Origin of the sequence: Rhodococcus sp. TAF43, from assembly GCF_052113525.1 — a bacterium.
Lineage (GTDB): Bacteria > Actinomycetota > Actinomycetes > Mycobacteriales > Mycobacteriaceae > Prescottella.
On the sequence record NZ_JBFRDL010000004.1, the window covers coordinates 57,672 to 114,586 of the forward strand.

The following is a 56,915-nucleotide window of genomic DNA, read 5'->3' on the forward strand; positions in this document are numbered from 1 at the left end:
CGTCACCGACTGGGCAGGGCCGTTCGCGACGGTGCGCCGGGTGAAGATCCGTCTGGGCGCCCCGAACTACCCGGGCGACACCATGACCATGACCGGTGAGGTCGTCTCGAAGGAGAACGGCCTCGTCGAGGTGAAGGTGCAGGGCGCGAACAGCCTCGGCAACCACCTCGCCGGCACCGTCACGGTCGCGTACCCCGCTGCCAGCGAAGGAAAGGACGCCTGATGGCCGTCAGCCCGCTCTCGGGTGCCGCCGCGATCGTCGGTATCGGCGCCACCGAGTTCTCCAAGAAGTCCGGCCGCTCCGAGCTGCAGCTCGCGTGCGAGGCCGTCACGGCCGCGCTCGCGGACGCCGGTATCGACCCGTCCGAGGTCGACGGTCTGACCACCTTCACGATGGAGACCAACGGCGAGATCCTCGTGGCCCGCAACTGCGGGCTCGGGGAGCTCAAGTTCTTCTCCCGGATCGGTTACGGCGGCGGCGCGGCGTGCGCGTCGGTGCAGCAGGCGGCGATGGCCGTCGCCACCGGCATCGCCGACGTCGTGGTGGTCTACCGTGCGTTCAACGAACGCTCCGGAATGCGCTTCGGCGCGGGTCAGCACGACCGCCCGATGGACAGCACCGCCGACCGCGCAGCGTACGCATGGCTGACCCCGCAGGGACTGTCGACTCCCGCCCAGTGGGTCGCGATGTTCGCTCGCCGGTACATGTACCAGTACGGTGCCACGAGTGAGGATTTCGGTCGGGTTGCTGTCGTGGCGCGCAAGCATGCTGCGAACAACCCGAAGGCGTGGTTCTACGGCAAGCCCATCACGCTCGAGGACCACCAGAACTCCCGGTGGATCGCCGAACCGCTGCACCTGCTCGACTGCTGCCAGGAGACCGACGGCGGTCAGGCCCTCGTCATCGTCTCGGCCGAGCGCGCCAAGGACCTGCGCAACAAGCCCGCGATCATCAAGGGTGCCGCGCAGGGTTCGGGCAAGGACCAGCACATGATGGCGAGCTACTACCGTCCCGACATCACCGGCATCCCGGAGATGGGTCTGGTCGGCCGCCAGCTGTACGCGCAGGCCGGTCTGACGCCGGACGACATCGATGCGGCGATCCTCTACGACCACTTCACCCCTCTGGTGCTCCCGCAGCTCGAGGAACTCGGTTTCTGCCGTCCCGGCGAGGCCAAGGACTTCATCCGCGAGGGCAATCTGGAGATCGGTGGACGGCTGCCGAGCAACACGCACGGCGGCCAGGTCGGTGAGGCGTACCTGCACGGCGTCAACGGCATCGCCGAGGCGGTCCGGGTGCTGCGGGGCACGTCCACCAACCAGCCCGAGAACGTCGAGAACATGCTCGTCACGGCGGGAACCGCGGTTCCCACGTCCGGCCTGATTCTCGGCGTCGCCTGACCGAATTACCTGGAAGGACCGAAGAATGACGGCAGTGGAGCAGAAGCCGGCCGGCGCGTGGCGTGGGGTCGACCTCGGCACCCGCACGGTGAGCTACGACGAGCGCGACGCGATCCTGTACGCGCTCGCCGTGGGTGCGAAGGCCACCGATCTGGACCTCGTGATGGAGGACCGGCTGCGGGTGCTGCCGACGTTCGCGTTGACCCTGGCCCAGTGGGCCCCCGACGAGCTGGGCCAGCGCGGCGCCTTCGACATGAAGACCGCGCTGCACGGCTCGCAGGAGCTGAAGGTGCTYGCACCGCTGCCCCGCAGCGGTGAGGTCACGCTGAAGGCCAGTGTCGGCGAGGTCTGGGACAAGGGCGCCGCGGCGGTGTTCGAGGTCAAGGTCGAGTGCGAGTACTTCGTGGCGACCTGGTCCCTGTTCGCCCCGGGCGCAGGCGGATTCGGTGGCGAGCGTGGCCCGTCCAAGCCGCCGGCGCCGGAGGGTGACGCCAACGTGACGGCCCAGCTCGAGACCGCGTTCAACGTGGCCGCGCTGTACCGCCTCACCGGCGACCGCCACCACATCCACATCGATCCGGCGGCCGCCGCCGGCATCGGACAGCCGCGCCCGATCATGCACGGACTGTGCACGCTCGCCGCGTCGACGCTGCCGCTCGCGAAGGAGCTCGGGGTGCACCCGGCCGACCTGACCGAGCTGCAGGGCCGCTTCGCCGCGCCGATGTTCCCCGGCGACACCGCGGATCTGCAGGCATGGGGCGACGCGTCGGGTCTGTCGTTCGAGCTCGTCCGCGAGGGCAAGGCTGCGATCTCCGGCGGCTACGCGGTGTTCCAGGCCTAGTCGCCTTGACCGAATGTCACATACGTTCAATCAGATTGAACGCATGTGACATTCGGCCACGACTTCAGCTGCGCGGAGCACTCGACGAAATCGTGCTCCCGCAGCTGTTTTCATTTCCGCCGACTCGCGATGCGTCAGATCTCGGGGTGTGTGGCCATGTAGCGGGCCGGGTACTCGCCGCCACCGTGCACGGCCAGGTCGGCGCCGTTGACGTACGTCGACAGGTCGCTGCCCAGGAACAGGCAGGCCTTCGCGATGTCCGACGGCACCGCCATGCGCTCGATCGGCAGCGTGCGGGTGACGGCGGCGCCGCCGTCCTCGCCGTACACCGATGCCGCGGCCTCGGTGCGGATCAGCCCGGTGGTGATGTGGTTGACGCGCACCTTGGGTGCCCACTCGAGAGCCAGGGCCTTCGTGAGTGCCAGCAGGCCGGCCTTCGCCGCGGTGTACGCCGCGGTGCCGGGCTGCGGCTGATGTGCGGAGACGCTGCCGATGTTCACGATCGCGCCGCCCGTCTCCTGCTCGCGCATGACGAGATTCGCGGCCTGCGCCATGTAGTACGGCGCCAGCAGATTCAGTGCGACGATCTTCTCCACGAAACGCGGCGACACCGTGGCGGCATCGGCGTCAGGCGAGCCGCCGGCGTTGTTGACCAGCACGTCGAGGCGCCCGAAGCGATCGACCGCATCCTGGATCAGGGCCGTGGCGTCGGCGGGGTCGCGGACGTCGACGGCGCGGAAGGCTGCGGTGCGGCCGTCGACCGAGGGCAGGTTCTCCGGCTCGTTGCGGGCACACACCAGCACGTCGGCGCCGGCCCGCAGGAAGTGTTCGGCGATGGCGAAGCCGATGCCCTTGGTTCCTCCGGTGACGACCACGGACCGGCCGGTGAAGTCGACAGGGTTGGGGTAGTTCACGCGAACTGCCTTTCTGTGTGGCGCAGCGGTTGTAGCGGAGTGCCCGTCCCCACGAGGATCCGTGGGGCTCAGAATCTTTCGTCGCGAATTTCGCGAAAACGCTGCGGACAAGCAAATGCTTGGTTAAGAATATCCGACTGGAGGGTTGTAGCACCAGGTCTCCGCGTTTCTCACGACATACCGAGAGCAGGTACACATGGGCAAGCTTGACGGCAAGGTCGCACTCATCACGGGCGCCGGGCAGGGCATCGGCCAGGGCATCGCGCACGCGCTGGCGAAGGAGGGTGTGTCGATCGCGGTCGCGGGGCGCACCGAGTCCAAGCTGGTCACGACGGTCGAGCAGATCGAGGCCTACGGCGGCAAGGCGTTACCTGTCCGGTGCGACGTGAGCGACGCGGCCGACATCGAGGCCGCCGTCGAGCGGACCGTCGGGTTCTTCGGCGGTGTCGACATCCTCGTCAACAACGCCAACGACTGCGGCCCCGGGCCGCTGCTGTCGGTCAAGGACGAGGACTTCGAGCGGTCGTTCGCGACCGGACCGCTCGCGACGCTGCGCCTGATGCGCGCGTGCTACCCGTCGATGAAGGAGCGTGGCGGCGGATCGATCGTCAACCTCGTCACGTCGGCGGCCGTGCGCTGGGACGCGAGCAACTACGGCGCCTACGGTTCGATCAAGGAGGGCATGCGCTCGCTGACCCGCGCCGCGGCCTGCGAGTGGGGCATCGACGGCATCCGCGTCAACTCCATCGCGCCGCACGCGATGTCGCCCGCGCTCGAGGGCTGGATCGAGCGGTTCCCCGAGGAGGCGGAGGCGTTCAAGGCCGGTATCCCGCTGCGTCGCATCGGTGACGCCGAGAGCGACATCGGCCGCGCCGTGGTGTTCCTCGTCGGCGACGACGCCGGCTACCTCACCGGCGCAACCATTCCGCTCGACGGCGGGCAGTCTCGCTGGGGCTGACATCGTGACGACGCGCACGGCGGCAGACCGGGTCCTGATCCTCACGGAGGATCCGGGCATCGAGAAGGCGATCCGCGCGGCCGCCGGTGCCGCCGTCGCGATCGTGCGCCCGGGTGCCCGCACCTCCGAGGAGGTGCGGGCGCTGCTGCCCGGGGTCGACGTCGTGGTCGCGGACTGGAGCGGACGCCTGCCGCTCGGCGCCGCCGAGGCCGCGGTGGGTCGACACCTCGAGCTGATCCAGCAGCCCGGCGTCGGCATCGCCTACATCGACCTCGACGCGTGGGCGGAAACCGGTGTCCCGGTGGCGAACACGCCCGGCGGTAACGCGGCCTCGGTCGCCGAGTGGGCGGTGGCCGCCACCGCGAACCTGTGCCGGTCCCTCGGCTGGGCGGATGCCGAGATGCGTTCCGGCCGTTGGCCGCAGGCGTCGATCCTGCAGCGCGACTGCCGCGATCTCGGCGAACGTCGGGTGGGCCTCGTCGGATTCGGCGACATCAACCGTCGCTGCGCCGCCCTGTTCCAGGCGTTCGGGTGCGATGTCGCGTATCACTCGCGACGGCCGGATCCGGGGTCCGCGCTGCCCTACCGGTCGCTGGGTGACCTGCTCGCGGAGTCGGACGTGCTGGTGGTGGCGGTCCCACTCACCCCGCAGACCCGCGGACTGATCTCCGCGCGCGAACTGGCGCTGCTGCCGCCGGAAGCGTTGGTGGTCAACGTTGCCCGCGGACCTGTGGTGGACGAGGTCGCGCTGGCCGTGGCGATCCGATCGGGCGCGGTGGCGGGAGCGGCACTGGACGTGTTCGCGCACGAGCCCCTCGAAGCCGACAGCCCGCTGCGCGAACTCGACGGCGTCCTGCTCAGCCCGCACATCGCCGGCGGCAGTTCCACCGCTCGCGCCCGGATGTTCGAGATGGTGGCGCAGAACGTGGCGCGGGTGTGCCGCGGCGAGGCGCCGCTCTGGACGCTTCGGTGACTCTAGGGTCGAGGCAGCGACACGCGCCGGTCGCAGGTCTCTCGGCGACCGGGGCATGGATCGTTCCGACCCGCCGTCAGAGCAGGTGGACCTTCTTGTAGAGCAACTTCGACGGGCCGCCGACGAGGCCGACGCTGTCGAGGAAGCTCATCAGCTTGGAGCCCGACGTGCGGATCATGTCGTGGTGGTGGGTGTTGGTGCGGGCCGCCTCGAGTGCGCGCTCCTTGTCGAGACCGGCGTTCGCGTAGACGTCGGGATGAATCATGCTCTTCATGACGAAGTAGACGACCGCGGCGGTGTTGACGCGTTCGACGGCCAACCGGGCGCGGCTCGCGCCCTGCAGTCGGCGTCCGACCTCCTCGCGGGCGAACCGGATGTGCCGCGCCTCCTCGAGTACGTGGATCTTGCTGACGGTGCGGGTGACCGGCTGGACGCGTTCGTCCTTCATGAAGTCACGCTGCATCATGTCGAGGATCTCCTCGGCCGCCATCACGCTGGCGTATGCGTTGGCGCCGCGGAAGAAGCCGCCCCACAGGCGACCTGCCTTGTGGATGAACGGGATCGGGCCGTAGTCGGGCATCCCGAGGCGCTCGCCGGCGCGGGCGAACATCACCGAATGGCGGCATTCGTCGGCCACCTCGGTGAGCGCGAACTGCACGTGGCGCGAATGCTTGTCGCGGCCGTAGACGTCGCGCAGCAGCATCTGCATGAGCAGGATCTCGAACCACAGGCCGACGCTCGACACGCTCGCCGCCTCGTGCTTGGTGAGCTCGATCTTCTGCTCGTCGCTCATCTCGTCCCACAGTGCGGTGCCGTAGAGCGTGCTCCACTCGGGGGTGAGGCCGAACTTGTCGGTGGGGACCGGGGCGTCCCAGTCGACCTCGACCATCGGGTCGTAGGACTTGCGTGCCGACGACGCGAGCAGCCGACGTGCGGTCTCCTCACGGTCGGATACCGACGGAGCTGTGCGAGTCGACGGAGTCGCAGTGGTCATGACTACCCCTCGTTCGTGTCACGGCCGCAGTCGCGGCAAGCCATCTGTGTGTGACTGCTGGTTACTGTTAGCTGAACCATACAATGGGCATTGTCACAATGGCAACGGTCACTCGGCGGCGGCGTCGAGTTTTGCCTGCTAGAGCGGGCAGCGAATGGGTGTACGACCGGAGCACCTCGACCCATGCGGCGTAGCCAGCGCCGCCCAGATGGAGGCGATCACGGGTGAAGTCGGCTCGCAGGCCGCCGTTCTCATCGGCGAGCGCGGGCCACAGGTCGATGTAGACGGCATCGGACTGTTCGGCGATGTCCCGGTACGCGCCATTGAGTTCGCGGATCCGCCCGGCGTACCGGCGTTGCCGGGGCACCACGGTCTGCACGAACAAGGGCACTTCGGGTGCGCGGTCGCGCACCGCGCCGACCAGCCGCCGCATATCGGCAGCGACCCGGTCGGGGGACCTGCCCATACCGATATCGTTCGTCCCGACGGGCAGAAATACCGCGGCCGGAGCGTCGATCGAGGTGTCCACCGGTGTGGTCAGGCGCTCCATCATCCCTAGCTGTAGACACGGCGTTTCCGGGCGCGCGGTGTGTCTAGTTGATGGGCAGGTTGATATAGACCATGACGGCCACGAACGTGAGGATGGGGATGCTCCAGGCGAGGCGCGCTCGCTGATAGCGGATCCAGGTTCGGATGATCTCCGTGAAAGTCATTCCCCGCCAGGTCGGTTGCCGCATGCGTCGCCCTCGTCCACTCCCGACCGTCGCCGTATCAAGCGCCAGGCGAGCGAAGGTCCGCTGTCACTCCGTGCGCTGATGACATGGCCTGGTGGAGTCCGGACCCGCACGGGGCGGTCGGCGGGTCGGTCATGGTCTTGGGTGGCGGGGTGTCGGCGGTGGTGGGCTGTATCGACGTGAGTAGGCGATGTATCCGACGTATCCGAGCAGCGCCAGTATCGGGAGCACGGTGACGGTCGGCCTGATCCAGAACGGGACGTGTACTCCGGCGGCGGTGATGCCTGATAGGCATGTGACCCCGACGATGATGAGGGTGACAAGGACGCCGATCCACTCGAGGTCAGCGATGAACTTGGTGTTGAACTCGTTCCTGTTCTCGGGCCGTGTCCAGTAGTTCGCGTGCGGTCCGGCCACATTGAAGGCGCGGTCGGGGATCTTGGGGATGTACCACCGAGCGCCACCACAGATCAGTGCTGTGCCGAGGGCGAAGGCGCAGGTGATGGTGACGTACTGGCCGAGGCTCATCCATTCGGTGATCTCTCCGGATCCCTCGAAGTGCGATGGCAGCTGGCCGGGTGCTGTGAGTAGCAGCCCGCTCGTGGCGAGTACGAACGCCACGCCGGATCCGACGAGCGCACACGATGATGGGCGCACGCGATTCGGTGATTTCCCCATGCGCGGACCATACTCACCGGCAGCTTCCACTGTGACGCAGGGTGATTGCCGAGAACGCGGGGGAGGCGGTCGCCCGAAGGCGCAGGGCCGCCTGCAACCGGTCCGCGGCCTGAGCCGTTCGACATGATCGGCTCGGTCGATTCCCCCATTTTCGTGGCATCACTCACAAACCGGCTTGTCAGATTGCTTTTCGTTTCGGCGGCGTGCTGATGTCGAGGCATCGCCGTCGATTCGCGGCGGCGGGGATAGGGAGGATTCCCAGGTGGGGACCATGAAGACAGCAGCGAAGGTCGCGGCCGCGGCGGCGGGCGCGTGCGCCACTTTGGCACTCGGCGCCGGCACGGCATCGGCAGCTCATCTCTACTCAGGGGAGGGGTACCAGGGAATCTCGTTCGACCACAGCGAGACTCGTGTTCTGCGGGATCTAGGCGCGGGCAACGCGATGGACGCCGTGGTGCCGCGGGATTGGCTCGGCTTCTACCTCGGCGACGGCTCGATCTACGACACGCACCCGACGTGGGTGGACGCGACGATCCAGCAGGTGATCGACGAGACCGTCGCTCGCGGCGGCTACATGCAGTTCAGCGTGAACGATCCCGCCATCTGGGGTAGCCGCTTCGACGTCATCCAGCAGTGGTGACCATGAAGGCAGCAGTGAAGATCGCGGCCGCGGCGGCGGGCGCGTGTGCCACTTTGGCTCTCGGCGCCGGCACGGCATCGGCGTTCACGGTGCAGTCGATCGCGGGCGGCACTGAGATCCACGTCAATCACGTTGAGGCCGTGACGCTCTCGCAGGTCCGCATTGCGGGTCCGCTGCTGAATCCGTTGTACCCGCATCTGACGAGCACGTTTGGACCCGAGCTCCGCACGGGCGACGCAGTCCAGCGGTCCATCGACCTGGCTGCCACACGCGGGAACGGCGGTGCCGCCGTGCAGATCTTCGGGCCGCTGCACCATCCCGAGCGCGTGGCGTTCTACCACTACGAGTGACCGAAATGGGAAGGCCCGCCCCGACAGGGCGGGCCTTTCGTCGTCTGAGCGGGCTATCCGATGACGATGACCTTTAGCTTCCGCCAGAACCCGTGTGTGTTGGCGACCTTGGCGCGCCAACGCAGCTGGTCGTGGTAGCTGGCCTGAGTCGCCCCGGCGAACCCTCGGGCAGCGACACCCTTCCCGACGGCCAGCTCAGGTGAGTCGCCTCCCAGCAGCGCGGCACCTGCGCCGGCCGCTGCGGTGATGTCCTTATATTTGAACCTGTACGGCTTGTTGGCGGACGTCTCCCCAGACCGGGTATTGCGCTTCTGCTGCATGACCGACCTCCCCTCTGATCCGAGTGTGCCACTCAAACGTGCGCGGGTGAACCGAGCGGCCCGTCAGCGGCTAGGTTGTGCGACGAAGCCTTAGTCGAAACGTCAGGTCCACCACCGACCGAATCACCTCGCTGGCGTGAACACCGTGAGTGCTTCTGTGTCGTACCGGGCTGCCACAATCACGAGACGTCTTGCGACATCAGTGGATCAATCTGACAAGGAGCTTGCACGTTATGAGCGGAACAACGACAACACGGGCCGCGGAGCCTGAGGATCTGAACCGGCTGATTGTGGAGCGACTGAATGCCGGCGACGTGGATGGGTTGGTCGCACTGTACGAGCCTGACGCGGTGCTTTCCTTGCCGGATGGTCGGGTCGCGACCGGATCTTCCGAGATCCGGGCTGCCTATGAGCAGCTTGTCGCGGGCGCCCCGGTGTTTGCCCCGGGCGAGACACGGCCCGCTCTCCGAGTCGGTGATCTGGCGATGACATCGGTGCACCTCGCTGACGGTGGTGCCACCGTCGAAGTAGCTCGCCAGCAGCCGGATGGCAGCTGGTTGTGGGTGATCGACCAGCCCCAAGTCCTCGGGTAACGACGGACAAACGCCTACGGTCTGCGAGACTGACGACCCAGGACCTGCCCGGCGACGCTCGATCCCCTCTCCTTCTGATCGAGGCGGTCATCAACTTCGTTTGCTCGGTCCGCGTCGTTCTGCAATGGGTGATCGGCATGGGGGCCTGGGGTCCAGGATCTGGTGGCCGCGAGGTGGTGTCGGTGTCTGGGTGGGATTTCTCGTGGCTGGACGGGCGGGCGACGGAGGAGCGGCCGTCGTGGGGCACCGGCACAGGCAGTGACGAGGCCGAAAAGGCTACGGGCTGCCGTGACATCCAGGTGTTGCACAAGGTAGATACTCTCGACAGGGACGCACTCGGCAGTGCGGTCGACGGCGTCAAAGAGAGCGGCTGGACGCCGATGATGGGCAACGCGCTGCGAGAAGCTGCCGCAGCCATGCCGAGCTCGGGACCGCGCTCGATCGTGCTGGTCTCCGATGGCGAGTACAACTGTTCGCCACCCGATCCCTGTGAAGTTGCCAGGGAATTGAAGACCCAGGGCGTCGATTCGGTGATGCACGCGATCGGTTTCGCGGTCGACAGCGCGGCCCGCGCCCAGCTCACGTGCATGGCCCAGGTGACTGGGGCACCTACACCGACACAGCGGACGGACCGGCTTTGGAACGAGTTCGACCACGGGCGTCACGATCGCAGTCGCCGCAGCAGTGGTCGCTCTGTGCGGTATCGGCGGCTGGCTCGTGATGCGTTCGCACCCCAGGTAGTCCGGTGCGGGCAGCTCCGATTCGGCGGAAAGTGCTCGCGCGCACTACTGTCGTGGATGTGCTGAACTCGGGGAACAGTATTCGGAAGTCGCAGTCCCACACCGGCCGGAAGGCTCGCCTCGGTGCCGTCGCGGTCGGGTTGACGGTCGGATTCGCTTCCGTCGCCGTACCGGCGGCTGCCGCCGACCCAGCGGGCGGGGAGCTGGCCTGGGGCCCGTGCCCCGCCGAGTACGCGCTCGATCCGGACACCGACCAGTGCGGCACCGTCACGGTGCCGCGTGACTATGCGAATCCCGGTGCCGGATCGATCGACGTCCTCGTCACCCGTCACAGCGCCGAGGACCCGGCCGCGCGCCGGGGCGTGCTGTTCACCAACCCCGGCGGGCCCGGCGGCGACGCGATCGCGTCCAACGGCATGTTCGCGCAGGCGCTTCCCGAGCAGATCCGCCGGCAGTGGGACTTCATCGGTGTGCAGCCCCGGGGTCTCGCGCATGCTGGGGCGGTCGAATGTGCCGTCACCCCGGAGCTTTTGGCCGCAATGAACGTCGGCTTCGCGGGCGGGGCAGCGCGGCTGGCGTGCGACGGTGCGGCACCCGGCGCCACCGCGCACATCACGACGGAGAACACCGCCCGAGACTGGGAACAGGTGCGGATCGCGCTCGGTGTCGACGTGATCGACGTCTACGGCCTTTCGTACGGCACGATCCTCGCCTCGACGTACGCGACACTGTTCCCGCGGCACACGGGACGGATGGTGCTCGACTCGGCGGTCGATCGCGAGTGGCTGTGGAACGACGTCCTGTGGCACCAGAACGACGGCTACAAGGCGCGCTTCTATGACCTCATGGACTGGATCGCGGCGAACGACGCGATCTACGGCCTCGGCGGCACTCCGCTGCAGGTGTACCAGCGCTGGTCCGACCGTATCGTCGGAGAAGCGGGGGGCAACCCCACCCTCGCGCCCCCACCGGCGCAGATCGGCGACGTCCCACCCGGCCTGGAGAATGTCGCCGATGCGTACCGGGCCGGTGTCGACCTCACCGGGCCCGCCCGGGTCCAGTTCGAGGCGTTCTTGCGTCGTCTCGCCGATCCCGCTCACGCTCAGTCCGCGTCGAGTATCTATGCCCTCACACGCCAAGTGCTTCCCGCTCGGAACAGCTGGCCGATGGTCGCCCGCGTCATCCGGGACGGCCTCGGGGCACTTCCCGAGGGTGTGCCCAGCGACGTCACCGAGGACCAACTCAACTCGATTGTCCAGGCCCAGATGATGCAGGCGATCGTGCTTTGCAACGAGAACGCGGTCGCGCCGCGGCCAGAGCGGCTCCCGGGCTGGCTCTTCTCGACGTTCGTCACGGGCGACCTGTTCGACGCCATCGGCTACGGCTACAGCGCAGGTCCGGGGTGCGCAGGGGCGCCGCCGGTGACCGCGCTACCGGAGATCGGCAACCACGGTTTGGCCACGGCGCCCCTCGTGCTGCAGGGATTGCGGGACCCGCAGACGCCCTACGACGGGGGTGTCCGACATGCCCGCGACATGAACGCGCACCTGGTCACCGTGGAAGGCGGGGACCACGGCGCCGCCATCCAAGGCGGCAACACCACGGTCGACACAGCGATCACGGACTACCTGCTGACCGGGGCCACCACCGTCACGCGCGTCCCGGAGGCGCCGATAACCGCGCCGCTGTAGCGCGTGTGCGCCGGTCGACAGCCGGTTCTTCTGCGTGGCAGGCGATGTCGACCGCAGGCTCGAAGCGCTTGCAAGGTCGAGCAGGTGGCCGATCTGGCAGGGGATGAGCTTGCCGGCTTCCTGATCGCGCTCGTCGTTCGGCTACGAGAGATGTTGGAGCACTTAGCCCAGGATGACGTGCAGTCCGCGGGAGCCGGTTCCTCGGACGATCGCTGAGGGTGTAATCGCGGCGGCACACGAATCCAGGAAAGTGGCTCTTGTGCTGACCATTTCAGCGCAGCGTCGGCTCGTCAGCGGCGGCAGCCGACCGTGGCCTCGGGACACCACAGCTGCCCGGTCTGTCGGCTTCTGGCGGCTACGATCGATCCCGGGGATGTGCTCCGGGTCGAGGACGTGCCCAGGGGTGGAGGATCTGGAAGTGCAGGTGGGGGAGTTGGCCGACAGTCAGGGCATGTGGAGTGTGCGGGGCGCGCGGATCGCGATGATCTGCGCGGCCGCCATGATCGCCGTGCCGGCGCCGTTGTTGATCGTCGGCCTCGTGTCCACCACTGACCGGACCACAAGCACCGGGCACGCCGAAGGCTGCGAAGTGCTCTCGATCCGGAAACCTGGATGGTTCCGCGGCAAGGAATCGGCGAAGATCGGCACGACCTGCGGGACTCTGTCGACCCCGCAGACCGGCGCGATCATCGACAGCCTGGTAGCCGGACAGGTCTACGACTTCGACGTGCTCATCAACACCGTCAGCGGCTCGACCTCCCGGATCATCACGCGGTCCACGCCACAGTCGACCCTCGAACACCTGCAGCAGCAGGTGCTTCCGAAGTGAGGACGACTGTGGCGCAATGGATCCGCCGGCACCAGTTCTTCGCCACGATGGTCATCACCGTGACAGCTCTCGGTGGTGCTGCTGCCCTCAGCACGACTGGACTGCGATCACCGCACAGGACCATCACCGACCGCTTACGAATCGGCGTCACATACGACTTCGATGTGACCGAGCGCATCGTGTGGTTCGTTCGGACCACGCTGATCGACGAAGCCCGGCCGTCGCGGTAGCCCGCCGCCGGCCGGGTCCGTCGGTCGTCGGGCTGACGGGCTGTGAATCGCCACCGGAGTTGTCATTTCCCGGGGCTCTGACCTGCGGTGTGACAACAACCATGTCGAGGACAGCGTCGATCGTGGTCAATGTAGATGGATTGCCCGAGCCGTGCTGGGGTGCTGGATCAGCCTGCTTCGCGGCCGGTGGTGTCGTGCGTTACGTTGCTTCGGTCGCGGCGCTGTTCGGCGATGGATGGGTTGGTGTTGGCGCGGACGATGTCTTCGTCGATGACCACGTCTGCGATGTCGTCGCGGCTGGGGATGTCGTACATGAAGTGCTGGAGCACTTCTTCCATGATGGCTCGCAGGCCCCGGGCTCCGGTTCCTCGGATGATCGCTTGGGAGGCGATCGCATCGAGAGCATCGGCCGTGAAGGTGAGTGTGACGCCGTCGATTTCGAAGAGGCGTGCGTATTGCTTGACGAGCGCGTTCTTCGGCTCGTGTCGATCTGTATGAAGTCTTGGTGCGGGTGTTTGYGGCCGCCTTGTGGGGGAACGCTTGCTTGGGTTCCTTCGAGGATTTTCAGGAGAGCTTGTTGGACGCCTTCGCCCGAGACGTCGCGGGTGATCGACGGGTTCTCGCTCTTGCGGGCGACCTTGTCGATTTCGTCGATGTAGATGATCCCGGTCTGGGCTCGATGAACGTCGAAGTCCGCGGCCTGGATCAGGTTGAGGAGGATGTTCTCGACGTCCTCGCCGACGTAGCCGGCTTCGGTGAGGGCCGTGGCATCGGCGATCGTGAAGGGGACTTTGAGCATGCGGGCGAGAGTTTGTGCGAGATAGGTTTTTCCACAGCCTGTCGGCCCGAGCATCAGGACGTTCGATTTCGTGAGTTCGACAGTGTCACCGTCGGAGGCCTCGCTGCTGTCGCGCGCGGCGCGGATTCGCTTGTAGTGGTTGTAGACGGCGACAGCGAGCGACCGCTTGGCAGCGTGCTGACCGATGACGTATTGGTCGAGGTGAGCGCAGATTTCGGCCGGGGTGGGCATGCCTTCGCGTTCGAGAATTCCGGGTTCGGCCAACTCTTCTTCCAGGATCTCGTTGCACAGGTCGATGCACTCGTCGCAGACGTAGACGCCGGGGCCGGCAATCAGCTTCCGCACGTGCTTCTGGCCCTTGCCGCAAAACGAGCATTTCAACAGGCCACCGCTATCGCTGATCTGTGCCATGTCTCACTCCTCGTCAACGCTGATGGGTGGGTGAAATGTGCGCGTCAGTGGTCTCGAGTTCGTGCGGTGAGGGCGTCGGCGCGTGCGCAGGCACCGGGGCCGATGCTGCGCGAGGTGATGCGTCCATCGGAGATGGAGACGGCAGCCTCGGTGTCGTCATCGACGTTCGACAACCCGCAGGCTGCGGCGATCTCACCGTTGGGGTCGACCATCACCTGCACGCGCGGCCACGCGGCGGAGGGGAAGGCTTGGCGCAGCGACCGGCACATATCGGCGAGTGCCAATCGTGCCAGTGGCGCTAGCTCGGCGATGTCAGCGGTTACGAGAACAGCGGTGACTGGCGATTCACGGGGTGCTGTACGGACCAGGTGCTCGATGCACTCGAGCCGGTTCATCCCGACTACGGCAACGATTCCGTCGTCGATCGCCGTCGGCTTGCCGCGAACAACATCGGTTGCCCTGGGGACGGCCCACTCCTCGTCGACGGAATTCACAGCGACGTCAGTTGCCGGAAGAATCCACGGATCGTCGATGACGATTCCAGTGATGTGTCGACAGGTTGCGATCACCTTGGAGTGATCCACGAAATCGGGTGCAACGAAGGATAATTCGCTTGCACCGTACAGAACGGTGAGCACGGATTCGGCGACGCCGACCATGCGCTCGGCGGCCCGGGAGAGTCCCTCGAGGGCCAAGCCGAGAAGTATGGCATCGAGCTTCACCAACTGGGCGAACGGCCGCTGAAACCGTTCGTCAGTGAGGATTTCGGGGATGAGGTCCACGCCGAGCATCGGAGAGGTGAGCTGAACTGATCCCTGATACTCGTAGTTGTTGGTCCGGGGCAGTCGATCCACCCAAGTGCTCGCGAACACCGCCAGCGCGCCCTCCGGGTCATCTGCATAAGTGTTCAGGACTTCGCCGGCGTTCTCCGCCTCCTCCGCGAGGACCGCTAGATACAGGGCACGCTTGCCGGGAAAGTTGGAATACACCGCGCCCCGGGTGAGGTCCGAGCGGATGGCGATGTCGTCCACGGTCGCTTTGCGGAAGCCGCGCTCGGAGAATTCGGCTCGGGCTGCCGCGAGCACCCTGCGCCGGTTGAGCTCTTGCTGCTGGACCCTCGTCAGCCGCGCCATCGCTCCGATTCCTCCCCTCCCTCTGATTCATCCCATTTCAAATGCTGTAATCATCCGAATGTTGCTAGCATCCGAATGTACACGGGGGTGCTCCGCCGGGGGAGTGTTCGATCACTGGACCGCCCTTCAACAGGGCTATCGGCGATGCCAGGGGGCGAGCGCGGGAAGGGCAAACTGTCGGGCGCCTGACCAGTGCATCGACGACTGTCGATGACGTCCTTGCCGAAGCCCGCGCACGTTGAGCCTGCCTACCGTGCCGCCGTGGACGTCATCTGCCGAATCTGTGGAAGGCGAGTAGGCCCTGGCTCGAACTATCACGCCCTTGCTCGCCTGGGACCCCTAGGTGCCCGATCGGCATGTCGCCGAATATTTGAATACCGGCTGTTAGGTTTGTCTAGTGCGGCATTCAGGGCAAAACCGAGTCGGTCTGACATCATCTGAACTGTTCTTCCGCAGCCGTGCAGGCGCCGCTGTTGCGGTGGCGGCGTTGGCCATTTCGGCCGGCCTGACCGTCAGCTTCCTCGCAGGGAACGACTACATAGACCTGCTCGTCTACCGCATGGGCGCGAGGGTGCTGCTCGACGGCGGAGACATCTACGGCGCGTTGCCGCCCGTGGTCGGCGATTTCGGGCTGCCGTTCACGTACCCGCCGCTCGCGGCAATGTTGTTCGTCCCGCTCGCGCTGATGCCCCTCGGGCTCGGCAAGCTCGTGTTCACCCTCGTATCTGTCGCCGCGCTGGCGGTGACACTACGGATGGTCCTTGCACGTGTGAGGCCGGATGTGGGCGCGCGGGCCTCGTGGACCATGACTGCTGTCGCGGTCGCCGTCGCACTGCAACTCGAGCCCGTTCGCGAAACCATCAGCTTCGGGCAGATCAACATGGTTCTGATGGCATTGGTCGCAGTCGATGTGCTGACGGAGAAGCCGAAATGGCCACGCGGGCTACTGATCGGGCTCGCGGCCGCGATCAAACTGACCCCCATAGCTTTCCTGCTGCTCTTCCTGCTCAAACGCGATTGGCGGACCAGTGGCCGCATCGTCGTCGCGGCCCTCGGATTCACCGCGCTGGCTTTCGCCGTGATGCCCGAGGCGTCCACGAAATACTGGTTGCAGACCCTCCCGGATACGGGCCGGATCGGCCCGGCCTACTTCGCCAACAACGCGTCCTTCAAGGCGGTCATCTCGCGATTCGGGCCGCCCGAGCACCTCGGGTCGGTCCTGTGGTTGGTCGCAGTCGTCGTGATGCTGGTGGTCGCGGTGATCGCGATCCGCCGCGCAATCGACCACGACGATCTGGTCGTTGCGTTGATCGCGAACGCGACGGCAGTCCTGTTGGCCTCGCCTGTGTCGTGGTCGCACCACTGGGTGTGGGCAGCCCCAGCGCTGCTGGTCCTGGCGCTCGCGGTGGTGCGCGCGCCTTCTGCATGGAATGCCGTCGCCGCCACCGGTATCGGTGCACTCTTCCTGATCGGCCCGCAACACCTGTTGCCGACGGCCGGGGATCGCGAGCTCGACTGGGCCCTGTGGCAGCACGGATTCGGCACTCTCTACGTGACGGTCGGGTTCGGGTTCTTGGTGTGGCTTGCCTTCGGGGCCTATCGAAACAGGTCGGCAGCCCGTGAGTTGAGCCGTGGCGACATCCGCGCCATCCGTGCCAACCGCTGACTGCCCCATCGTGATTTCGGGCCAGCAGTCCTCGCTGTTCCTGGGACTGCTTTCGGATGCCCGAGGGGCAGCACCCCCGAGGTTGCCCTCAGCGGGGTGCTCAGGACCCCAACTCGGGTTCGCTGGATCGGATTTCGGACGAGGAAAGGGAGCTTCTGATGTCGTCGAAGGTCACGTCCGTTCTCATCGACGCGGAGACCGGTGCAGTGCTGAGTGTTGATGAGGGCGACGTCGTTCCGGAGGGCGCGGCGCCTGGCGCTTAGCCGATGGCCCAGGTCCCGGGGCAATGCTGGCGCCCGCCGCTGCGGGCCTCGTTGCTGGGACTCGACCCACGAGCCCCCTCTTCTACGGATAGGTCAGGGCCTCGGTGACGGACTCGGCTCGTTGTTGTCAGCGAGTCACACCCAGTAAGGCACACGAGCCCGATACTTGCGGAGGGCGTGGATCGCGAGTGCCCACCCGGCGGCGGTGAAGCCCAGCACGATGTACCAGTGGTACGCCCGCTGGTCCTGTCCGAGCAGCGGCGCCCGGATGATCTCGAGATAGTGGTAGAGCGGGTTGATCTCCGCGATGCGTGCACGTTCTCCGGCCCGGTCGCCGAGGGCCTGCGTGGTCCACATGACCGGAGTGAGCACGAACAGCAGCAGCGTCAGGCTGCCGAGGATCGGTGCGATGTCGCGGTAGCGGGTGGCGAAGATGCCGAACACGATCGATACCCACAGCGAGTTGAGGACGAGCAGCGCAAATGCGGGGATGGCCGCTACCGCAGTCCAGTGCATGTTGTGCCACACCCCGAATGCGAACAGCAAAACCACGTACACCACCAGAGTGTGGGCGAAGAGCAGCACCTGCCTCCACACCAGGCGATAGACATGCACGCTCAGGGCCGACGGCAACTGCTTGATCAGACCCTCGTTGGCAATGAAGACCTCGGAGCCCTCCAGGATTGATGCGTTGATCAGGTTCCACACGATCAATCCGACAGTGACGTAGGGAAGGAGGAAGTTCAGAGGAATATGAAGCAAACCGGCGTAGAGCAGGCCCATCGCAGTCGCCTGCACGCCAGTGGCGATGGTGACCCAGAACGGGCCGATCACCGAACGACGGTACCTCTGTTTGATGTCCTGCCACCCGAGGGTGAGCCACAGTTCCCGCTGAGCGAACCCCTCCCTCAGATCCTGGAAGGCCCGCCGGAACGTCCGAGAATCAGCAACGTGGATGTCGGAGGTAGGGGCCAGCACTTCGTCCGAGACTAGTGGCATGGAACCCGAGGCTAGCGGCTTCGCGTGCAGTCCCAGGTAAGCAACGTGCTTCGCCCCACCGCGAACATCATTTCTGTGTGATTTCCTGCCCCGGACCACTCTGCCGGCAACGCGGATCAGCTATCTGGCTGGGTAGTCCGGTGAAGGACGACTTCAAGCGAGTAGCTACGACGTCTCCGGGATCGGCCAAAATAGCGCGGTGTGTCCCGCCCATCCTCGCTGCATCTCGACCGCCATCGCGGTCAGCCTGCGCGCATTCGCGTCACGCCCACCAGTAGCGCCGCGGAGTGTCCATTCGGTGATCTCTCCGGACCCGTCGAAGTGCGACGGCAGCTGCCCGGGTGCTGTGAGCAGCAGCCGGCTCGTGGCGAGTACGAACGCCACGCCGAATCCAACAAGCACGCTCCAGGATGGGCGCACGCGATTCGGTGATTTCCCCATACGCGGACCATATGCACCGGCCGTTTCCACTGTGACGCATGGCGATTGCCGAGCGTGCAGGGGAGGCCGTTGCGACCCCCGCACCGCAGCCCTGCATTTTGGTGGGCTACCGGAGGTCAGGCGAAACGGGACGAACACGCTGCGCTTCCGGAGCATATGAGACCATTGGGTATGAATATGCAGTTTTGGGAGGTAACGGCGCTCTTCCGGCATCTGCGGAACTATTTCGTGAATGCCCGCCGATTCTTCACGGGCTGGAGTGTCACCGAGATCCCGCCCACTGAAATCCCGCGCCCCGAAGACCGCTGAGCCGACAACGCGCCGACGTGGTCGAGGCGATGACCCTGGAGCGTGGCGTGGGGGCAACCCGCATCGAACGTCCCTCGAGGAAGGAACCATTATGAGTCCGAATGGCCCGTCCAAAATCCTCGCAAACGCGTCCACCGCAGGCCGGATGTGCCGGAGTGCCGATGCATCCACGCAGCCCACCGGTTCGGTTCTCGTGATCGGAGCCGGGATCGCGGGACTCACCGCAGCGCGCGACCTGGTCCGGGACGGGCGTCAGGTGACGGTGATCGAAGCACGCGACCGTGTGGGAGGCCGACTGTCGACCGATCGCACCTGGCAGGACATGCCTCTGGATCTGGGCGCATCCTGGATCCACGGCGTGGACGGCAACCCCGTCACAGAGCTGCGCGACGAGTTCGGTCTCCCCACCGTGGTGCTCAATACGGACGAGATCACCACCTACAGTGGCAGCCGACACCTGGACCCGCCCTCGATGACCGAGTACGGCACCGACGTCGAGGCGGCCATGGCCGCGATTCAGGACCTGTCCGCACAGCCGGCGTTCGCGAACACCTCCTTCGCGGCCGCCGTCGACCCGGTCCTGACGCAGCTGGGCCTGACCGGGATCCGCGCCGACCACGTCCGGGACACCGTCCACCAGTTCATCCAGGACGCCTTCGGCGCCGACGCCGGCCAGGTCCCGCTGTGGATCGCGCGGTATGAAGACGGTTACGGCGGCGACGAGGTGGTCTTCCCCCGCGGCTACGACGAGATCGCGACCGGGCTCGCCGAGGGCCTGGACGTGCGCGTGGGTCACGTCGTCGATCGCATCGCCCACGACGCCGCCGGGGTCCGGGTACACACCGACCGCGGTGTCTTCGCAGCCGACCACGTGGTTGTCACCCTGCCGTTGGGTGTGTTGCAGGCCGGTGCCGTCGCCTTCGACCCGCCGCTGCCCGCGGCGAAACAGGAGGCGATCGGGCGCCTCGGCATGGGCGTCTACAACAAGCTGTACCTGCGCTTCGACACCCAGTTCTGGGACGACGCCGAGGTCATCGCCCAGTTCGGCCTGCCGAACGAGTCGATGGCCGCGTGGTATCCGCTCCATTCCGTCACCGGTGTGCCGGTGATCGTGGCACTGCGCGGCGGGTCGGTAGCGCGCCGCATCGAAAACCTCGATGACACCGCGACCGTCACCGAGGGGATGCGTGGCCTGCGTGCCATGTACGGCGAGAGTGTGCCCGAGCCCCGTGCCTACCGGCTGACTCGCTGGTCGACCGACCCCTACGCCCGCGGCTCCTACTCGTACCCCGGAATCGACTCCACACCCGACGACCGAGCCATCGTCGCCGAACCGATCGGTAACCGAGTCTTCTTCGCCGGTGAGGCCACGCATGCCACCGAAGCCTCCACCGTCCACGGGGCGCTGCTCTCAGGCCGCCGCGAGGCCGGCCTCATCTCCAGGATCGGATGACCACGCACCCGGCTACAGCGCGTCCCCTGGATGACACCGTCTGGATCGGCGACCCCCTAGAGCGTGTCTCCTGTGTCGCGCGCGAGGTTCGAGCCGTGCGTGTGGGCTCGGCGAATCGTCGAGTCCACCGACTCGGTCCAGTCGACCAGCCCGTTCGGATCGGCGTGTGCGAGTAGCGCAGTCAAGATCGTGTCCCAGGTCCCGTCGCCGGCGTAGCGGCGGTGACGCTTCCAGATCGTCTGCCACGGAACAAAATCCGTCGGCACGTCCCGCTACGCCCTAGTGGCGCCCTCCGCCGAGTTCGGCGACCGCGTTCCGGAGCAGAGTTCCGGCCGCGGCGTACTTCTCGGGGTTGAGCCGACTGTCGGGCCCGCTGACCACGAGTGCGCCCAACGGTTTCCCGCTCAGGTCCGTGACTGCCGCGGCAATGCTTGTCGATCCCTGCTGGACGGCGCCCTCGCACAGCGACCAGCCGCGCTCGCGGATCTCGTCGTACTCGGCATCCGTGAGCAGCATGCCGGGGGCGTCCGCCAGATCTGTGCGCCCCTCGGGGGTGAGGTGGGCAAAGATGGCGCGTCCTGCGGCACTGGTTTCCGGCGGGTGGACCGCGCCGACATGCAGTGCGGTGCGGACCATCTGCCGGCCCTCGGCGACGTCGACGACGACGATCGTCGTTCCGTCGAGCAGCGCGAGGTGCGCGGTCTCGCCCGTCTCGTCGCGGATGGAAGCCAGCAGTGGGCGGGCGCGTGCGGGCAGGGGTGACGTGTCGAGTGCGCGACCGGCGACGACCAACGGCTTGGTCGACAGTTCCCACCGTGGCGGCGCATCCGCCAGTGGGCGGATCCAGCCGGCCTCGTGCAGCGTCGCGAGCGTGCGCTGCATGGCGCTCTTGTCCTCGCCGAGTTCCTGGCACAGCGCAGTGAGACCGATGGGCTGGTGCGCGGCAACCGCCTCGACGACACGAAGACCGCGCGCGAGTGTGCCGAGTGTCTTGACTGCGATCTGGATCACTCCTACTGTGTGTATCTGAAAGTGATAGCGAGTATCGCATATCGATACTACCTCCGCAAGGGGCTGCGCTGCACCGCGATTCGACGAAGGAGATTTCCGTGACGGCTGTCAATCAGGAACTCGATCCCGCCCTCTTCAACCCCGAGCCCGAGCAGGCCGAGGTCAAGTACACGGTCATCTCCGTCGACGACCACGTGGTGGAGCCGGCGCACCTGTTCGAGACCTGGATGCCCGCGGCGTTGAAGGACCGTGGACCGAAGATCCTCGAGAACGAACAGGGCGCGCAGGTCTGGGAGTTCGACGGCAACATCTACTCCCAGGTCGGCATGAACGCGGTCGCCGGCCGACGCAAGGAATCCGTCAAGTACGAGCCGTTCCGCTTCGACCAGATGCGGCCGGGCTGCTACGACATCCATGCGCGCGTCAAGGACATGGATCTCGGCGGCATCTGGGCGATGCTCAACTTCCCGTCCCAGATCACCGGGTTCTGCGGCCGTGTATTCGCGCATGCCTCCGACAAGGAGGTCGGCATCGCGGCGGTGCGCGCATGGAACGACTGGCTCTACAACGAGTGGTACCTCGAGTATCCGACCCGTGTGATCCCCGGCGGCATCACCTATCTCACCGATCCGGTCGAGGCCGTCAAGGAGATCGAGCGCAACGCCGAGCGCGGCTTCACCTCGGTGACCTTCCCCGAGCGTCCGCACGCGATCGGGCTTCCCTCCCTGTGGGATCGCGACCACTGGGACCCGATCATCCAGGCGTGCGTCGACACCGACACCGTCATCTCCCTGCACGTGGGCAGCTCCGGAATGTACCAGTACCCGCAGGGTGCGCCCGGACTCCAGTTGGGCGCCACGATGTTCGGGCAGCTCTCCCTCGCCGCCTGCAGCGAGTGGCTGTGGTCGGGCTATCCCAAGGACCACCCCACGCTCAAGATCGCGATGAGCGAGGGTGGGATCGGGTGGGTGCCGATGCTGATCGACCGACTGGACAACATCATCGACCGATCGGGCTACGGCCTGGGCTGGGCCGACCGTCCGGCGGACATCCTGCGCCGCAACTTCTGGTTCTGCACGCTCGACGACCCGTCGACGATCGCGCTGCGCGACGTGATCGGAGTCGAGAACATCATGCTCGAGACCGACTACCCGCACGGGGACGGCACGTGGCCGCACACGCAGAGCGTCGTCGAGCAGTACTGGGGCGGGTTCCCCGCGAAGGACCTGCGAATGATGTGCAGCGAGAACGCCGCCAAGCTGTACCGGCATCCGCTGCCCGAGATCGTCCTTCCCCGAGGCTGAGGGGGAGGGGCTTGCTCGTCGACGTGGGTGACGTGGAGATCGCCACTCGGGTGGTGGGCTCGGGGCCGCCGCTGTTGCTGCTGCACGGTTACCCGCAGACGCGGCGAGTCTGGCAGCGGGTTGCCGATGAACTCGCCGACCGTTTCACGGTCGTCACCACCGATCTTCGTGGTTACGGCGAGAGCAGCAAGCCGGCGGGCGACGACGCCCATGCGACGTACTCCAAGCGGTCGATGGCCGGCGACCAGGTGGAAGTCATGCGCAGGTTGGGCTTCGAGAGATTTGCGGTCGCCGGCCACGATCGGGGTGCCCGGGTCGTGCATCGCATGTGTCTGGATAATCCGGAGACGGTGGCACAGGCGGCGCTGCTGGACATCCTGCCGACCTCGGAGGTCTACGCGACCACCGATCGGCAGCTGGCCACGGCGTACTTCCACTGGTTCTTCCTGATCCGGCCGCACCGGCTCGCCGAGCAGCTCATCGACGGAAATCCGGATGCCTGGATGGAGAACGTGCTGGGTCTGGCCGGAGGGGCACCGACCTCGATGTCGGACGAGGACGTGGAACATTACAAGAGCTACTTCCGGGATCCGGCCGTGGTCCACGCGACGTGCGAGGACTATCGAGCCGGCGCGTCGGTCGACCTCGAACACGACGCGCTCGACGTCGGCCGCCGGATCACCTGCCCCGTCCTCGTCCTGTGGGGCGACCGGGGTCTGCTCGCCCGGCGTGAGCATCCGCTCAACGTATGGAAGAGATTCGCGCACAACGTGACTGGGGAACCGATTCCGGGAGGACACTTCTTCATCGACGACTCTCCCGCCGATGTCGTGAGGGCCGTCGGGGAGTTCCTCGAGCCCTGGCGGTGCGGGCGACTCGCCTGAACCCGACACCCAGGCCCAGCACCACCCGAGGCCGGCACGCCTCGGGACCGAGAGGAGAAACGTCAATGACATTCACACCGACCGCAGATCGCCTGATCCCGGAACTCGATCCCCGGGAGGAGATCGTGATGCTCGGCCGCACCCTCTGGAACGAGGGATACCGCGACCACCTGGCCGGTCACATCACCTACAACCTCGGCGACGGCACGCTGCTGTGCAATCCGTGGCTGCTGACGTGGGAGGAGATGTACCCCGAGGACATTCTCCGAATCGATCTGCAGGGCAAACTGATCGAAGGATCCTGGCCGGTACCGCTCGGCATCCCGCTGCATCTGGCGCTGCACAACGCCCGCCCGGACGTGGTGTACGCACTGCACAACCACTCCGAGTACGGCACGGTGTGGGGCGACATCAAGGAGGTGCCGCCGGCGTACGACCAGAGCTCCAGCCTCGGCGGGGGTGAGTTGGTTCTCGTCGACGAGTACGACGGCGCCGTCAACAGCATGGAGGCCGCCGAGAAGGCGGTCCGCGCGATCGGCGACGCGGATCGGGCGCTGCTGGGTGGACACGGCGTCTTCGTCATCGCGGACACCGCGCGGGCAGTGTTCCTCCGTGCGGTCGCCCTCGAGCAACGCTGCAAGAACGCATGGATGGTGCGGGTGGCCGGCGGTCCCGACAAGACGTCGCTCCCGGACTGGTGGCTCGACCGGCAACTGAAGAACGACGGCAACGGGTACCACGGCTTCTGGGAGGCGGCGGTGCGTTCGGGGCTGCGGGCGGATCCGGTTCTCGCCGAGAAGATCCTGTCCAGGCCGCGATGACCGTGCCATCGATCGCGGAGGGGACGGGAGCGGGCCCGGCCGAGGTCCGTCCCGCCTCGGCGGAACGAGCGGCGGACATCTTCACGTGCCGCGAGGTCATCCGGATCATCTCCGGGATCGAGCGGCGTGCACCCGGCGAACGCCTCGACGAGTACTACTGGGCCGAGTTGCTGGGCGGCTGTACCGAATCCGAGGTACTCGAGGCGACCTGGGAGCACTATCGCCGGCATGCGCGGCCGATCTGGCCGGCCGACATCCTCGCGCGGGTGGCGGCGCGGAGGGCCGAGGGCGCGGAGATCGTCCGATGACGCCGATCCTGGTGCTCGTTCCCGAGGAGCGCGGCATCTCGGCCCTCGCGCAGGTGCCGAACGTCTGCGCCGTCGTATATGACCCGGAGAGCCGTCGGCTGCCGGACATCGCGTGCGACGCGGAGGTTCTGGTGGCGCACCGATTCGATCCCGTGGATGCCGGCCCCCTCTTCGCGCAGCTGCCCCGGCTGCGGATGGTGCAGTTGTTCAGTTCGGGCGTCGAGCGCTGGACGAACGTCGTGCCCGACGGCGTGCGCGTGTCGAACGCGGACCGGGCGCACGGCGGGGTGGTGRCCGAGTGGGTCGTCGCGCAATTGCTCGCCCACGTCCGCGATCTGGCGGGCTACCGGATCAAGCAGCAGGAGCAGCGGTGGCAGGCGCACCCCACCGGGACGTTGTCGGACAGGCGCGTGCTCGTGTTCGGGGCGGGCGACATCGGCGAGAACCTTCGCCGACGACTCGAACCGTTCGGTTGTACGGTCACCCTGGTCGGACGGACGGCGCGTGCGGGGGTCGTGGACGTCGAACGCGGCCGGGCCGAACTCGGTGACCAGGACGTCGTGATCCTGGCGCTGCCGCTCGACGATTCGACGGTGCACCTCGTGGATGCGGTGTTCCTCGCGACGATGAAGGACGGTGCGGTGCTGGTCAATGCAGGACGCGGCGAGCTCGTGGACACGGAGGCACTGCTCGCGGCAACCCGCGAGGAGCGCGTGTACGCGATCCTCGATGTCACCGATCCCGAACCGCTGCCCGCCGATCACGGTCTGTGGACCGCACCGGGGGTGGTGGTGACACCGCACGCGGCGGGCATCACCGACGACGTCCGCGACCGCTGTTGGGCCGCCGCGGTGCGGAAGATCGCGGCGTACGCCGACGGAACCGACGGATCCCGTGTGGCGGTGTCCCGATGAAGGCCTTCGGGTTCGACTGGCGCTGGCAGGACTCCGACGAGTTGCTCAACGTCGAGGACTACCGCCGTGCCGCGCGACGACGTCTGCCGCGCATGGTGTGGACCTATGTCGAGGGCGGGGCCGACGACCTGCGCACCGTCGCGGGCAACCGTTCGGCGTTCGACGACTGGTGGCTCGTGCCGAGTGTCCTGGCCGGCCACCACACCCACGACCTCGCCACCGAGGTGGCCGGGCTGCCGCTCTCGATGCCGGTGCTCACCGCGCCCACCGGCTTCAACGGCCTCACCCGGTGGAGTGGAGACCTCGACGCGATCCGCGCGGCGGAGCGCGTGGGAACCCGCTGCGTCGTGAGCACGGCATCGACGTGGTCGGTCGAGGAGGTCGCCGACGCGGCCACCGAGTCGCACGCGTTCCAGCTGTACCCCGGTGCGGGCGGGGTGGCCGCGGCCCTGATGCGCCGCGCGTGGGCCGCCGGCTTCCGGTCGCTGTTCGTCACGGTCGACGTCCCGACCGTCGGCAACCGCGAGGGCGAGAAGCGCGAAGGGATGGGCGTGCCGCCCGTCCTGACGCCACGCCGACTGCTCGACGTCTCCCGGCACCCGAGATGGGCCTACGACGTCGTGCGGCATCGGCGGATCGGCGGCCGCAACCTCGCGTCCGGCGACGGCGTGACCGCGGCGCTCGCCTCGATCGAGATCCAGGAGCGGCACCTCGTGCAGTCGCGGCTGAACTGGGACGACCTGGCCTGGATGCGGGACAACTGGCACGGCCGCCTCTACATCAAGGGGGTGCTGCGCGCGGAAGATGCCGTCCGCGCTGTCGACCTCGGTCTCGACGGCGTCGTCGTGTCGAATCACGGTGGCCGCCAACTGGACGGCTGTGTGCCGTCGGTGTCGGCGCTGCCGGCGGTGGCCGACGCGGTCGCCGGGCGGGCCGAGGTGCTCCTGGACGGCGGGATCCGGCGCGGCACGGACGTGCTCAAGGCGCTCGCACTCGGCGCGGACGCGGTGCTGATCGGCAGACCGTGCCTGTACGGGATGGCGGTGGCAGGCGACCGCGGCGTCGAGCACGTGCTGACGATCCTGAAGTCGGAGATCGAGCGGGGTCTGACGCTCCTCGGTGTGCGCGACATCCGGGATCTCGACCGATCGCACGTGCGTCCCGTGCGCGGCGGCGAGCGGGACGAGATTGGAATGTCGACCGTTACCACCCAGTGAGACTTGCGCCACAACGGCCGTGGATTCCTCGGTATCAAGAATCACGTTCCAGACGTTCGCGCTGCTCGAGGAGGACTGCAATGGGTATACCGGTGATTGTCGATGCGGCCAGGTCGCCGATCGGTCGACGTGGTGGCTGGCTGTCCGGCCTGCATGCCGCGCAACTTCTGGGTGCGGTCCAGTCGGGACTGCTCGAGCGTCTGAATCTCGATCCGAACATCATCGAGCAGGTGATCGGCGGCTGCGTCACCCAGGCGGGCGAGCAGGCGTCGAACGTCAGTCGCAACGCGTGGCTGCACGCGGGCCTGCCGGAGCGGACGGGCGTGACGACGATCGACTCGCAGTGCGGTTCCGGTCAGCAGTCGGTGAATCTGATCGCGGCCCAGATCGCTGCCGGCGTCATCGATGCGGGCATGGCGTGCGGCGTCGAGGCGATGTCCCGGGTGCCTCTGCTGTCCAACATCAGCGGCGACTTCGGCAGCCCCAAGCCGCCGGGCTGGAGTGTGGACATCCCGGCCCAGTTCGAGGGCGCCGACCGAATCGCGAGGCGACGGGGATTCACGCGCGAGGACCTCGACGCGTTCGGCCTACGGTCGCAGCAGCGTGCGGCCGCCGCGTGGGAGGACCGTCGATTCGACGGCCAGATCATCCCCGTGAAGGTTCCCGGCGCGGACGGGCAGGCGCCCACCGCGGTGTCCCGTGACCAGGGCCTGCGGGAGACGTCGATGGAGGCACTCGCGCGCCTGAACCCCGTTCTCGAGGGCGGGCTGCACACCGCGGGGACCTCGTCGCAGATCTCCGACGGCGCCGCGGCCGCGGTGCTGATGGACGAGAACGTCGCCCGGGAGCTCGGGTTGCGCCCGCGTGCCCGGATCGTCGCGCAGTGCCTCATCGGCGCGGAGACGCACTTCCTCCTGGACGGTCCGGTGCAGGCCACCGAGTACCTGCTCGACCGAGCAGGCCTGTCCGTCAAGGACATCGATCTCTTCGAGGTCAACGAGGCCTTCGCGGCGGTGCCCATGTCCATGGCCCGGGTGCACGGCGTCGACGAGGACCGTCTCAACGTCAACGGCGGAGCCATCGCTCTGGGCCATCCTGTCGGGTCGTCGGGCGTGCGACTGATTGCCGCGGTGATGGACGAGCTCGAGCGCCGTGACGGCGAACGTGCGCTGGTCGCCGTCTGTGCCGGCGGGGCTATGGCGTCCGGGGCGATCGTCGAGCGGATCTGAACTATGTGAAAACCATTGCCATACACTGTATTCGGAAGGCGCACGATGTTCTGTCGCGCGCCTGTTCCGGCTGCTCGGAACGAGCACGGCCGGGTCTGCAAAATCCACGATTCCACTCCGGTGTGATTTGCCGCACGCTGAATGCCGCGGCCTGCTAGGGTCCCATTCGGCGGCGGCAAAGGTCCGAAACATCCTTTGCTGCAACTTTTTCGGGCTACTCCCCAGTAGCTCCGATGATGGCGCGAACCGTCCGAGTCGACCCGACCGGTCGGGTAGGTGGTCCGATTCCAGCCGCGCGCGAAGGAAAGCGCGATCACGCGTGCGGGACGAGCCGATTCGTCGTGGATCTTCAGGAGGCATTGCATGATGGACAAGTGGCTTCGCAGGTCGAGGAACCTGGCTGTGCTGGCTACGGCCGCCGCGGTTCTCGCCGGATGTGGTGGTGGGGCTTCGTCTTCGACGACGTCCGATGCATCCGGTGACCTCGACCCCACCGCGATCCTGCGGGTCACGGCGAGCGCGCCCACCCGCAACCTGGACCCGTACATGCAGACCAGCTACGGCGGATGGGGCTACCTCACACCGGTTTTCGACCGGCTGACGGTGGTGGACGAAAACGGCGATCTCCAGCCGGGCCTGGCCGAGTCGTGGGAGTTCGCTCCGGACGGTTCCTACCTCGAGCTGAAGCTGCGCCAGGGCGTCACCTTCCACGACGGCGCTCCGTTCGATGCGGCGGCGGTGGCCGCGAACATCGAGCGCGGCAAGACCATGGAGGGCAGCACGGTCGTCGCCGCGCTGAAGAACATCACCTCGGTCGACGTGGTCGACAACAGCACCGTCCGTCTGCAGTTGGCACCCGGCACCGGTGTGGAACTACCCGGCGTGTTCAGCAGCAACGTCGGAATGATGGTCAGCCCGAAGGCCATCGAGGCGAAGACCGATCTGCGTAACAACCCGGGCCAGAGCGGATCCGGTGCGTACGTCGTGACGGCCTACGTTCCCGAGGAGTCGGTCACCCTGGCCCGTGCGGACGGTACGAACTGGGACCCCGAGGCCGGCAAGGTCGCGGGCATGGAGTTCAAGTGGATCTCCGACGCGAGTACCCGACTCAACGGGCTCAAGACCGGCGCCACCGATCTGAGCTGGGTGAGTTCCGCCAACGAGATCGTCGAGGCGAACTCGTTGTCCAAGAGTGGCACGCTGGACGTCACCGAGGTTCCCTTCCGGAACGTCCTGGGCGTGTTCATGCGGGCGCAGGGTGATCTCGCGAAGCCCGAGGTGCGGCAGGCGGTGGCGTCGGCGATCGATCCCGCGGCGATCAGCGCGTTGTTCTCCGACACCTGCACCCCGAACCGTCAGCTGTATCCGGCCGGTAGCTGGGCGGCCGACCCGTCCTACCAGTACCCGTACCAGTTCGATCTCGAGAAGGCGAAGAGCCTGGTGCAGGCGGCCGGCGGAGCCAAGGTCACGCTGACCTTCGCGGCGGGCACCAACACCGAGAAGCCGGCGAACGTCATCCAGTCGACGCTGTCGCAGGCCGGCATCGACGCGGAACTCAACCCGGTCCCCAACACGCAGAACGAACCCCGCTACATCGCCGGTGACTTCCAGTCGATGGTCTCCAACAGCTTCAGCCCCAAGGTGGATCCCGCCGAGACGGTCAACACCTTCGTGACCGGCCCGTACGACCTGGCCAACGGCAACCCGCAGATCGCGGAGCTTGCCGCGAAGGCTGCGAATCCGACTCTGTCGCAGGACGAGCGGGCCCCGATGTATCACGAGATCTGGGACCTGACGTTGAAGGAGGCGATGTTCGTGCCGATCTGCAACCAGACGAACGCGACCATCTCCACTGCGAAGGTCGTCGGCACCGAGAACATGCCCTGGGTGAATCTGGGCATCTTCGACGTCCGTCACGTGGGCATCACCAAGTAGTCGCACCGAACACCGATACCTGCCGAGAGGCCGAAGATGCTGCGCTATGCCGGAAAACGGTTGCTGGCGGCGATTCCGCTGCTGTTGGTCGTACCGTTGTTGATTTTTCTGTTGATCGATCTGGCACCGGGTGATCCGGCGGTGATCCTCGCGGGGGAGGACCCGACCCCGGAGCGGCTCGAGCAGTTGCGGGCCACGCTGAATCTGGATCAGAACGTGTTCGTGCGGTATCTGGACTGGGTCGGGTCGGTGCTGCGCGGTGATCTCGGGGTGTCGCTGCTGTCGGACCAGTCGGTGGCCGAACTTCTGTTCCGGCGCATGGCGACCACGCTCTCGCTGGTCGGGTTCGCAATGGTGCTGGCCGTCGTGATCGGTGTGATTCTCGGGGTGCTGGGATCGCTGCGTCCGGGTGGCGTKGTCGACCGCGGTATCAACGTGATCGCGTCTGTTGCRATCGCGATCCCGGCATTCTGGTTCGGCCTGGTCCTGGTGTCGCTGTTCGCGGTGTCGAACCAGATCTTCCCCGCATTCGGCTACGCGCCGCTCTCGGACGGTGTGGTGCCGTGGTTCCAGCATCTGGTGCTACCGGGTGTCGCGTTGGCGCTGCTGCCCGCCGCGGAGGTGACGTTGCAGTTGCGGTCGTCCCTCGGGCAGGTGATGGGCAGCGACTACATCCTCAACGCGAAGGCACGCGGGTTGGGTCAGGCGAGCGTCGTCCTCAAACACGGGCTCAAGAACGCGTGTATCCCGGTGGTGACCGTGCTCGGATTCCGGGTCGCCGAGGTGCTCGGCGGTGCGGTGACGATCGAGATCATCTACAGCATGCCGGGCATGGGATCGCTCGCGGTCAACAGTGTGCAGAACCATGACGTGCCGGTGCTGCTCGGGTTCGTGCTGTTCACCACGTGTGTGGTGGTGATCGTGAATCTGTTGGTCGACATCTCGTACGGCTACTTCAATCCGAAGGTGCGCGCATGACATCGACATTGCCTACCGAAGCGCTCGGCGACAGCACTCCCGGCGTCGCCGGCCGAGTCTGGGGTTTCGTGCGTCGCCGCCCCGCGGCGACGGTGGCGGGGGCGTTCGTGCTGCTGTTGGTGGTCATGGCGGTCTTCGCGCCGCTGCTGGCGCCCTACGATCCGTATGCGCAGGATCTGCTCGCACGGCTGCAGCCACCGTCGTCGGTGCACTGGTTGGGGACTGATGACTACGGCCGGGACGTGTTGAGCCGGTTGATCTACGGTGCCCGGATCTCGCTACAGGCGTCGTTGCAGGCGGTGGCGCTCGCGCTGGTGCTGGGTCTGCCGTTGGGTGTGATCGCCGGCTACAGCGGGGGCTGGGTCGATACCGTCCTGACCCGGATCATGGACGCACTGATGAGTGCGCCGTCGCTGGTCCTGGCGATCACGATCGTCGCGGTCCTCGGTTCGGGGATCACCAATGCGATGCTCGCGGTCGGTCTGGTGATGGCCCCGCGGTTCTTCCGTGTCGCCCGGGCATCGACGATGGACGTGCGGGGCGACACCTACATCGAGGCATCGGTCGCGTTGGGCTGCACCACGTCCCGCACCATCGTCCGGCACATCCTGCCGAACGTGATGCCGCCGATCGTGCTGGTCATCTCGGTCTCGCTCGGCACCGCCGTGGCGGCGGAGGCGAGTCTGAGCTTCCTCGGTCTCGGCTCGAAGGCGCCGGCCGCGAGTTGGGGGTCGATGCTGTCCACGGCCGCGTCGAACATGCAGCTCGCGCCCTACCTGGTGTGGCCGCCCGGCGTGATGATCTTCCTGACCGTGCTCGCGTTCACCTACCTCGGCGACGGTGTGCGCCGCGCCCTGACGAGGAGTCGCAATGGCAGCAACTGACACCCTCACCCGTCCGCTGAACCCGGGAGCCGATCCCACCGTGCCCCTGCTGCGGGTGCGCGACCTCACGGTGCAGTTCCGCGCCGGCCGCAAGGACTGGGTCACCGCGGTCCAGGATGTGTCGTTCGACGTCGCCGCGGGTGAATCCGTTGCACTGGTGGGTGAATCGGGATCGGGCAAGACGGTCTCCTCACTCGCGGTGATGGGGTTGACCCCGGACACCGGTGGGCGGGTCTCGAACGGCAGCGTCGAGTTCGACGGGCGGGACCTGACGGCGCTGCCCGCCACGGAGTGGCGCAAGCTGCGGGGCACCGGGATGGGGATGATCTTCCAGCAGCCCATCCGCAGCCTCAATCCCGCCTACACGGTGGGCGATCAGATCGCCGAGTCGGTGCGTAAGCACCTGGGGCTGGACCGCAAGGCCGCGATGGCGCGTGCGGTCGAGATGCTCGAGTTGGTGCAGATTCCGCGGGCCGCGGAGCGGGTGCGGGAGTATCCGCACGCGTTCAGCGGCGGCATGTGCCAGCGGGTGATGATCGCGATGGTCATGGCCTGCAACCMGAGGTTGTTGATCGCGGACGAGCCCACCACCGCGCTGGATGTGACTGTGCAGGAAACGATCCTGGATCTGCTCCGGGACCTGCAGGAGCAGACCGGGGTCGCGTTGCTGTTCGTCACCCACGACCTCGGCGTCGTCGCGGAACTGTGCGAGCGAGTCGTGGTGATGTACGCGGGCGAGGTGATCGAGGACGGCCGCGCCGCCGAGGTGTTCTTCCGCCCGCAGCACCCCTACACGTCCGGCTTGCTCGCCTCGATCCCGCGTCCGGGCCGGGGTGCCGACAGACGCCTCGCCGCGATCCCGGGCCGGATCCCCGCTGCCGGCGAGTGGCCGGTGGGCTGCCACTTCCACGACCGCTGCACCCACGCCCGCGCCGGTTTGTGCGACACCACGCATCCCGCGCTGACCGACACGACCGCGGGCCGGGCAGCGCGCTGCCTGCGTGTGACGGATCTGCAACTGCAAGCAGTGGAGGCCCCATGAGCCTGCTCGAGGTCACGAACCTGACCAAATCGTTCTCCACCCGTCGCGACTTCCTCGGCCGGAGAACCGGGTGGACCCATGCGGTGCGGGATGTCTCGTTCACACTCGATGCCGGCGAATGTCTCGCTGTCGTCGGAGAATCCGGGGCCGGCAAGTCCACCGTCGGTCGGATGGTGCTGCGCCTGATCGAACCCGATTCCGGCACCGTCACCTTCGACGGCGAGGACGTTCGGGCGGCGAAACCGGCCCGGCTGCGCGAGATGCGCCGCGGCATGCAGATGATCTTCCAGGACCCGCACTCCTCCCTCGACCCCCGGATGACCGTGGCCGACGCGGTCGCCGAACCGCTGCTCGTGCACTCCGACCTCGATCGCGTCGCCCGCACACAACGCGTCCGCGAGTTGCTCGACAAGGTCGGAATCGGCTCCCGCTACCTCGGACGGTATCCGGCCGAGTTGTCCGGCGGTCAGCTCCAGCGTGTCGCGATCGCGAGGGCGTTGACGCTCGAACCGAAGATGATCGTCTGCGACGAACCCGTTGCCGCGCTCGATGTCTCGGTTCGCGCGCAGGTCCTCAACCTGCTGCGGGACCTGCAGGAGGAACTCGGCCTGGCCTACCTGTTCGTGTGCCACGACCTGGCGCTCATCGAGGTGATCGCCGACCGGGTGATGGTGATGAGAGCCGGCGAGGTCGTCGAGACCGGCACCGTCAGCGACATCTACGACCATCCGCGGGAGGACTACACCCGGAAGCTGTTGGAGGCCATCCCGATCCCGATCCCACGATCGGCGCGCGTGGGCTGATCCCCGCCGCTCGGCGCGTTGGAGATCGAAATCGGCTCGTTCCGTGGACCATCTGGAGAGAACAAGAAGCGTCGAAGGAGTGTGGAATGGGCACCGATACGCGAGGAACAGGTCTTCCCTGGGTCGAGGCAATCGCGGATTCCTTCCCGCGGTATTCGTTCGACGAGTTCCACACGATCCAGCTGCCGGCACTGAACGCCCGAAACGCCTTGCTGCTGGTCGATGATCTCGCGGGTGTGCCACCGCTGGGCTTCCGGGTTCCCGGCGGCCGGGCGTTCACCTGGGCCGCCACGGCTGACGGCATCCGGGTGGTGGAGGGCGAGCAGAATGCCGAGACGCTCGTCGAACTCGACGAGACGACGTTCTCGTCGTACCTGAACGAGCTGTTGACGGCGAGCGGTTCCGTTCGCACCGAGCGCGCGACGGTGGTGCGGGGCAGCCTCGACGGCTGGAAGCGATGGCAGCCGGCCACACGGTCCCTGATCTCGGGCCGGCCGATCTACACCGATGCCGTGCGGGACACGCTCGTCGGGCTCGACGGCGAGCCCCTCGACCTGCTTCGTCGCTTCCCGGTCGACGGTGATCGCGACGAGATGCGCCATTTCCTCGACACCGCGGGATTCCTGCACGTCAAGGAGGTGTATTCCCCGGAGGAGATCGCGACGTTCCGCGAAGAGGTCGAGTTCGTGCGGTCCCGGACGACCCCCGGCGATCCGTACTCGTGGTGGTCGCTCAATGCCGACGGTGACGAAGTGGTCACCCGCATCAATTACCTCGGTCGCCATTCGGAGGTGTTGCAGGAACTCTGTTTCGAACCTCGGATGACCGAATTCGCGCGCCTGGGCAACCCTGCCTTCCGCGTGTGCGACGACCGTCTGGACGGGCCGATGGTCTTCGTCAAGTCCTCCGACATCGTCAAGGGTGACGGCGATCTCGGCTGGCACACCGATGACGGCATCGGTGGCCACCCGGTTCTGTGCCCGCTCATCCAGGCCGGAATCCAGCTCGACCACGCCGATCCCGAGAACGGTCAGCTCATGGTCCTGGCGGGCTCGCACCGGTACACCAACCACTGGCTGCAGTGGGGTGAGGAGCGCAACCTGCCCGTCGTCAGGCTCGAGACCGAGCCGGGTGACCTCACTCTCCACTTCGGCGACCTCATGCACAGCACCCCACCACCCGTCGGCCGGAATGCGGGTCGGCGCGCCCTCTACTACAAGTTCTCGGAAGAGAAGACGTTCGAGTGGGTGCCTCCGGGATGTCACTACAACGACGCACTCTTCCACGCCGATGCGACCGGCAAGGTGTCGGCGCGGGCCGCCACCCACTGACCGCCGGACGCCCGTCCGATCAGTCGACCTCGGCGAGCACGTCGGCGTTCTCCGGTTCGGGTGCGGTGGCGATGCCGCGTCCGCCCGGCGCCCACACACCGAGCACGACTGCGGTGACGAACAGGACCCCGGCGAGTACGAACGAGGCCTCCTGCATACCGTGCAGGAAGGACTCCTTCGCGAACTCGGCCAGCTGATCCCCCTGCGGGCCCGCGAGTTTGGAGACCTCGAGCGCGGCCGCGAGCGAGTCGCCGACGGGCTGCTCGGCCTGCTCGGGGACGGCATCGACCGCGGGCTGGATGTGCCGTCCGTAACCGGCTGCGAGGATGCTGCCCGCCAGTGCCACGCCGATCGCGGCGCCGATCTCGCGGGTGGCGTCGTTGACCGCGGACGCGACACCCTGATTGGCGGTCGGGGTGTTCTGCACGATGGCCGTGGTCGCGGGCGCGGTGCACAGCCCCAGCCCGAAGGCGGCGACCACGAGCGGCACGGCGACATCCAGGTACGAACTGGTCTCGTCGAGCCGACCCAGCAGGACCAGCGACACAGCCATGACCGTGAGGCCTCCGAACGTCATCGCCCGCAGCCCCAGCAGCGGAATGAGCAGCGGTGCCAGCACCGACAGCGCGAGCACCACGACGGCGATCGGGGCCAGTGCGAGGGCCGACTGCAGCGGCGAGTAGTCCAGGACCAACTGCAGGTGCTGGACGATGAGGAAGAACAGACCGAACGTCGCGAAGAACTGCAGCAGAAGGGAAGTCGATCCCACACCGAAGGTACGGTTGCGGAACAGTCGGACGTCGAGGAGGGGGTGCGCCACGCGGAGTTCGACCATCGCGAACACAGCGGCCGCGGCGAGCCCACCGACGATGGCCGCGAGCACGAGCGGGTCGAGCCACCCGCGTTGCGGTGCCTCGATGATGCCGAGCACGAACACCCCGATCGCCCCGGCGATGAGCACGCCGCCACGGATATCGAACGCCGACGGGTGTTCGTCGCGGGACGACGGGATCGTGAAGGACAGCGCGAACAGCACGGCCGAGACGGCCGCGAGCCCGACGAAGATCGAGTGCCAGGACCACTGCTCGAGCAGCAGTCCGGAGCCGATGAGACCGGCGATACCGCCGGATCCTGCGACGCCGGACCAGATGCCGACGGCCTTGGAACGCTGCGCGGCCGGGAAACTCGCGGTCAGGATGGACAGTGTCGCCGGCATGACGAACGCCGCGCCGATGCCCGCGACCGCGCGGGCGCCGATCAGCCAGGCGGGGGAATCGACCAGGATCGGCAGGGCGGAGGCGACCCCGAACACGAACAGGCCGAACACCAGCACCCCACGGCGGCCGTAGTGATCGCCCAGCGCACCGGCCGGCAGCAGCAGGCACGCGAGGGTGAGGGTGTAGCCGTCGACGATCCAGGTGAGCTGGGACTGGGTGGCCCCGGTGTCGCGGGCGAGGTCGGGCAGCGCGGTGTTGAGGGCTGCCATTGCCGCCACGACGAGGGCCACCGCTGCGCACGACACGGTGAGGGTCCAGATCTGGCCCCACGTCATCCGCTCCGCGTTTCCGGTGTACTTTCCAGCCATGCGGGCCTCCCCGTACGAAACAAGACTGTCAGTATCGTAGGTGAACTGACGGTTCCACAAGAGGTGATGACGGATGGCTGGTGACGTAGCGGAAGTGGCGGAGTCGGAGCAGGATCCGCGAAAGGCGCGTTCACGTGCGCGGTTGCTCGACGCCGCGACCACGCTTCTCGCGAAGGGGGGCACCGACGCCGTCACGATCGATGCCGTCACGAAACTCGCGAAGGTGGCGCGGGCGACGCTCTACCGGCATTTCGACAGCGGTACCGAACTGGTGGCGGCGGCCTTCGGACGGCTCATCCCGCCCGCCCCCGCGGTCCCGTTGTCGGGCGATCTGCGGACGCAACTGGTCGAGTTGATGGTGAGCCAGGCCCGGCTGATCGAAGAGGCGCCGATGCAGGTGACCGCGCTGTGCTGGCTGGGAATGGGGCCGGCGCTCGACGACTACTCGAGCGCGTCCGATCTGGAGGGGGTCGACCATCCCCACGCGGACAAGCCGGAACTCAGGTCGCTGCGCGAGCATGTCGTCGTGCAGTACCGCACCGCGTTCGATCGCGTGCTCGGCACCGACGAGGCGCGCCGGACCCTGGGCGATTTCGACTACGACCTCGCCCTCGCGCAACTGGTCGGACCGCTCGTCTTCACCAAGCTGGCAACCCTCGCACCGCTGGGGCCGGACGCCTGTGTGCGGATCGTCGACGACTTCCTCGCGGCCCGAGGTTCGCAGACGGCGGCGGACACCCCGTCGGACGGCAGTTGACCCGCGTCACGGACCGTCCGGACCGCGGCCGGGCCGCAGCGCGAACGCGCGCAGCCGCGAGTACCCGCGGACCCGGAGCGGCCGCAACGACCTGAGCGTGACGCCGTCGTCGTCGGCGAGCATCGCCGCCAGTTCCGCGTCCACCAGGACGGTTCCCGGCCGGGCTGCGCTCGTCAGTCGTGCCGCGATGTTGACCGCCTCGCCGAACAGATCGCCGAACCGCATGAGCACCGATCCCGCCGCGAGCCCCACCCGAAGGTCGGGTCGATCCGTGTCGGTGTGCGCCGCGTACTGCAGCGCCAGCGCGATCCGCGCCGCGTCGGCCGCCTTCTCCGCCGCGAACATCACTTCGTCGCCGACGTTCTTGACCACCCACCCGCCGCCCTGCGTGATGATCGACGTCGTCTGCGATTCGAACTCCTCGAGCAGTGAACTCAGGTCGTCGACGCGGATCCGACGCGTCAGACTCGTGTACCCGACCATGTCCGCGAACCCCACGACGAGTGCCCGGTGGCTGGTGTCCTCGCCGACACTGCCGGACCGGCGCGCGGTGGCCGCCGCCAGATGCCGCCGCCACACATACGACTGCAGTGCTTCGACGGTGGGCAGCAGTTGCGATGTGAGCGACCCGACCGCGGTCCGCAGGGCTTGCTCGTCGAGCGTGCCGGACTGTGCGTGGGCGGTGGCCAGCTCGTCGGCCAGGTGCGAGTTCAGTACCGCAACCTGCCACTCGGCCAGCCGGGACATGGACTGCCCCAGCGCCCGGGTGGCGGCGACCGCGGCATCGGGGGCCAGCGCTCCACCGTCCACGAAACCCACCAGGGCGCGCAGGGCGGCGACGTCGCCGTCGGTGAACATCACGGCGTCCGGATCCGCGTCGATCGCGAATCCCATCGACACCCACAACCGCTGCGCCCGCTCGAGGGGCACGTCGGCGAGCTCGGCAATCTGGTCCCGGGTGTATCGCCGCGGGCCACCGAGTAGCGTCTGCTCGACCTCCGACTGGATGACGCCGAGCACACCGGCATCGAGGTTCTCGGAGAGCTCCACGGCAGGCCCCTTTCGCGACGAATTGCCCCAAGAGTGAATCACCGATCCGGGACGAGTGGTCGCTTCCGCCGACCTGCGGGTCGGTGGGGCTGTCGGTGGGCTGTGCCAGAGTAGCGGGGTAGGTTTCAGCGTTCTTGGTTTCAGTGTTCTTGGTTTCAGTGTTCTTGTAGGTATTCAGGAGGATCCACATCATGCCGCCCCGCAGACGTTCCGGATCAGGCTCGTCACCGGAACACCTCACCGCGGAGAACCTCGAGGCACTGGCCGCGGCCGTCGCCGAGGGGAAGCGCGCCACCGTGTACCTCCGCGAAGCCACGCCCAGCCTCGGTATCGAGGCGGGATGCTCGGCCAAAGTTGTTTCCGTGGAAGGAAATACGGTCATCATCCGCCCCAAGGGAGTCAACGACGAACTGCCGTTCGAGGCGGAGGAACTGCGCATGACGCGCACGGCGCCCGAGCCCCCCGCCAAGGCTGCAGCCAAGCCCGCGACCGCGCGCAAGGTCGCCCCGACCCCGGCCCCGGCTCCGGTGCCCGCCCAGGTCTCCACCCCGCGTCCCGCGGCGCGACCCACGCCGGCCGCGGCACCCGCGCCGGTGCGCGCGGCAGCGCCGGCTGCGAAGGCCGAGTCGGTGTCCGTTCCCGCGGTTCCCGCACCGGCACCCAGCGCCGCGCCTGCACCCCGCCGAACCAAGAAGGTCGCGGCGGGCAGCGTGAGCGTGACGATTCACGCCGGCCCCGAGAACGAGTGGACGGTCACCGTCGCGCATGGTGCGAAGCGCCCGAGCAAGGCGGTTCCGGTCAGTCCGGACGCGGTGGATCGCGCCGTCCGCGAACTCGGGGAGCCCGTCGCGCTCGAGGCCGTCCAATCGGTCATCTCCGCTGCTCGTGAGGCTGCGGAACAGCGGATCGAGGCATTGAGCAAGGAACTCGAGGATGCGCGACGGGCGCTCGAAGCGTTGGGCTCGACCACCTAGTCGGCGATTCGGTGACGATCGGGTCAACGAGGCCCGTCGGCATCGACGGAGGTGGGAAGGTTGCCGATAGAGTGTCCCGCCGACTCGCGCGCGCATGATCGCGGCGAGGGCGTGCATGCAGGGTAGTGCGCAGGCATGTGGCGGTGATCGACCGATGGCACATTCGTAGCGCCAACCGGGAGGGCAACATGCTCAAGCGACTTTCCTTGATCTTCGCGGCGTTGGCGGTGATCGCCGCCATGCTCGGAGTCGGCACCGCCACCGCCGCACCGCCGAAGGCGGTTCTCGGCGGTGGGTCCGGAATCGTGATCGACAACATGTACGAATGCACGCTCACCACCATCGGGCACGACAACGCCGGCAGGCTGGTCGGCATCACGGCGGGGCACTGCGGTGAGGCCGGGGCGGCGGTGGTGCCGGAGTCCGCACCCGACGCCGGGGTGGTGGGGCACTTCGCGGTGTCCAACCACGACTACGACTATGCCGTGATCGAATTCGATCCCGCGAAGGTCGCGCCGGTGAACACGATCGGCGAGGTCACCATCACCGGGATCGGTACACCGGCGCAGTTCCCGGCGGTCGCGTGCAAGCAGGGGCGGACCACCGGTCACACATGCGGCGTCGTGTACGGGGACGTGCTCCAATCGCAGGAGACGTGGACGCAGATGTGCGTCATCGAGGGCGATTCGGGCTCACCGGTCGTCGTCGGGACGACGCTGGTCGCGATGGTGAATGCCTATCTCGGCGTCGCCTGCCTCGGTCCTGAACTCGGCACCAACATGACGTCGATCATCGACAGCATCAACGCGACCGGTGGCCCCGGCGCCGGCTACAGACCGATCTAGGTGTAGTTCCCGTTTCGCCGATGTGCCGGATCCTCGTCGAGGGTCCGGCACATTCTCGTGGGCGGACCACGTCGTCCTTCAAGGTTTCCTGCTGTGTCGGTGCATGTGCGATACCCGGGCCGCCCGCTCCCACTTGACACGCCAGGTGTGACAGGCAACACTCCCTGTACCCGAACGAGCGATCGGTCGGTCTGTTCAGTTTGGCGGGTTCGCCGGGGTCCCACTGCTCGCGTCCCGAGTCCTGCTGTTGCCCTGTTGTCAACTGCCGAAAGGGGGCTGGTGCCATGCCCGACGCACGCCCTTGGATGTCGCTGTATCCGAGTGGAACGGTCACGGATCCGTCGATCCCGTTCGCGTCGCTCGTCGATGCCTGGAATGCCCGCGTCGCGGCGAATCCCGATGGTGTGGCCCTGCGCTACTTCGACGGTGTGCTCACCGCCGCCGAGGTCGACGAACAGTCCGACGCGCTCGCGGTCGGGTTGTCGGAGAAGGGGGTCCGGCGGGGTGACCGTGTCGGGATCTACCTGCAGAACATCCCGCAGTACGCCATCTCGATGGTGGCCCTGTGGAAGATCGGTGCGGCCGCCCTGCTCCTCAACCCGATGTATCGCGGAGCTGAACTGCGGCACCTGGTCGACGACGCGGGCACCGTCGGTGTCATCTGTTCGGATCGTTCTGCGGAGGAAACGGCGGACACGTTGCGGGGCAGCTCGGTCCGATGGCTGATCACCACGAGCGACCTCGACTTCCAGAACAGGTCGGACCCGAGGGTGTTTGCCGATCCGGTCCGGGCGACGAGCCGGGTGGGTGAGGACCTCGTGAACGTCGTGGCCCGCCATCGCGGTGCGCGTCCCCCGCGACCGGACGTTTCGGGCGACGATACGGCGATCGTCGCCTACACCTCCGGAACGACGGGCACTCCCAAGGCCAGCCTCAACACGCATGCGAACGTGCTCGCCGTCGCCACGACATTCGGTGACTTCGTCGGCACCGCCGACGGCGACGTCGTCTTCGCGATCGCGCCGCTGTTCCACATCACCGGTGCAGTGATCAACGCGGTCGTCGCCTTGATTCGTGACTGCACACTCGTCTTCGCGAATCGGTTCCACCCCGAGGTGACGCTCGAGATGTTCGTCGAGCACCGGGTCACGTTCACGATCGGATCCATCACCGTCTTCAACGCCCTCTACCGGGTGCCCGACGCCTCCCCGGAGCACTTCGCATCGGTCAAGGCGCTCTACTCGGGCGGTGCTCCGATCCCGCCGGCGACCGTCCGGAAGTTCGAGGAGCGGTTCGGGCACTACATCCACAACGCGTTCGGGATGACGGAGACGTCGTCCGGGGTGATCGCGGTTCCTCCCGGTGCCCGCGCACCGGTCGATCCGGCCAGCGGGTCGTTGTCGATCGGGATCCCGCTACCGCTGCTGGACGCTCGTGTCGTGAGTGCCGACGGCGAACCGGTCCTCGCCGGGACGGCAGGCGAACTGACCCTCGCCGGGCCTCAGATCATCGCGGGATATCTGGGTCGGCCGGAGGACACGGCGAAGACCTTTCCCTGCGGCCGGCTCCACACCGGCGACGTGGCGATCATGGACGAGCACGGATGGGTCTACCTGGTCGACCGGCTCAAGGACCAGATCAACGTGTCCGGCTACAAGGTGTGGCCACGTGAGGTCGAAGGTGTGTTGCACGAACACCCGGCCGTCTACGAGGCAGGTGTCACCGGCGAGCCGGACGACTATCAGGGCGAGAGGGTCGTTGCGTACGTGTCGCTCAACCCCGGCGCCCACGTGTCGGAGAGCGAGCTCGTCGCGTTCGTCGGCGACCGGTTGGCGGCCTACAAGCGGCCGCGGCAGGTGCACGTCGTCGACTCCATTCCCAAGACACTCACCGGCAAGATCCGCCGAACCGAACTCCGTGGCCGCGCCGGCGCCACGATGTGAGTTCCGTTCCACAGCAAACCAATTCTGACGAAAGCTGAAGAATCGTGACATCTGAAGTTGCCGAGAGAGAACGCCCCGGGCAGGCGAACGCTACGGGCATCGGCTCGAAGAAGAAGTCGCTCCTGGCGAGTGCGGTCGGGAACGTGCTGGAGTGGTACGAATGGAGCGCCTACGCAGTGTTCGCGCCGTTCATCGCCGCGGTTGTCTTCGACAACTCGAATCCGGTGTCGGCCCTGCTGTCCACGCTCGCCGTTTTTGCCGTCGGGTTCCTGATGCGCCCGCTCGGCGGCATCGTGTTCGGGCGGATCGCCGACCGGCGGGGACGGAAATTCGTCCTGATCACCACCATGCTCATGATGGCCGGTGGCAGCCTGGTGATCGGCATCATGCCCACGTACGAGTCCGTCGGCGTCTGGGCCTCGGTGATTCTGTTGGCGGCCCGCGTTGTTCAGGGATTTGCGCACGGTGGCGAGTCCGCGACCGCGTACTCGTACGTCAGCGAGATCGCACCGCCGAACCGTCGAGGCATGTGGGGCAGTGTCGCCTTCATCGCGATCTTCGGTGGGTCCGTGCTGGCCTATTCGGTGGGTGGTGTCGTGACCTCGACGCTGTCGGAGAGCGCGGTCGCGCAGTGGGGTTGGCGTATCCCCTTCCTCATCGGTGCGGTTCTGGCGCTGGCAGCGCTGTACCTTCGCCGGAGCATGGAGGAGAGCGAGGTGTTCGACGCGCAGGACAACTCGGACGACACCCGCATTCCTCGACGGACCGTGGTCCGTGCCGTGCTGCTCATGATCGGTATGACGTCCGGCATCACCGCCGCGCACTACACCTGGACGTCGTACATCTCGACCTATGCGATCACCCAGGAGGGCATGAATCCCGACACCGCCTACTGGATGCTCGTCATCGCACAGCTGATCGCGCTCGTCTCGCTTCCCTTCTGGGGGCTGCTCTCGGACCGGATCGGTCGCCGGCCCATGTTGTTCGCGTTCGCGGGGCTGATGTTCGTGCTGCAGTTCCCGCTCACCGCGATGATCACGTCGTCGGGGTGGACGCTGCTCGTGGCGACGACCGTCGCGCTCCTGGTCGTCTCGATTCCCGCGTCGGTCCTGTCCGCGACGCTGTCGGAAAGCTTCCCGACCAAGCTCCGCACGCAGGCGATCGGATTCGCGTATTCGATCTCCGTCGCGGTGTTCGGTGGTTCCTCGCCCTACCTGAACCAACTCCTGGTGGGGCAGGGGATCGGGTGGGCCTTCAGCGTCTACATCATGGTGCTCTGCGTCTTCACCGGTGTCGCGTGCCTGTTCATGAGGGAGACCAAGGGAATCCGACTCGAGAACGTCTAGATTCCGGCCGACGGTGTCAGCCGCACACGGCACCGTCGGACGCCGACCCGACGAGCTTGGTGTACTTCGCCAGCACGCCACGGGTGTAACGGGGAGGCAGGGGCTCCCATCCGCTCCGGCGGGTGGCGAGCTCCTTCTCGTCCACCAGGAGATCGAGCACCCCGTTGGCGACGTCCAGGCTGATCCGGTCGCCGTCGCGGACGAATGCGATCGGCCCGGCGTCGACGGCCTCCGGCGCGACGTGCCCGACGCACAGTCCCGTCGTACCCCCGGAGAACCGGCCGTCCGTCAGCAGCAGCACGTCCTTGCCGAGGCCGGCGCCCTTGATCGCGGCGGTGATCGCCAGCATCTCCCGCATCCCGGGTCCGCCCTTGGGGCCCTCGTAGCGGATCACGACGACGTCGCCGGCCGTGATCGTCCCGTCCTCGAGCGCATCCRTCGCCGCACGCTCACGATCGAAAACGCGTGCGGTTCCCTCGAATACGGACGAATCGAACCCGGCCGACTTCACCACCGCGCCGCCCGGCGCGAGCGTGCCCTCGAGGATCGTGATGCCGCCCGTGGGATGGATCGGTGAGCTGAGCGCGCGCAGGACCTTGCCGTCCGGGTCCGGGGGAGCGATCTCGGCGAGGTTCTCGGCGAGTGTGCGGCCGGTGACGGTGAGGCAGTCGCCGTGCAGCAGTCCGGCGTCGAGCAGGGACTTCATGATCACCGGGACGCCGCCGATCCGGTCGACGTCGATCATGACGTGACGGCCGAACGGTTTGACGTCGGCCAGGTGCGGGACGCGCGCCCCGACGCGAGCGAAGTCGTCGAGCGTGAGCGCCACCTCGGCCTCGTGTGCGATCGCCAGCAGGTGCAGTACCGCGTTGGTGGAGCCGCCGAACGCCATGACGACGGCGATCGCGTTCTCGAACGCCTCCTTCGTCAGGATGTCCGACGTGGTGATCCCGCGGCGCAGCAACTCGACCACGGCCTGTCCGCTGCGCCGGGCGAACCCGTCGCGGCGGCGGTCGGTGGCCGGCGGTGCGGCGCTGCCGGGCAGCGACATCCCCAGCGCCTCGGCCGCGCACGCCATCGTGTTGGCGGTGTACATGCCGCCGCACGCGCCCTCGCCGGGACAGATCGCGCGTTCGATCGCGTCGACGTCCTCTCGGCTCATCAGTCCGCGCGAGCAGGCCCCGACGGCCTCGAACGCGTCGATGATGGTGACTTCCTTCTCGGTGCCGTCGGACAGCTTCGCGATGCCCGGCAGGATCGAGCCGGCGTAGAGGAAGACGTTGGCCAGGTTCAGTCGCGCGGCCGCCATCAGCATGCCGGGCAGCGACTTGTCGCAGCCGGCGAGCAGCACCGAACCGTCGAGTCGCTCGGCCTGCATCACCGTCTCGACGCTGTCCGCGATCACCTCACGGGAGACCAGCGAGAAGTGCATGCCCTCGTGGCCCATCGAGATGCCGTCCGAGACCGAGATGGTGCCGAACTCGAGCGGGTAGCCGCCGGCCGCGAACACGCCGTCCTTGCACGCGTCGGCCAGTCGGTCCAGCGACAGGTTGCACGGGGTGATCTCGTTCCACGACGACCCGATCCCGATCTGCGGCTTGTCCCAGTCGTCGTCGCCCATGCCCACCGCCCGCAGCATGCCGCGGGCGGCGGTCTTCTCGAGGCCGTCCGTGACGTCCCGGCTGCGCGGCTTGATGTCCGGTGCGGGGGAATCCTTCGAAGTGGTCACGGCGCTTCTCCCAACGATCGATCGTCACGGATGGCGGTGCTTTCGTCCATGTAACCACGCTGCATCTATCCGAGTTCGGTGGTTGTGGAGAACCCTCGGTAGCCGTCCGCGGCGATCTGCGCACACAGGTTCCGGTAGTTGCCGACGCCGCCGAGATACGGCATGAAGATGCGCGGCTTCCCGGGGACGTTGGCACCGAGGTACCACGAGTCCGCCTGCATGTAGAGGCTGCCGACGGCGATGCCCGTCACGTGCTCCACCCACTCGTCCTGCGCCTCGAGCGTGGCCTCCGCGAACCGGGCACCGGTGCTGCGCATGTGGTCGAGGTAGCCGATCACCCACTCCACGTGCTGTTCGATCGACACCACGACGTTCGAGAGGACCGACGGACTACCCGGCCCGGCGAGCACGAACAGATTGGGGAACCCGGCCACCGAGAGGCCGAGGTAGGTGCGCGGGCCCGCCTCCCACGTGTCGCGCAGCGTCACCCCGTCCCGTCCACGGATGTCGATGGCGCCGAGCGCGCCGGTCATGGCGTCGAACCCGGTGGCGAAGACGATCGCGTCGAGTTCGTGGACGCCGGCGTCCGTGCGGATGCCCTCGGACACGATCTCCTCGATCGGGGTGGCACGCAGGTCGACCAGCTCGACGTTGCCGCGGTTGAAGGTCTCGTAGTAGTCGGTGCCGACACACACCCGCTTGGATCCCAGCGGATAGCCCTTGGGGCACAGCACTTCCGCGGTGACGGGATCGGTGACCGTCTCACGAATTTTCGAGCGCACGAACTCGGCGGCGGTCTCGTTCGCGGCGGCATCCGTCATGACGTCGCCGAACGTGGTCTGGAAGGCGAGCCCGCCCGCGGCCCAGCGGGTCTCGTACTCCTTGATCCGAACATCCGGTGCGGTCTCGAGTGCGAGTCCGACCGGCGGCGGGAGGATCCAGCCGCCGTGCGATTGCCGCTGCAGTTGCCGGCGCGCGGGGTAGTCGGCCTTGATCTCGGCGAGTTCGCCGGGCCCGAGCGGCCGGTTGCGTGCCGGAAGAACGAATCCCGGAGTCCGCTGGAACACCGTCAGCTCCGCCGCCTGTTCCGCGATCACCGGAATCGCCTGGACTCCCGACGAGCCGGTGCCGATCACGCCGACGCGCTTGCCGCCGAAGTCGACGCCCTGCTCGGGCCAGTTCGCGGTGTGGTGGATCTCGCCGGTGAACGTGGCCAGGCCTGCGATGTCGGGAATCCGGGCCGACGACAGCGGTCCGGTGGCCATGACGGTCCAGCGGGCCGTGACGGTGTCGCCGCTGTCGGTGGTGACCGTCCACAGCCCGCTCGCGTCGTCGAAGTGCGCCGACGTCACGCGAGAGCCGAAGGTGATGTCCTCACGCAGACCGAACCGGTCGGCGACGTGCTCGAGATAGCGCAGGATCTCCGGCTGGGCGGGGAAACGCTCGGTCCACACCCAGTCCTGCTGCAGGTCGTCGTCGAACGAGTACGAGTAGTCGGCGCTGTCGACATCGCACCGCGCCCCCGGGTACCGATTCCAGAACCACGTGCCGCCCACACCATCGCCGGCCTCGAACAGTCGAACGGTCAGACCGCGCCGGCGCAGGCTGTGCAGCGTGTACAGGCCCGCGAACCCGGCACCGACGACGACGGCGTCGTAGGTGGGTGTGGAGGACGCAGTGGATTCTCGGGATTCTCGGGACGTGCTGTCGGGCATCGCGGTCGACCTCGTTTCGTGGTGGTTGGGAGGGGTGCCAGTAGCATCGGTGCGGGTGTCCCGCTGATCAGGCGGGTGCGACGGGAGGCGTGCGAACGTGGATGCAGGGGTGCCGGATCGGCTGGGTAGGCCGGCGCTGCAGGACCCCGCGTCGCTGCCGAAGGGGCAGCGGGAGCGCCGTCAACGGATCATCGATGCGGCCGGTGAACTGCTCGTCGACGACGACTTCGAGCGCATCCAGATCCGCGACGTCGCGGAACGGTCGGGCGTCGCCCTCGGGACCGTGTACCGGTACTTCACGTCCAAGGACCACCTGTACGCCGCCGTCCTGCGAGACTGGTCGGCGACCGATCCGATCAAGCACGGCGGCGCACCCGATCCGGCACTGCCCCCGGCCGAACGGATCCGGATTCGCCTACACCACTCGGTCCACCGGTTCGAGGAGTACCCGACGTATCTGCGCCTGCAGAACGTGTTGCGCCAGTCGGCCGATCCGGTCGTGTGTGCGTTGTTCGCCGAGTTCTCGGCGCAGGTGCTCGACTCGTACCGCGAGCAGTTGTTCGATCTGCCGGACGAGGACGCCGCGGACGTCGTCGCGGTCGTGACCGCGGTGCTCGCACACGAGCTGATCCTGTTCGGGCTCGGGCGCCAGGACGTCGCCGAGGTCCACCGACTGCTCGACCGCACGGTCGACATGATCTTTCCGCCCGCGACGGCGCGCTGAGCCGCTTCCGCCGAACGGGTAGTCACCGGTTCCGGTGTGATCGTTGTCATAGCTATAGACTAGAGTTAGATTCTAGTTCATGACAAGAGTGGTGCAGGACAACCGAACTGAATTGGATCCCGCGCTCCAGGCCGTCGCGAACGCGGTTGCCGGCGCCGGGCTCCCGCCGATGGTGGAGTTGGGCCCGGACGACGCGCGCCTCCGGATCCGGGGCGCGCTGCAGTCGTGTGCCGCCGGACCCGAGGTCGCCTCGGTCACGACGCACGCGGTGGACGAGTACGTCACGGTCCGGCTCTACCGCCCCGGGGAACCCCGGGTCGCGGGGACGATCGTCCACTTCCACGGCGGTGGTTGGGTCACGGGGGATCTCGACTACGCCGATGCCTTCTGCCGGCTCATGGCGGACGCCGCCGGTGCCGCGGTCGTGAGTGTGGACTATCGCCTCGCACCCGAGCATCCGTTCCCGGCCGCGATCGACGACGCCATGACGGCCCTGCGCTGGGTGGCCGGCGCCGCGGAGGGCCTGGAGCCGCGGATCGTCGTCACCGGCGACAGCGCCGGCGGCAACCTGGCTGCGGTGTGCGCCAACCTCGTCGGCGCCGACGGTGACATCGACGTCGTCGGGCAGGTACTCGTCTATCCGGTCCTGGATTCCGATCTCACCCGCGCGTCGTACGACGCCAATTCGGGTGTGTTCCTCGGCGCCCGGGAGATGCGGTGGTTCCTCGACCACTACTGCCCGGACCCCGCCGAGCGGACGTCGCCGCTGCTCGCCCCGATCCGTGCCGCGGACCTCTCGACCACTGCTCCCGCGGTGGTGGTCGTGGGCGGTCACGATCCGCTGCTCGACGAGGGGATCGAGTACGCCGAACGACTCGCGGCCTCCGGCGTCGCCGTGGACCTGCTGGACTACCCGTCGCTTCCGCACGGGTTCCTCCAGTTCACCGCCGTCTCGGGTACCGCGAGCACCGCGGCGGACCGGATTGCCTCCGCTGCCGCTCGGCTGCTCGAAACCGTTGGCAACAAGGAGAACTCGACCGATGGAGACGAACATGCATGATCTGGTGATCCGTGGGGGCCTCGTCGTCGACGGGACCGGGACGCCGCCGCGTGCGGCGGACGTGGCCATCGACGCCGGCCGCATCACCCTGGTCGGTGACGTCCCCGAGCGGGGACGACGCGAGATCGACGCCGCGGGTCGGCTCGTCACGCCCGGCTTCGTCGACATCCACACCCACTACGACGGCCAGGTCACCTGGGACCCACTGCTGACGCCGTCGTCGCTGCACGGTGTGACGACGGTGGTGATGGGCAACTGTGGCGTGGGGTTCGCACCCGTCGTACCGGAACAACGTCACTGGTTGATCAGCCTGATGGAGGGTGTCGAGGACATTCCCGGAAGTGTTCTCGCGGAAGGGATGACATGGAACTGGGAGACCTTCCCCGACTATCTCGACGCGATCGACACGCCGCACGCGATCGACTTCGCGGCGCAGCTACCGCACGGCGCGCTCCGCACGTACGTCATGGGCCGTCGGGGCGGTGACCATCTCGCCCGGCCCACCGACGAGGAGATGGAGCGGATGCGCGACCTCGTGGCCGAGGCGGTCGAGGCCGGCGCGCTGGGCTGGTCGACGTCGCGGTCCGCGGTGCACAAGACGTCCAACGGTGAGCCGACGCCCAGCCTCACCGCGTCGCGCGAGGAACTGACCGGACTCGCACTCGGCCTCGCGAAGGCCGGTGGCGGTGTCATCGACTTCATCTCGGACTTCATGGACGAGCCCGAGGAGATGGAGTTCGTGAGYGCGATCGTCGAAGCGGCCCAGCGGCCGATGTCGGTGTCGATCGTGCAGAGCGACCGGGCCCCGGACAAGTGGCGTTCGCTGCTCGACGGTCTGTCGGAAATCTCTGCGAAGCAGAATATTCCGATCACCGGTCAGGTGGCGCCCCGGGCGGTCGGCGTGATGCTCGGCTGGGAGCTGAGCTGGCACCCCTTCATGGCCTACCCCAGCTACGCGGCGCTCGCCGACCTGCCGCGCGAGGAGCGGGTGGCGCGGCTGCGCCGTCCGGAGGTCCGGGCCACGATTCTGGCCGAACGGCCGGTGACGGACAGCGAGTTCGTCGAGCGGCTCTCCACCAGGTTCGATCAGGTCTATCTGCTCGGCGATCCGCCCAATTACGAACCCGGACCGAATGAATCCGTTGCGGCGCTGGCCGAGCGCAACGGTGTGGCGCCCGCCGAGGTGGCATACGACGCGATGATGGAGTGTGGCGGGCGGGGACTGCTGTACTTCCCGATGCTCAACTACGCGGCCGGCAATCTCGACGCGGTGCGGGAGATGATCGCCCGCACCGACACGGTGCCGGCGCTCGGCGACGGCGGCGCCCACTGCGGCGCGATCTGCGACGCGAGCTTCCCCACGACCCTGCTCACGCACTGGGGGCGAGACCGTAAGGCCGGCGGGCTGTTCCCGATCGAGTGGCTCGTCAAGCGGCACACCGTCGACACCGCCGCCGTAGTGGGATTGCTGGATCGCGGTCAGGTACGGGCCGGGTACCGTGCCGACCTCAACGTCATCGACTTCGACAGGTTGCAGGCGGATCGTCCCGAGGTGCTCTACGACCTGCCGACCGGAGGCCGGCGGCTGATGCAGACCGCGTCGGGGTACGTCGCGACCGTCGTCGCCGGTGAGATCGTATTCGAGAACGGGGAGCACACGGGCGCGCTACCCGGACGGCTGGTGCGCGGCGCCCAGCCCGCTCCGGACGCGGCCGGCGCCTCCTGAAGCGGGGAAGTCCCCGTCACTCCGCGGAGTGACGGGGACTTCCCGTTCGGGGACCGGGTGGAACCGGAGGGGGTCAGTTGGACTTGAAAGCCTTGTCGAACAGGATGATTCCGTCGACGGTCGGATTGGCCCGATACACGTCGGGCGACCACGCGACGTAGTTGGCCCCGGCACCCCACGAGAGGAACGGCTGGTCGGTGTTCACGAGCTTCTGGATGTCCACGATCGCGGCCCGCTTGGCGGTCTCGTCGGGAGCCGAGAGCACCTTGCTGAGCAGCTCGTCCATCTGCGGATTCTTGTAGCTCAGAATGTTGTTCGTCGAGGTGCTCGACAGCGAGCTGTACAGCCGGATCTCGGGCGCGACGTCCGCGATGCTGTAGGCGCCGTAACTCATGTCGAAGTTGCGGTCGATGTAGAGACGCTTGACCATGTCGGTGATGCTGCTGGTGTACTCCAGCGCCACGTCGAAGCCGACCGAGTTCATCTGTGCCTGAACGGCGAGCGCGAGCTGCTGTGCATCGGGGTCGTTGACGCCGACATAGGTGAGCTTGCCGTCGAAGCCGTCGGCCTTCGCCTGGTCGAGCAGTTCCTTCGCCTTGGCGGCATCGGGGCTCACGCCGCTGACGTCACCGAACCACTCGGACCACGGCTGGAACATGTCGGTGCCCGGCATGCCCTCGCCGGCGCGCACGCGCTGGTTGAGGACCTCGGGATCGACTGCGTACGCGATCGCCTGGCGGACGCGTGGATCCGCAGCGGGACGTCCCGGCGCGCCGTTGAGCTGGCCGACCATCGACATGCTCGTGGTCTCGATGTAGCCCGGGAACTCGGCCTTTGCGGCGTTGACGGTCTGCGCATTGCGGAGGTAGATCATGTCGACGCCGTCGGTCTTCAGCGCGTCGATCTTGGGCTGTTCGCCCGCGATGGCGACGAACTTCAGGCCTTCGAGGTTCGGTGCGCCGCCCCAGTAGTCGGCTCGGGCCTTCAGCTGGAGCTCCTGCTGCGGCTGGAGACTGACCACCGTGAACGGGCCGGCGCCGATCGGGGTGAACTTGTCGCCCTGCTGGGACGCGGGCGCGACGATCATGCCGTGCCCGTAGGCGAGCATCGTGGGGAAGGTCCGCCACGGCTGCTTCAGCGTGAAGACCACCGTCGAGGGATCCTGCGCGACGTTGCTCTGCACCATCTGCGTGTAGACCTGCGAGTTGGCGCCGCGACGCTGGTTGTACCGGTCGATGCTGGCGACGACCGCGTTCGCATCCAACGGTGTTCCGTCGCTGAAGGTTACGTTGTCGCGAAGCTCGAGCGTCCACGTCAGGTGGTCGGCGCTCTCGTCGAACGACTTGGCCAGCTGTGGCTGGAAGTCCTTCGGCTGTGTGTCGTACCGCATCAGGACGTCGTAGACCGCCGCCATCTCGGTGCCGCCAGTCGCGCCGGCCGGCTGGGTCACCGTCGGGTCGAGACTCGTCACGGGGGCGTACGACGCGAAGCTGACCGTACCGCCCGACACCGGCGTCCCACCGTCGCCCTGGTCGCCCAGGATGCCGTAGGCCGTGGTCGTCGTTCCGGACGACCCGTTGTCGTCGGACCCTTCCGCACTCGCGCAGCCAGCGAGTGCGACCGCGCCGGCGACCGCGACCGCCAGCGTGCGGCCGAGCCTTCTCGAATACTTACTCATGAACCAACCTCCACGCTTTTGGGGTTGACGCCTGCCCGCCGGTACGAGCCAGGTGACGCGTCCGCATGATCGAGTTGAATCTCGGGACTCGACAGGGCTATGCGCCCGGCCGCCGAGTGCTGGACGGAGGGTGTTCCAATCCACTCGGTCCATTGCGACACGGACTCTAGCTGGCCCGACACCGCTAAACAAGAATGAAATGCAGAACCTCCATCTCAGTGTGTCGCAGAGATATTCGTGAGTTGTGCACACGGTCGGGCCGCAGTGGAGGAGTGGACTGTTTGCGCCCGCGCTGCGGGGCAAATGAAACGTTCGACCGGCTCGGCAAAACCGAATCGCGTCAGGTCTTGTGCAATTGAGAAATGCATCCTAGATTGGCGAGGCGCAGGTTTGTATAGACAAAGTTCTCGTCCTGCTCCGCGGGCTTGCGGCCGGTTCCGGTCGGTCGTCCGCGTGACCCGCGTGACCCGCGTGACCATCGGCGGCAGCATCAGGCGGGAGGATTCTCTCGATGTACCAGGTAATAGGTGTGTTGGACGTGTTCCGGAACGTGTGGAGAACCGCCGTCCCGTGACCGACCCTCAGCACGTCCTGCTGGCGCAGGAGCTGATCGCCCGGATCCAGTCGGGGGAGTTCAGCGTCGGAGACAAGCTGCCGACGGAGCACGAATTGTGCGAAAGCCGATCCCTTGCCCGCGGCACGGTGCGTCAAGCGCTCAAGCATCTCGAGGATGCCGGGATGATCAGTCGGCGCCGCGGTGCCGGGACCACTGTGTCCTCCCCGGTCACGATGGGCGGACACCAGGCGTTCGTCACGAGCAGGGCCGGCATGTTGTCGTTCGTCCGGCACACTCGAATTCGGCACCCGGCGACCAATAGTGTTGTGGTGGACCGTGAGTTGGCCGCGCTGACGGGTCTGCCCACGGGTACCGAGTGGTTCTGCGTCAAGGGTCCACGCGTGATCCGTGAGTCGGATCTTCCGCCCATCTGTTGGAGCGAGCTGTACCTGCGGGCGGATCTGCCGTATCGGGACATGCTGCYCACCGCCAAGTTCGACATCGCCAACCTCGTGCGGCAGCGCATCGGGCAGGAAGTGAGTGCCACGCGACTCGCGGGTGCGGTCTCCGAGGCGCTCGATGTGGAGAGTGGAAGTGCCGCACTGGTTGTCGTGCATCGGTATTTCGACTCGAGTGACGTTCTCGAGGCGGTCGGGGTCCACATCCATCCGGCGGATCGCTATCGCGTCGCAACGTCGGTCGGCTCGCAGCTCACCGCCGACTGACGTCCCGCGCACCTCGCCGGGCGTCCGAAGCCCGGTCGGAAAAGCTACTCGGCGGTACTTTGACCCCGGGTACTGACATGAATTCTATTGTGCGTTAGCCTCTTCGAAACAGGGTGTGACGCACATCTCATCTAGGGGGTTCGGTGCTCGGCAGCAGCTCGGCGACGGGATCGCCCATGGACGGATCCGGCCCCGACCGTGTCTACGTCGGCAGTGTGGTTCGGTCCATGACAGGTGCCGACGGCGCGACGGCGTTCGCGATCTCGAACGGCCGTTTCGTCGCGGTCGGTACCGACTCGGAGATTCGCGCGCTGGGCGGCCCCGGTACCGAGATCGTGGACCTCCGGGGGCGCACGGTTCTTCCCGGCTTCATCGAGACGCACGTGCACCCGCACATGTCGGGGATGAACGGCACGACCGTGGACGCCGGAGTGGATTCGTGCCCGGACATCGGGACACTCGTCGAGGCTCTGTCGACGCGCGCGGCGACCACCGCAGCCGGATTRCCTGTGGTGGCGTCCGGTTTCGACGACAGTCTGGTCGCCGAGGATCGTGTCCTCACCGTCGACGATCTGGATCGTGCCGCGGGGGATCGGCCGGTCGTCGTCCGACACCTGTCGGGACACGGCGTGTACGTCAACTCGTTCATGCTGCGGAGCAATGGCATCGATCGTTCCACCCCGGATCCCGAGGGCGGGGTGATCGTGCGCGACGCGTCGGGTAACCCGACCGGCGAGTTCCGTGAGATTCCCGCCATGCGACTGGTGGTCGGTCCGGACGAGAGCATGCCGTCCGGCGACGACCTCGACGCCGCGCTGCGTTGTGCGCTCGAGAAGATGGCCTCCGCCGGTGTGACGAGCTTCCACGACATGTTCGTGACACCCCCCATGATCGAGTCCTATCGACGTCTTCGTGATTCGGGCGAGCTCACGCTGCGGGGGCGCCTGTACGCCGGCTTCGGCACTCTGGACGGCTTCGCCGTCGACACCGACGGCGGTTGGGATGCCGACGATTTCCTGGGTGTGGGCGGTGTGAAGCTGATCTCGGACGGCTCGATCCAGCTGCATACGGGCGCACTCTCGGAGCCGTACCACGATCTCGGTGAGTGCCATTGCGGCGAGATGGCGATTCCCTCCAGCGACTTGGACGAGATGGTGGCGCGATGCCACGGCGCCGGACGTCAGGTCGCGATCCACACCAACGGTGACCGCGCAATCGACCTCGCACTCGATGCGATCGAGAAGGCGTTCGCAGCGTCCGGGAGCGCCGGCCTCCCACACGCGGGTCTGCAGCACCGATTGGAGCACGTCCAGACGCTTCGTGAGGACCAGATCCAGCGCATGCGCGAACTCGGCGTCGCTGCCTCGGTGTTCGTCAATCACGGCTACTACTGGGGCGACCGCCACCGCGACCGCTTCCTGGGTCCGGAACGCGGCAGCAGGATCAGTCCGGTGGCCTCGATCGCCGCGGCCGAGGTGCCCTTCGCGCTGCACTGCGACAGCCCCGTCACCCCGGTCGATCCTTTGTTCACGATCCACACGGCCGTGAACCGAATCACCCGTGAGGGCGACGTCCTCGGCCCGCAGCAGCGGGTCGAGGCGCTGACCGCCGTGGGCGGATACACCGCGTCGGCTGCTCGGCTCGGCGGCGAATCCGATGTCAAGGGATCGATCCGTCCCGGCCTGTTCGCCGACTTCGTCGTCCTCGGGGACGACCCGCTGACCTGTGATCCCCTCGCGATCAAGGACATTCCAGTTCTCGCGACCGTCGTCGGCGGCGACGTCGTGTACGCGGCCGAGAGACTCAGCTGCGTTTCCCCAGCTTCCCCAGTTTCCCCATAGCTCTGCAATCACTTCCTGAAAGTAGGTTCGAATGAAACGTCACGCACTCGCGCGGGCCGGTCTCTGGCTCACCTCGCTGGCAACCGCCACCGCAATGCTGGCCGGTTGCGCGAGCGGCGGGTCGGGTTCGTCGACCGACGCTTCCGATGTGAGGTCCGGGATCGTGGGGGAGCAGCCGGACGGCGGCGATCCGCAGTCCGGCGGCACGGTCTCGTACGCCACCTACAACGGTGTGAGCAGTCTCGATCCGGCCGACCGCCAGGACGGCGGCGCCACCGGTGGCAGCGAGATGGCGGCGATCTACGACCTGTTGATGCGCTACGACTCCGAAAGCAAGGAGTATCAGCCACAACTCGCGCAGTCGCTGACCGCGAACGCCGACAACACGGTGTGGACGTTGAAGCTCCGGCCCGACGCGAAGTTCAGTGACGCCACCCCGGTCGATGCTGCGGCGGTGCAGTGGAGCATCAACCACTACCTGGAGAAGAAGGGCACCCACACCCAGGTGTGGAAGGCCACCGTCGCCGACGTCGCCTCGCCCGATCCGGCCACCGTGGTGTTCACGCTCAAGCAGGCGTGGAACGAGTTTCCGATCATGCTCACCACCGGACCGGGCATGATCGTGGCGCCCTCGTCGATGGCGACCGGCACCTTCGCCCCGGTCGGCGCCGGCCCGTTCCGGGTCGAGAAGTTCGCCTCCCAGGACGAGCTCGTCCTGACGGCGAGCCCGTCGTACTGGGACGGCAAGCCGCACCTGGACAAGCTGCGCTTCCCGGCCATCGTCAGTGAGCAGGGCAAGCTCGACGCCCTGCACACGGGTGGCGTCCAGGTCGCGTATCTGCGTGGTGCGGAGGCAGTTCACAGCGCCCTCGACTCGGGCGACACCGGTTTCGTCTACACCTTCAACATGGGTGGAGTCGGCCTCATCAACCAGCGTGAGGGTCGAGCGGGCGCCGACGAGCGGGTCCGCAAGGCGATTGTGGCCGGGGTCAACCCCGACACCTTCAACGAGCGCGTCGAGGGCGGGCAGGGCCTGCCCGGCAGCGACATGTTCCAGACGGGGTCCAAGTGGCACGGCGATGTGGCCGGCACCGGCTACGACCCGGAGGCGGCGAAGAAGTACCTCGCGGAGGCCAAGGCCGACGGATACGACGGCAAGCTCACCTACGTCGGGCTCAACGATCCGCAAACCCAGCGCAGCGCACTGGCCTTCCAGTCGATGCTGCAGGCGGTCGGATTCACCGTCGACATCGTCTACGCGACGAGCATCAACGATCTAGTGAAGAAGACATACGCGCAGTTCGACTACGACATCTCGTACTCGGCGTTCAACGTCCTCGACGAGTCGCCGTTCGTGCGCCTGTACGGCAACTTCTTCAGCGGTTCGGCCTCGAACGTCCTCGGGTACAAGAACCCGGAGATGGACGCACTGCTCGGCAACCTGCAGACCGCTCCCACGGACGAGGCCCGACTCGGGGTCGTCGAGGAAATGCAGACCCTCGTGAACGAGACCTCGCCGATGGTCACGGTCAGCACCGGCAAGTTCTTCATCCCGTGGAGCAAGAACGTCCACGGGATCACGCCCAGCGCCGACGGCATCATGCTTTTCGGAAATGCTTGGCTCACCGCGGATTCGGCTT

At 67.2% G+C, this 56,915-nt stretch carries 55 protein-coding genes and 1 pseudogene (2 of these 56 cut by a window edge); 39 read left to right on the top strand and 17 right to left on the bottom strand.

Annotated features, from left to right (window positions below; all coding sequences use genetic code 11):
- The 3 genes in view from AB4Z09_RS04445 to AB4Z09_RS04455 are tightly spaced (at most 25 nt apart) and all read left to right on the top strand, a layout consistent with a single transcriptional unit that may run on beyond the window.
- Positions 1–223, top strand: partial view of a MaoC family dehydratase gene (locus tag AB4Z09_RS04445; protein ID WP_114722150.1) — the final stretch only. It extends 227 nt beyond the left edge of the window; only the last 223 of its 450 coding nucleotides appear in the window; the start codon falls outside the window, past its left edge; it ends in the stop codon at positions 221–223.
- Complete coding sequence (locus AB4Z09_RS04450; RefSeq protein ID WP_174913725.1) at positions 223–1,401, top strand: lipid-transfer protein; 1,179 nt, start codon at positions 223–225, stop codon at positions 1,399–1,401. Before AB4Z09_RS04445 ends, AB4Z09_RS04450 begins: the two co-directional genes overlap by 1 nt.
- Positions 1,402–1,426: 25 nt before the next feature.
- A complete protein-coding gene (locus AB4Z09_RS04455; protein ID WP_174913722.1) occupies positions 1,427–2,242 on the top strand; it encodes a MaoC/PaaZ C-terminal domain-containing protein in 816 nt (271 codons plus the stop codon).
- Positions 2,243–2,376: 134 nt separating this feature from the next.
- Here the strand turns inward: AB4Z09_RS04455 and AB4Z09_RS04460 are convergent, their stop codons facing one another.
- On the bottom strand, positions 2,377–3,156 hold the full coding sequence (locus tag AB4Z09_RS04460; protein WP_174913719.1) for an SDR family oxidoreductase: 780 nt from the start codon (positions 3,154–3,156) through the stop codon (positions 2,377–2,379).
- Positions 3,157–3,352: 196 nt separating this feature from the next.
- Between AB4Z09_RS04460 and AB4Z09_RS04465 the strand changes: the two genes are divergently transcribed.
- A complete protein-coding gene (locus AB4Z09_RS04465) occupies positions 3,353–4,114 on the top strand; it encodes an SDR family NAD(P)-dependent oxidoreductase (protein ID WP_114722146.1) in 762 nt (253 codons plus the stop codon).
- A gap of 4 nt (positions 4,115–4,118) precedes the next feature.
- The gene (locus AB4Z09_RS04470; protein ID WP_442239246.1) at positions 4,119–5,087 is read left to right on the top strand and encodes a 2-hydroxyacid dehydrogenase; all 969 of its coding nucleotides are present in this window, start codon (positions 4,119–4,121) and stop codon (positions 5,085–5,087) included.
- Between the two features lie 76 nt (positions 5,088–5,163).
- On the opposite strand, the gene AB4Z09_RS04475 is transcribed toward AB4Z09_RS04470, so the two are convergent.
- The 4 genes from AB4Z09_RS04475 to AB4Z09_RS04490 form a co-directional block, all read right to left on the bottom strand.
- A complete protein-coding gene (locus AB4Z09_RS04475; RefSeq protein WP_114722144.1) occupies positions 5,164–6,081 on the bottom strand; it encodes an AurF N-oxygenase family protein in 918 nt (305 codons plus the stop codon).
- Between the two features lie 67 nt (positions 6,082–6,148).
- A complete protein-coding gene (locus tag AB4Z09_RS04480; RefSeq protein ID WP_442239247.1) occupies positions 6,149–6,634 on the bottom strand; it encodes a GDSL-type esterase/lipase family protein in 486 nt (161 codons plus the stop codon).
- Positions 6,635–6,674: 40 nt separating this feature from the next.
- On the bottom strand, positions 6,675–6,818 hold the full coding sequence (locus AB4Z09_RS04485) for a hypothetical protein (RefSeq protein ID WP_174913712.1): 144 nt from the start codon (positions 6,816–6,818) through the stop codon (positions 6,675–6,677).
- Positions 6,819–6,947: 129 nt separating this feature from the next.
- Positions 6,948–7,493, bottom strand: a complete 546-nt coding sequence (locus tag AB4Z09_RS04490; RefSeq protein ID WP_442239248.1) for a hypothetical protein — start codon at positions 7,491–7,493, stop codon at positions 6,948–6,950.
- A 271-nt stretch (positions 7,494–7,764) separates the two neighbouring features.
- On the opposite strand from AB4Z09_RS04490, the gene AB4Z09_RS04495 reads away from it, so the two are divergent.
- On the top strand, positions 7,765–8,133 hold the full coding sequence (locus AB4Z09_RS04495) for a hypothetical protein (protein ID WP_174913709.1): 369 nt from the start codon (positions 7,765–7,767) through the stop codon (positions 8,131–8,133).
- A 2-nt stretch (positions 8,134–8,135) separates the two neighbouring features.
- Positions 8,136–8,483, top strand: coding sequence for a hypothetical protein (locus AB4Z09_RS04500; protein ID WP_442239249.1), 348 nt, complete (start codon positions 8,136–8,138; stop codon positions 8,481–8,483).
- Positions 8,484–8,536: 53 nt separating this feature from the next.
- Here the strand turns inward: AB4Z09_RS04500 and AB4Z09_RS04505 are convergent, their stop codons facing one another.
- Positions 8,537–8,803 (bottom strand): hypothetical protein, encoded by a 267-nt coding sequence (locus tag AB4Z09_RS04505; protein ID WP_174913704.1) that lies wholly within the window; start codon positions 8,801–8,803, stop codon positions 8,537–8,539.
- 233 nt (positions 8,804–9,036) lie between these two features.
- On the opposite strand from AB4Z09_RS04505, the gene AB4Z09_RS04510 reads away from it, so the two are divergent.
- The 6 genes from AB4Z09_RS04510 to AB4Z09_RS04535 all read left to right on the top strand — a co-directional run bounded on the left by AB4Z09_RS04510 (position 9,037) and on the right by AB4Z09_RS04535 (position 12,886).
- Positions 9,037–9,396 (top strand): YybH family protein, encoded by a 360-nt coding sequence (locus AB4Z09_RS04510; protein WP_174913701.1) that lies wholly within the window; start codon positions 9,037–9,039, stop codon positions 9,394–9,396.
- Positions 9,397–9,533: 137 nt separating this feature from the next.
- Positions 9,534–10,202 carry a vWA domain-containing protein gene (locus AB4Z09_RS04515; protein ID WP_429517185.1) on the top strand — a complete coding sequence of 223 codons (669 nt, stop codon included), beginning with the start codon at positions 9,534–9,536 and terminating at the stop codon, positions 10,200–10,202.
- 14 nt (positions 10,203–10,216) lie between these two features.
- Positions 10,217–11,827, top strand: a complete 1,611-nt coding sequence (locus tag AB4Z09_RS04520; protein ID WP_442239293.1) for an alpha/beta hydrolase — start codon at positions 10,217–10,219, stop codon at positions 11,825–11,827.
- An 84-nt stretch (positions 11,828–11,911) separates the two neighbouring features.
- On the top strand, positions 11,912–12,043 hold the full coding sequence (locus tag AB4Z09_RS04525; RefSeq protein ID WP_302675466.1) for a hypothetical protein: 132 nt from the start codon (positions 11,912–11,914) through the stop codon (positions 12,041–12,043).
- A gap of 187 nt (positions 12,044–12,230) precedes the next feature.
- Positions 12,231–12,656: a hypothetical protein gene (locus tag AB4Z09_RS04530; protein ID WP_174913695.1), complete on the top strand. Its 426-nt coding sequence runs from the start codon at positions 12,231–12,233 to the stop codon at positions 12,654–12,656.
- On the top strand, positions 12,653–12,886 hold the full coding sequence (locus tag AB4Z09_RS04535; protein ID WP_174913692.1) for a hypothetical protein: 234 nt from the start codon (positions 12,653–12,655) through the stop codon (positions 12,884–12,886). Before AB4Z09_RS04530 ends, AB4Z09_RS04535 begins: the two co-directional genes overlap by 4 nt.
- A gap of 167 nt (positions 12,887–13,053) precedes the next feature.
- Here AB4Z09_RS04535 and clpX read toward each other — a convergent pair.
- Together clpX and AB4Z09_RS04545 are read right to left on the bottom strand one after the other, a co-directional pair.
- A pseudogene (gene clpX / locus AB4Z09_RS04540) lies at positions 13,054–14,096 on the bottom strand (ATP-dependent Clp protease ATP-binding subunit ClpX).
- Positions 14,097–14,140: 44 nt separating this feature from the next.
- On the bottom strand, positions 14,141–15,229 hold the full coding sequence (locus tag AB4Z09_RS04545) for a TetR/AcrR family transcriptional regulator (protein WP_442239250.1): 1,089 nt from the start codon (positions 15,227–15,229) through the stop codon (positions 14,141–14,143).
- A gap of 478 nt (positions 15,230–15,707) precedes the next feature.
- On the opposite strand from AB4Z09_RS04545, the gene AB4Z09_RS04550 reads away from it, so the two are divergent.
- A complete protein-coding gene (locus AB4Z09_RS04550; protein WP_254622668.1) occupies positions 15,708–16,895 on the top strand; it encodes a glycosyltransferase 87 family protein in 1,188 nt (395 codons plus the stop codon).
- Between the two features lie 398 nt (positions 16,896–17,293).
- Here AB4Z09_RS04550 and wzm read toward each other — a convergent pair whose 3' ends face one another.
- Together wzm and AB4Z09_RS04560 are read right to left on the bottom strand one after the other, a co-directional pair.
- The gene (gene wzm / locus AB4Z09_RS04555; protein WP_174913681.1) at positions 17,294–18,157 is read right to left on the bottom strand and encodes a galactan export ABC transporter permease subunit Wzm/RfbD; all 864 of its coding nucleotides are present in this window, start codon (positions 18,155–18,157) and stop codon (positions 17,294–17,296) included.
- Positions 18,158–18,322: 165 nt separating this feature from the next.
- Positions 18,323–18,541: a hypothetical protein gene (locus tag AB4Z09_RS04560; protein ID WP_442239251.1), complete on the bottom strand. Its 219-nt coding sequence runs from the start codon at positions 18,539–18,541 to the stop codon at positions 18,323–18,325.
- Between the two features lie 457 nt (positions 18,542–18,998).
- Here AB4Z09_RS04560 and AB4Z09_RS04565 point away from each other — a divergent pair, with 457 nt between their 5' ends.
- Positions 18,999–20,360, top strand: coding sequence for a flavin monoamine oxidase family protein (locus AB4Z09_RS04565; protein ID WP_442239252.1), 1,362 nt, complete (start codon positions 18,999–19,001; stop codon positions 20,358–20,360).
- A gap of 56 nt (positions 20,361–20,416) precedes the next feature.
- Here AB4Z09_RS04565 and AB4Z09_RS04570 read toward each other — a convergent pair whose 3' ends face one another.
- Complete coding sequence (locus AB4Z09_RS04570; protein ID WP_442239253.1) at positions 20,417–20,626, bottom strand: hypothetical protein; 210 nt, start codon at positions 20,624–20,626, stop codon at positions 20,417–20,419.
- Positions 20,627–20,639: 13 nt separating this feature from the next.
- Complete coding sequence (locus AB4Z09_RS04575) at positions 20,640–21,371, bottom strand: IclR family transcriptional regulator (protein WP_114722133.1); 732 nt, start codon at positions 21,369–21,371, stop codon at positions 20,640–20,642.
- A gap of 98 nt (positions 21,372–21,469) precedes the next feature.
- Here AB4Z09_RS04575 and AB4Z09_RS04580 point away from each other — a divergent pair, with 98 nt between their 5' ends.
- From AB4Z09_RS04580 to AB4Z09_RS04640, 13 genes are all read left to right on the top strand, one after another.
- A complete protein-coding gene (locus AB4Z09_RS04580) occupies positions 21,470–22,675 on the top strand; it encodes an amidohydrolase family protein (RefSeq protein ID WP_174913673.1) in 1,206 nt (401 codons plus the stop codon).
- An 11-nt stretch (positions 22,676–22,686) separates the two neighbouring features.
- Entirely contained in the window at positions 22,687–23,559 is an 873-nt protein-coding gene (locus AB4Z09_RS04585; RefSeq protein ID WP_442239254.1) for an alpha/beta fold hydrolase, read from the top strand.
- A 65-nt stretch (positions 23,560–23,624) separates the two neighbouring features.
- Entirely contained in the window at positions 23,625–24,380 is a 756-nt protein-coding gene (locus AB4Z09_RS04590; RefSeq protein WP_114722130.1) for a class II aldolase/adducin family protein, read from the top strand.
- Positions 24,377–24,688, top strand: a complete 312-nt coding sequence (locus AB4Z09_RS04595) for a galactose-1-phosphate uridylyltransferase (protein ID WP_442239255.1) — start codon at positions 24,377–24,379, stop codon at positions 24,686–24,688. The genes AB4Z09_RS04590 and AB4Z09_RS04595 overlap by 4 nt, the downstream gene beginning before the upstream one ends.
- On the top strand, positions 24,685–25,602 hold the full coding sequence (locus AB4Z09_RS04600) for an NAD(P)-dependent oxidoreductase (RefSeq protein WP_442239256.1): 918 nt from the start codon (positions 24,685–24,687) through the stop codon (positions 25,600–25,602). The genes AB4Z09_RS04595 and AB4Z09_RS04600 overlap by 4 nt, the downstream gene beginning before the upstream one ends.
- Positions 25,599–26,819, top strand: a complete 1,221-nt coding sequence (locus tag AB4Z09_RS04605) for an alpha-hydroxy acid oxidase (protein WP_442239257.1) — start codon at positions 25,599–25,601, stop codon at positions 26,817–26,819. The genes AB4Z09_RS04600 and AB4Z09_RS04605 overlap by 4 nt, the downstream gene beginning before the upstream one ends.
- Before the next feature lie 80 nt (positions 26,820–26,899).
- Positions 26,900–28,048, top strand: coding sequence for a steroid 3-ketoacyl-CoA thiolase (locus tag AB4Z09_RS04610; protein ID WP_174913658.1), 1,149 nt, complete (start codon positions 26,900–26,902; stop codon positions 28,046–28,048).
- Positions 28,049–28,411: 363 nt separating this feature from the next.
- Entirely contained in the window at positions 28,412–29,983 is a 1,572-nt protein-coding gene (locus tag AB4Z09_RS04615; protein ID WP_442239258.1) for an ABC transporter substrate-binding protein, read from the top strand.
- A gap of 36 nt (positions 29,984–30,019) precedes the next feature.
- Complete coding sequence (locus AB4Z09_RS04620) at positions 30,020–30,961, top strand: ABC transporter permease (RefSeq protein ID WP_114722124.1); 942 nt, start codon at positions 30,020–30,022, stop codon at positions 30,959–30,961.
- Complete coding sequence (locus AB4Z09_RS04625) at positions 30,958–31,845, top strand: ABC transporter permease (RefSeq protein ID WP_442239259.1); 888 nt, start codon at positions 30,958–30,960, stop codon at positions 31,843–31,845. Before AB4Z09_RS04620 ends, AB4Z09_RS04625 begins: the two co-directional genes overlap by 4 nt.
- The gene (locus AB4Z09_RS04630) at positions 31,832–32,887 is read left to right on the top strand and encodes an ABC transporter ATP-binding protein (protein ID WP_442239260.1); all 1,056 of its coding nucleotides are present in this window, start codon (positions 31,832–31,834) and stop codon (positions 32,885–32,887) included. Before AB4Z09_RS04625 ends, AB4Z09_RS04630 begins: the two co-directional genes overlap by 14 nt.
- Positions 32,884–33,690: an ATP-binding cassette domain-containing protein gene (locus AB4Z09_RS04635; RefSeq protein WP_114722122.1), complete on the top strand. Its 807-nt coding sequence runs from the start codon at positions 32,884–32,886 to the stop codon at positions 33,688–33,690. The genes AB4Z09_RS04630 and AB4Z09_RS04635 overlap by 4 nt, the downstream gene beginning before the upstream one ends.
- An 86-nt stretch (positions 33,691–33,776) precedes the next feature.
- Positions 33,777–35,021, top strand: a complete 1,245-nt coding sequence (locus AB4Z09_RS04640) for a phytanoyl-CoA dioxygenase family protein (RefSeq protein ID WP_442239261.1) — start codon at positions 33,777–33,779, stop codon at positions 35,019–35,021.
- A 19-nt stretch (positions 35,022–35,040) separates the two neighbouring features.
- Here the strand turns inward: AB4Z09_RS04640 and AB4Z09_RS04645 are convergent, their stop codons facing one another.
- Positions 35,041–36,606, bottom strand: coding sequence for an MFS transporter (locus AB4Z09_RS04645; RefSeq protein ID WP_442239262.1), 1,566 nt, complete (start codon positions 36,604–36,606; stop codon positions 35,041–35,043).
- A gap of 73 nt (positions 36,607–36,679) precedes the next feature.
- Between AB4Z09_RS04645 and AB4Z09_RS04650 the strand changes: the two genes are divergently transcribed.
- Positions 36,680–37,363 carry a TetR/AcrR family transcriptional regulator gene (locus AB4Z09_RS04650; RefSeq protein ID WP_442239263.1) on the top strand — a complete coding sequence of 228 codons (684 nt, stop codon included), beginning with the start codon at positions 36,680–36,682 and terminating at the stop codon, positions 37,361–37,363.
- Between the two features lie 6 nt (positions 37,364–37,369).
- Here the strand turns inward: AB4Z09_RS04650 and AB4Z09_RS04655 are convergent, their stop codons facing one another.
- Positions 37,370–38,413: an adenylate/guanylate cyclase domain-containing protein gene (locus tag AB4Z09_RS04655; RefSeq protein ID WP_114722119.1), complete on the bottom strand. Its 1,044-nt coding sequence runs from the start codon at positions 38,411–38,413 to the stop codon at positions 37,370–37,372.
- A gap of 191 nt (positions 38,414–38,604) precedes the next feature.
- On the opposite strand from AB4Z09_RS04655, the gene AB4Z09_RS04660 reads away from it, so the two are divergent.
- The 4 genes from AB4Z09_RS04660 to AB4Z09_RS04675 all read left to right on the top strand — a co-directional run bounded on the left by AB4Z09_RS04660 (position 38,605) and on the right by AB4Z09_RS04675 (position 43,521).
- Positions 38,605–39,387, top strand: coding sequence for a DUF6319 family protein (locus AB4Z09_RS04660; RefSeq protein ID WP_114722118.1), 783 nt, complete (start codon positions 38,605–38,607; stop codon positions 39,385–39,387).
- Between the two features lie 188 nt (positions 39,388–39,575).
- The gene (locus tag AB4Z09_RS04665) at positions 39,576–40,232 is read left to right on the top strand and encodes a S1 family peptidase (RefSeq protein ID WP_174913645.1); all 657 of its coding nucleotides are present in this window, start codon (positions 39,576–39,578) and stop codon (positions 40,230–40,232) included.
- Positions 40,233–40,537: 305 nt separating this feature from the next.
- Positions 40,538–42,175: a class I adenylate-forming enzyme family protein gene (locus AB4Z09_RS04670; protein WP_442239294.1), complete on the top strand. Its 1,638-nt coding sequence runs from the start codon at positions 40,538–40,540 to the stop codon at positions 42,173–42,175.
- A gap of 44 nt (positions 42,176–42,219) precedes the next feature.
- On the top strand, positions 42,220–43,521 hold the full coding sequence (locus AB4Z09_RS04675) for an MFS transporter (RefSeq protein ID WP_114722115.1): 1,302 nt from the start codon (positions 42,220–42,222) through the stop codon (positions 43,519–43,521).
- A 16-nt stretch (positions 43,522–43,537) separates the two neighbouring features.
- Here AB4Z09_RS04675 and ilvD read toward each other — a convergent pair whose 3' ends face one another.
- Positions 43,538–45,250: a dihydroxy-acid dehydratase gene (gene ilvD / locus AB4Z09_RS04680; protein WP_442239264.1), complete on the bottom strand. Its 1,713-nt coding sequence runs from the start codon at positions 45,248–45,250 to the stop codon at positions 43,538–43,540.
- A gap of 65 nt (positions 45,251–45,315) precedes the next feature.
- Positions 45,316–46,965, bottom strand: a complete 1,650-nt coding sequence (locus tag AB4Z09_RS04685; RefSeq protein ID WP_174913639.1) for a flavin-containing monooxygenase — start codon at positions 46,963–46,965, stop codon at positions 45,316–45,318.
- A gap of 97 nt (positions 46,966–47,062) precedes the next feature.
- Between AB4Z09_RS04685 and AB4Z09_RS04690 the strand changes: the two genes are divergently transcribed.
- The 3 genes from AB4Z09_RS04690 (at position 47,063) to AB4Z09_RS04700 (ending at position 50,475) form a co-directional block, all read left to right on the top strand.
- Complete coding sequence (locus tag AB4Z09_RS04690; RefSeq protein ID WP_442239265.1) at positions 47,063–47,689, top strand: TetR/AcrR family transcriptional regulator; 627 nt, start codon at positions 47,063–47,065, stop codon at positions 47,687–47,689.
- Positions 47,690–47,768: 79 nt separating this feature from the next.
- The gene (locus AB4Z09_RS04695; RefSeq protein WP_442239266.1) at positions 47,769–48,749 is read left to right on the top strand and encodes an alpha/beta hydrolase; all 981 of its coding nucleotides are present in this window, start codon (positions 47,769–47,771) and stop codon (positions 48,747–48,749) included.
- Positions 48,742–50,475: an N-acyl-D-amino-acid deacylase family protein gene (locus tag AB4Z09_RS04700; RefSeq protein WP_442239295.1), complete on the top strand. Its 1,734-nt coding sequence runs from the start codon at positions 48,742–48,744 to the stop codon at positions 50,473–50,475. Before AB4Z09_RS04695 ends, AB4Z09_RS04700 begins: the two co-directional genes overlap by 8 nt.
- A gap of 73 nt (positions 50,476–50,548) precedes the next feature.
- Here AB4Z09_RS04700 and AB4Z09_RS04705 read toward each other — a convergent pair whose 3' ends face one another.
- Complete coding sequence (locus AB4Z09_RS04705) at positions 50,549–52,153, bottom strand: ABC transporter substrate-binding protein (RefSeq protein ID WP_442239267.1); 1,605 nt, start codon at positions 52,151–52,153, stop codon at positions 50,549–50,551.
- 570 nt (positions 52,154–52,723) lie between these two features.
- Here AB4Z09_RS04705 and AB4Z09_RS04710 point away from each other — a divergent pair.
- From AB4Z09_RS04710 to AB4Z09_RS04720, 3 genes are all read left to right on the top strand, one after another.
- Positions 52,724–53,434, top strand: a complete 711-nt coding sequence (locus AB4Z09_RS04710; protein WP_442239268.1) for a GntR family transcriptional regulator — start codon at positions 52,724–52,726, stop codon at positions 53,432–53,434.
- 227 nt (positions 53,435–53,661) lie between these two features.
- Positions 53,662–55,275 (top strand): amidohydrolase, encoded by a 1,614-nt coding sequence (locus AB4Z09_RS04715; RefSeq protein ID WP_442239269.1) that lies wholly within the window; start codon positions 53,662–53,664, stop codon positions 55,273–55,275.
- A 31-nt stretch (positions 55,276–55,306) separates the two neighbouring features.
- On the top strand, positions 55,307–56,915 hold the 5' portion of the coding sequence (locus AB4Z09_RS04720) for an ABC transporter substrate-binding protein (RefSeq protein ID WP_442239270.1). It continues 5 nt past the right edge of the window; 1,609 of the gene's 1,614 nt are visible here — the first part of the coding sequence; the start codon lies at positions 55,307–55,309; the stop codon falls past the right edge of the window.

Coding starts and splice junctions, on each gene's coding strand:
- AB4Z09_RS04450 (WP_174913725.1), top strand. CDS start 223: ATGGCCGTCAGCCCGCTCTCGGGTGCCGCCGCGATCGTCGGTATCGGC.
- AB4Z09_RS04465 (WP_114722146.1), top strand. CDS start 3,353: ATGGGCAAGCTTGACGGCAAGGTCGCACTCATCACGGGCGCCGGGCAG.
- AB4Z09_RS04475 (WP_114722144.1), bottom strand. CDS start 6,081: ATGACCACTGCGACTCCGTCGACTCGCACAGCTCCGTCGGTATCCGAC.
- AB4Z09_RS04480 (WP_442239247.1), bottom strand. CDS start 6,634: ATGATGGAGCGCCTGACCACACCGGTGGACACCTCGATCGACGCTCCG.
- AB4Z09_RS04485 (WP_174913712.1), bottom strand. CDS start 6,818: ATGCGGCAACCGACCTGGCGGGGAATGACTTTCACGGAGATCATCCGA.
- AB4Z09_RS04490 (WP_442239248.1), bottom strand. CDS start 7,493: ATGGGGAAATCACCGAATCGCGTGCGCCCATCATCGTGTGCGCTCGTC.
- AB4Z09_RS04495 (WP_174913709.1), top strand. CDS start 7,765: ATGAAGACAGCAGCGAAGGTCGCGGCCGCGGCGGCGGGCGCGTGCGCC.
- AB4Z09_RS04500 (WP_442239249.1), top strand. CDS start 8,136: ATGAAGGCAGCAGTGAAGATCGCGGCCGCGGCGGCGGGCGCGTGTGCC.
- AB4Z09_RS04505 (WP_174913704.1), bottom strand. CDS start 8,803: ATGCAGCAGAAGCGCAATACCCGGTCTGGGGAGACGTCCGCCAACAAG.
- AB4Z09_RS04510 (WP_174913701.1), top strand. CDS start 9,037: ATGAGCGGAACAACGACAACACGGGCCGCGGAGCCTGAGGATCTGAAC.
- AB4Z09_RS04515 (WP_429517185.1), top strand. CDS start 9,534: ATGGGGGCCTGGGGTCCAGGATCTGGTGGCCGCGAGGTGGTGTCGGTG.
- AB4Z09_RS04545 (WP_442239250.1), bottom strand. CDS start 15,229: ATGGCGCGGCTGACGAGGGTCCAGCAGCAAGAGCTCAACCGGCGCAGG.
- wzm (WP_174913681.1), bottom strand. CDS start 18,157: ATGCCACTAGTCTCGGACGAAGTGCTGGCCCCTACCTCCGACATCCAC.
- AB4Z09_RS04565 (WP_442239252.1), top strand. CDS start 18,999: ATGAGTCCGAATGGCCCGTCCAAAATCCTCGCAAACGCGTCCACCGCA.
- AB4Z09_RS04590 (WP_114722130.1), top strand. CDS start 23,625: ATGACATTCACACCGACCGCAGATCGCCTGATCCCGGAACTCGATCCC.
- AB4Z09_RS04595 (WP_442239255.1), top strand. CDS start 24,377: ATGACCGTGCCATCGATCGCGGAGGGGACGGGAGCGGGCCCGGCCGAG.
- AB4Z09_RS04605 (WP_442239257.1), top strand. CDS start 25,599: ATGAAGGCCTTCGGGTTCGACTGGCGCTGGCAGGACTCCGACGAGTTG.
- AB4Z09_RS04610 (WP_174913658.1), top strand. CDS start 26,900: ATGGGTATACCGGTGATTGTCGATGCGGCCAGGTCGCCGATCGGTCGA.
- AB4Z09_RS04615 (WP_442239258.1), top strand. CDS start 28,412: ATGATGGACAAGTGGCTTCGCAGGTCGAGGAACCTGGCTGTGCTGGCT.
- AB4Z09_RS04625 (WP_442239259.1), top strand. CDS start 30,958: ATGACATCGACATTGCCTACCGAAGCGCTCGGCGACAGCACTCCCGGC.
- AB4Z09_RS04635 (WP_114722122.1), top strand. CDS start 32,884: ATGAGCCTGCTCGAGGTCACGAACCTGACCAAATCGTTCTCCACCCGT.
- AB4Z09_RS04640 (WP_442239261.1), top strand. CDS start 33,777: ATGGGCACCGATACGCGAGGAACAGGTCTTCCCTGGGTCGAGGCAATC.
- AB4Z09_RS04645 (WP_442239262.1), bottom strand. CDS start 36,606: ATGGCTGGAAAGTACACCGGAAACGCGGAGCGGATGACGTGGGGCCAG.
- AB4Z09_RS04650 (WP_442239263.1), top strand. CDS start 36,680: ATGGCTGGTGACGTAGCGGAAGTGGCGGAGTCGGAGCAGGATCCGCGA.
- AB4Z09_RS04660 (WP_114722118.1), top strand. CDS start 38,605: ATGCCGCCCCGCAGACGTTCCGGATCAGGCTCGTCACCGGAACACCTC.
- AB4Z09_RS04665 (WP_174913645.1), top strand. CDS start 39,576: ATGCTCAAGCGACTTTCCTTGATCTTCGCGGCGTTGGCGGTGATCGCC.
- AB4Z09_RS04670 (WP_442239294.1), top strand. CDS start 40,538: ATGTCGCTGTATCCGAGTGGAACGGTCACGGATCCGTCGATCCCGTTC.
- AB4Z09_RS04685 (WP_174913639.1), bottom strand. CDS start 46,965: ATGCCCGACAGCACGTCCCGAGAATCCCGAGAATCCACTGCGTCCTCC.
- AB4Z09_RS04695 (WP_442239266.1), top strand. CDS start 47,769: ATGACAAGAGTGGTGCAGGACAACCGAACTGAATTGGATCCCGCGCTC.
- AB4Z09_RS04705 (WP_442239267.1), bottom strand. CDS start 52,153: ATGAGTAAGTATTCGAGAAGGCTCGGCCGCACGCTGGCGGTCGCGGTC.